This is a genomic window from Streptomyces sp. VRA16 Mangrove soil (assembly GCF_017377775.1).
GTDB lineage: Bacteria > Actinomycetota > Actinomycetes > Streptomycetales > Streptomycetaceae > Streptomyces.
Map to the genome: position 1 here is coordinate 171,617 of NZ_JAFVLN010000018.1, position 44,177 is coordinate 215,793.

The window sequence follows — 44,177 nt, forward strand, 5'->3', positions numbered from 1 at the left end:
GGCCCCGCCCTCTTCCTCCGTCACCCGGCACAACCGCACCCGCGCCCCGGCCTTCTGCGCCCCTTCGGCGACGGCCTCGGCGAGGGTGTGCACGGTGCCGGTCGCACTGAAGTAGACGACCGACACGTTGACGCCTTCCACACGCTCCACTGGCACAGTCATGGTCAGCTCCCTGGATCTCGGTTCCTTGCGGGTTCTGACCGGTACGACGAGCCGGGGCCGTGAAGTGTGAGGCGCACCGTCCCCGGGCTCACTCCCAGCTGGTCTCGGGGATGTGCCGATGGGAGTGGGTGTCCCACCCCTCGCGGTCGTGCCGTGCGCAGTGATCGGCGACCATCCCCTCCCAGCGCCGATCCGGCCACCACGGCGCACCGTGCACCTCGTGGAGGTGGCTGCGGAGCGCCTCCAGAGCGACCGGGTCCGTCACGCGCGTGAACACGTAGAACGGCCACTTCTTGCGCCCCGTCAGAATCCTGGTCTCCCGGATCCGCCGACGAGTCATGACTGCCTCCCTCGGGCCGCTTGCAGGGCCGGACCTTCGACGCTGTGGAGGGAGACGTCGGTCAGGCCCGCCGCGGTCATCTCCTCGGCCAGACCGGCGGGCGTGTGGAAGTACGCGGCCGTGAACCCCTTGCGCCCCGGCTCGTGGACGCCGGTGGTCAGGATGTCGGCCACCGCTCCCCGTACCCGGTCGTCGTCGAGCAGCGTGGCACGACCGCCTCATCGCCTCCCCAGATACATCCCCAACGCCCGCTGCAGCACCCGCCCTTGAGTCCCGACGGGGCGTTCCCACTCGCCGAGGTACTCCACCGCCCGGGCGCCCGCGCCCGTCTTGAAGCGGAGGCGGCCCAGGAGGCGGTTGTCGGGGGTGAGCAGGGGGCTGACCGCGCGCAGGTCGTACGTGTGCGTGCCCGCCGCCCGGGCGTCGCCCAGCATCCGCCACAACAGGGCGTTGCTGGGGCGCAGTTCGCGGCCTTTGGGGCCGGACGCCGCGTACGAGTGCCAGACGCGGGTGCCGACCGAGATCATCAGCGCGGCCGAGAGCACCTCCCCGTCGTGCTCGGCGAGATAGAGGCGCAGGCGGTCGCCGTCCTGGGAGTTGAGCGCCTCCCACATGCGCTGGAAGTACGAGAGCGGGCGGGCCTTGAAGCCGTCGCGGGCCGCCGTCGCCGCGTACAGGCCGTGGAAGTCGGGCAGGTCGGCGGCGCTGCCCCAGGCCACCCTGACGCCGGCCGCCTCGGACACTTCGAGCGCCTCGCGCCAGTGCGGGGCGAGACCCGCGCGCACCTCGGCCGCCGACCGCCCGGCGAGCGGCACATGGCAGCCGTACCGGGGCTGCCCCACCCCGAACCCGGTGTCGTCACCGTCCGCGCAGGGCCGCCACCCGAGCCGCCGCAGCCGCTCCCCGGCCTCCAGGGCGGCCCCGTCGATGTGGTCGGCGGCCATGCCGTGCAGATGCCGTACGCCGCTGTCGGCGATGCCCTCCGCGACGGTGGCCGGCTCCCATTGGCGCACGACGAGCGGGGGACCGATCCGCAGGGAGAACGCCCCACGCGCCTCCACGTGCGCGATCAGCGGCTCCAACAGGCGCTCCGGGCGCGGGTCGTGCCAGTCGAGCGAGGGGCCGTCGGGGACGTAGGCGAGACAGCGGCGCGTGCCGGGCAGCGGGCGGTACAGGATCAGCGCGGCCGCCACCATGACGGACCCCCTGAACCAGCCCACGCTCTCCGCCGTCCAGTCGGGCTTCACCGCGCCCCACTCGGGGATCTGGAGATGGCTGGCGCCGGGATAGAGGGTGAGATGCGCCAAATGTTCCTCGCGGGACACGGCCCGTACGGAAAGGGTGGACGAGCTGGTCATGGGCGGGGGCTCCTGTTCTGCGGCGATCACCCTAAGCCGCAGGTCACGGACCCGGTCAAGCCCTCCCCAAACGGAGCGTTCACCGTGAGCTCATTGCAACGGTGCGGGGAGAGGGTGTTGCGTTAGATTCTCATTCATTGCAACAATTTCGGGACTCTGGCCTGCAATTACAGGGCTGTGATGCGTCTGGTGCGTTGAAGGATTCTTGAACGCAACGTAGCGTTTCTCTTATCGGAAACGGCGAGCCGCATCGGCGAGCCGCAGTCGTCGATCAGGAGAGACACCGTCATGCAGAGCTTCAGCACCCCCGCCGCCCTCACCGCCGTCGTCGCCACCCCCGCCGCCCGCGTCCACGTCGTCGCCGCGGACCGCGCCGACACCACCGTCGACATCCGCCCCGCCGACCCCGCCAAGGGCCGTGACGTGAAGGCCGCCGAGCGGACCACGGCCGCGTACGCCGACGGCGTGCTGCGGATCGCGGCCCCGGAGGCGAAGAGCCAGGCCTTCGGTTCGTCCGGCTCGGTCGAGGTGACCGTGCAGCTGCCCGCCGGCTCCCACCTGGAGTTCACCGCCTCGCTCGCCGAACTGCGCGCCGAGGGACGGCTCGGGAACGTCGTCGTCGACGGCGCGCAGGGCCCCGTCGAACTGGCCGAGGCGGCGAGCGCCCGCATCGCGCTCCAGGACGGCGCCATCACCGTCGGCCGTCTCGCGGGCGACGGTGAACTCAGCACCCAGCGAGGCGACCTGACCGTCACCGAGGCGGCACGGGGCACCCTCACCCTCAGCACCCAGCTGGGCGACATCACCGTCGGCGCCGCCGCCGGAACGTCCGCCTCGCTGGACGCGGGCACCGGCCGCGGCCGGGTCAGCAACGCCCTGAAGAACACCGGCGGCACCCCGGACCTGGCCGTCCGCGCCACCACCGGCCAGGGTGACATCGCCGCCCGCAGCCTCTGACGGCGGCGGACCCGCGCCGGCCTCGTAGGCTCGCCCCATGGCGACCGCGGCGACAACCCAGCAGGAGTTCCCCTTCGACGCCCACGAACGACGTATGTGGGCCGGGCGCGCAGCCGCCTACCGCCGCAGTGCGGAGCGGCTGTGCGCCCACCCGGTGCCCGCCCTGCTCGACGCCGCCCGCGTCACCCGCGGCACCCGGCACCTGGACGTCGGGTGCGGCACCGGAAGCGTCGTCGAGGCGGCCCGTACGCGCGGCGCGCACCTCACCGCCGTCGATGCCGAGCCGGACATGGTGACGGCCACCCGGGCCCGCGTCCCCGAGGCCCGCGCCGAACGCGCCGCACTGCCTGAACTGCCCTTCCCCGACGATGAGTTCGACGCCGTCACCGCGAACTTCGTGCTCAACCACGTCGCGGACCCCGTCGCCGCGCTCACCGAACTGCGCCGCGTCCTGCGTCCCGGCGGCCGTGTCGCCGTCACGCTCTGGCGCCACCCCAACGCCGCGGGGCAGACCCTGCTCGGCCGCGCCCTGGAGGCGTCCGGAGCGTCACGCCCCGCCGGCCTGCCCCGCCCCGAGATCGACTTCGCGCGCACCGGCGAAGGAGTGGCCGGGCTGCTGCGCTCCGCCGGCCTGGACGACGTACACGGCGAGGAGCTCACCTGGGAGCACCGCGCCGACGCCGACACGTGGTGGGCCGGGTTCACCGACGAGGGCATCGGCACCGTCGGCAGCATCATCGGTGCCCTGACGGACGACGAGCGGGCCGCCGCCCGCACCCACTACGACCGGCTGGCCGGTGAGATGACCGCCGCCGACGGGCGGTTGGCGCTCCCGCACATCGCCGTCCTGGCGCACGGCACGCGCGCCTAGGGCCGGACAGACCCCAGGGCCGGACAGGCCCCAGGGCCGAAGCACTCCGGCACCGCACGCGAACGGGCCCGTCTCCCGGGGATCAGGGAGGCGGGCCCGCTCGCGCGTGGAACCGTATAAGGGACCGTCGGGTGGGCTCACTCCTCCACCGTCAGGCCCTTGCGCAGCCGCACCAGCGTGCGCGACAGCAGCCGCGACACGTGCATCTGCGAGATTCCCAGCTCGTCACCGATCTCCGACTGCGTCATGTTCGCCACGAAGCGCAAGGACAGGATCTTGCGGTCGCGCGACGGCAGTTCGGCGATCAGCGGCTTGAGGGACTCGATGTACTCGATGCCCTCAAGGCCGTGGTCCTCGTAACCGATGCGGTCGGCGAGGGCGCCCTCGGAGTCGTCCTCCTCGGGCTGGGCGTCCAGGGAGGACGCGGTGTAGGCGTTGGACGCCGCCATGCCCTCCACGACCTCGTCGTTCGAGATGCCCAGGCGTTCGGCGAGCTCGCCCACCGTGGGGGCACGATCGAGCTGCTGGGCGAGTTCGTCGCCCGCCTTGGCGAGGTCGAGACGGAGCTCCTGGAGCCGGCGCGGCACGCGCACGGACCAGGACGTGTCCCGGAAGAAGCGCTTGATCTCACCGACGATGGTCGGCATCGCGAAGGTCGGGAACTCGACGCCACGGCTCAGCTCGAAGCGGTCGATCGCCTTGATCAGGCCGATGGTGCCGACCTGGATGATGTCCTCCATCGGCTCGCTGCGGGAGCGGAACCGGGAGGCCGCGAACTTCACCAGCGCGAGATTGAGCTCGACCAGCGTGTTGCGGACGTACGCGTACTCGTGGGTGCCCTCTTCGAGGGACTCGAGACGTTCGAAGAGCGTCTTGGAGAGCGCTCGCGCGTCGAGCGGGGCGACCTCGTCGTAAGGCGGGATCTCCGGGAGGCCCTCAAGACCTTCCGGGAAGTCGGTGTGGCCGGATGCGTCGTGGGTACGCGCGCCGGAGGCGACGCCACCGCTGGTGTCGACGTCGATTCGGGGGTCCGGGGGGAGAGTCGACGTCGCCTGGTCAGTACGCGATTCGTCGAGCCGGGGTGACATGATGTCCTCCATCGTTCTCGGCATATGGCTGCCGATGCCCATACGTGCACTTACGGTGTGCGGCGCCTCCAAAGCCGGCCGTGGTCGGTTGCTGTCCTTACTAGGCCTACCCGCTTTACTCGCCGGGTCGCAAGTGCGCTTGATGGCGAAATGTCCAATTCCTAGGGGTTGTTCGGGTGCCGTGCCGCGTGGAGAAGGCGTAGTGTTCGAGGGCGTCAACCGCACGTCGTGAGCAGTTCGTAGCAGTGCAGAGCTTGAGCGGGAGAGGGGCGTCATGGACCGCGGGACAGTCGGCAGCGCACATAGGGGCCGGCTTCTGGTCGAGGTGCGACAAGAGGGGGCCAGCGCCGTGGTGACCCCGGCGGGTGAGTTGGATCACCACACCGCCGACCTGTTGCGAGAACCCCTGGATGAATGCCTCGAAAGCGGACTTTCCCGGCTCATTGTCGACTGCTCCCGGCTGGAGTTCTGTGACTCGACGGGGCTCAACGTGCTGCTGGGTGCCCGTCTCAAGGCCGAGGCCGCCGGTGGCGGCGTCCATCTGGCCGGGATGCAGCCGGTGGTGGCCCGGGTCTTCGAGATCACCGGCGCGGAGGCCGTTTTCACCGTCCATGAATCACTGGAAGCCGCGCTCGCCGCGGAGTGACCCGAAGGCCCCGAAACGGCGCGCGCCCGCGAGACGCAGAAGTTACGCTCCAGTTGTCTCTGCGTGATCGAGGCGTTACCACCGTCACAAGGCCTCCGCACAAGTCGGGGGTGTTCCCGCCGCCGGGCCGGGCAGGAGACCTCCGACCGGGGGCGAGCACATCCGACGAAGGCGACGACCCGACCCCTTGAACCCCGACCCTTTTGAATTCTGAAGATCCCTGAAGCTGAATTGGTGAATCGGTGAGGTGAAGTGCTGATGAGCACCACCCGGCCCTACTCGCCGGGCGACCGCGGCCCCGAGTCCGGTGACGAGCCGGCCGGTGAGGGACGCCAGGTCCGCAGGCTGAGCCTGGGCGACGCGAGCGGCATCGTGCCGCTGGCCCGCGACTTCACCCGGGACGCGCTGCACGCGTGGGGCTGGCTGCCCGCCTCGACCGCGGACCGCAGAGCCGCCGCGGAGGATGTCCTGCTCGTGGTCTCCGAGCTGGTCACCAACGCCTGCCTGCACGCCGAGGGCCCGGACGAGCTGGCCCTGTTCTACGGGGACTCCGCGTCCAACAAGGTGCTGCGCATCGAGGTCTCCGACCGCGGCGCGGGCCAGCCCGCCCCGCGCACCCCGCACCGCGCGGGCCGCCCCGGTGGTCACGGCATGTTCATCGTCCAGCGGCTCTGTCTCGACTGGGGGGTCGTGCGCACCCCGGGGGTCACCGGGAAGACCGTGTGGGCCGAGGTCGGCGCCCCCGCCTGAGTCGCGTTTCGTACGTATTTCCGAGCGCCCTGGATCGTCTTCGATCCGGGGCGCTCTTTGTCTTCCCTCGGCAAGGCCCCGGGCGTACCTTGAGCCACCCGCATCTGATGAACCGTCAGTAACCGTCGGTGTGAAGGGAATCTCGAGGTGTCGTACCGGACGTACCAGAAACGAACCGCCGCGTTCGCGCTCAGCGCGGCCCTGGCCGGCTCGGCGGTGCTGATGGCCGCCCCCACCGCCTCGGCCACGGTGCAGAACGTCAACTACCAGTGCGCGACGCCGATCGGGAAGAAGGGCGCCGTCTCCCCGATCGACATGAAGTCCGTCAAGAGCGGCAGCGGCTACAAGATCACGATGTCCTTCCAGAAGGGCGTCTCCTCCAGCCCGGTCGAACTCGGCAAGGGCGCGATGAAGCCCAGCGCGATCATCAAGGTGGGCGGCGCCGACTCCGGCCAGTTCACCGCGACCGGGCCCGCGAACGCGGCGGCGATCCCCGCCAACACCCCCATCAAGATCAGCGACCTGACCGGCACGTACACGCCGGAGAAGAGCGGCAACGTGACGTTCACGGCCGGCGTCCTGACCATCAAGGCGCTCGGCACGACGACGACGTGCACGCCCTCCAACAGCCCGAAGCCGTCCCTGCAGCTGGACGTCAAGGCGGCCGCCGGCGGCGCGGGCTCCTCCGGTTCCGGCTCGTCCGGCTCCTCCCAGTCGGCCCCGTCGGGCGGCGAACTCCCGCAGACGGGCCCGGAGGACTCGGCGGTCGCACTGGGCACGCTGGGGGGAACGGTCCTGCTGGTGGGGGCGGCAGGCAGCCTCTGGCTGACCCGCCGCAGGCGATCGGCGCCCTGAAGGGGCGCGGGGCAGTGTCGATATGCGGCTACCGCCGCGTGAGCGCGAGCAACCACGCATGACCCGCGCTCGCGAACGAAACCGAGGCCGCCACGGCGCCTGGGCGTTGCTCGGTGCCGCCCTCCTGGCATGGGGCGGCGCCGAGGTGCCCGGAACCGCGGCGGCAGCCACCCCCACCTGGACGCTCACCCCCTCCGCGGGCGGCGGCTCACGCCCCGCCGCGGACGACGGCCGTCCGTACATCTACGCGGAGGGCACCCCCGGCACCGTCCTGGAGGACAAGGTGGCCGTCACCAACCCGACGACGAGGCCGCTCACCGTCACCCTGCGCGGCGCCGACGCGGACAACCGCACCGACGGCGCCCTGGGCCTGCGCAGGAAGGCCCGCGACACCGGTGCCTGGATCCGCTTCGCCGAGCGGACGGTGAAGGTCCCGGCCCGCACCCGCGCCGAGGTCCCGTTCACGGTCACCGTCCCCACGGGAGCCACCCCGGGCGACCACCCGGGCGCGATCCTGGCGAGCGGCGGTGGCCGGGACGCCGGGGTCAGCATCCGGCTGCGGGTCAGCGGCCCCACCCTCTCCGCGCTCACCGTCGAGCACGTACGCGTCGAGCACGGCGACTCCATCGCGTACGACGTGGTGAACCGCGGCAACACCACGCTCACGCCCCGCCTCGCGGTGAAGGCCGACGGGGTCTTCGGCACCGTCCTCGACAAGCGCGCCCGCACGCTGCCCGTCGAGCTGCTTCCGGGCCGCCGCGTCACCCTCACCGAGCCGTGGCCGGGCGCCCCCGCGCTCGACTCGGTCGACGTGAAGGTGACGGTCACCGCGGGCGGCGGCGCGACCGGCTCGGCGACGGCCACGGCCCGGTTCGTGCCCTGGGGCGCGCTCGGCGGCGGCCTCGCCGTACTCGCGGGCGCGGGCTGCGCCGCCTCCTGGTACGTCCGCAGCCGAGGCGGCAGCAGACGGCCCCTGCGCATCCCACTCCTCAGCAACCGACGGAACCCGAGCACCCAAAGGGGAACGCCATGAACCGCCGCAGGGCCCGCGCACCGCGGCTGCTCACCGTCCTGGCCCTCGTCGCCGCGCTGGTCGCGGGAGCCGCTCCCTGGGCGGCGGCAGCCGACGGCAAACCGGCCGTCACGCTCTCCAGGTCCCAGGCGGGAACGGGCGGTTCGGTCACCGTGAAGGGCACGGGCTGGGGGTCGAAGGCGCTGCTGATGCTGCTGATCTGCGGGCAGTCGAGCCCCGACCGCGGCGTCATCGGCGGCACCAACTCCTGCGCCAACGCCGACGGGCTCGCCGTCACCACCACCGCCGCCGGCACGTTCAGCAAGAAGCTGCCGGTCGCCGAGCCGCCCGCGGCGTGCCCCTGCGTCGTGCACGTGGCCACCGCGACCGGGCAGAAGCAGCAGGCGGACGCCGCGTTCCTGGTGGCGGGACACCCGGTGAAGGCGCTGCCGAAGGAGTCCGCGGGCGGCAGCCTGTCCATGGTCACCGACACCCGGCTCGAAGGATCGAGCGGCATCCTCACCTGGTTCGGGGCGCCGCCCTCGCGGAAGTTCACCTTCACCGTCGGCAACGTCGGCTCGAACGCCGTGAAGAACCCGGTCTTCCAGGTCGGCACGTCCCACGGGGTGTTCGCGCCCCAGTGGGAGGAGCAGCAGTGGCGCGGCACCGTCCAGCCGGGCCGCAAGGCGCGGATCACCCTCCCCGTGGAACTGTCGGCGGGCGCCCACGGCAGCTATCTGGTCTCGCTGAAGTACGACGGCAAGGTCCTCGCCGAACAGCCCTGGGGCGTGGGCCGCCCCTGGGGCGTCACGCTCTTCTGGATCCTGCTCTGCGTCGTCGTGCCCGCCGCCGTGTTCCGGATCGGCATGGCCGTCGTCGACCGGATCGGGCCGCGCGACCGGCACTTTGCGCAGGGCCGCCACCGCGGCGCCCAGCGCCTTGCCGAACTCACGGTGAAACTGCCCAGGTTGAGGATCCCGCAGCAGGATCCGGGGAAGCCGGCTCCGGCCGTCCCCGCCGCACCACCGAACGGGACCCCCACCACGACCACGACCACCCTGCCCTGGTTCACCCCGGACACCGCTCCGGGGGCACCGGCGGCCGGTCAGCTCTCCGCACCGCCCGACAACAGCCCGACGACGAAAGGAAACACGTGAGCACCCAACGGAGAGTCAGTGCGGCCGGCGCCGCCCTGGTGCTCGGCGGGGCGGGACTGCTGTTCCTCGCGTCCCCCGCGCAGGCCGCCGACGTCTCGTACAAGACCGAGTGCATCCCGCCCGCGATCTCCGGGCTCGACCCGGTCGAGGGCACCACGGAGGCCGAGATCACGGCCCCGGCCACCGCGAAGGTGGGCGACGAGGTCGAGGTGACCTGGAAGTTCGTCCAGGCCGCCTCCAAGAACCCGGACGTCCTCGACCTGGGCGAGAACACCGTGCAGCCCACCGGCACGCTCAAGGCGGCCGGGGCGCAGGTCGCCGACATCGCCATGTCCGGGCCGCGGGAGAACCCGGCGATCCCCAAGAACAGCCCCATGAAGCTGTCCACGATGAAGGGCAAGATCAAGCTGACCAAAGCCGGGGACCTGACGCTCACCCCGGACGCGTACACCATCAACGTCAGCAAGCCCGTCTCCACGGACACCAAGTGCTCGCCGAAGGAGACCGTGAAGCCCGGCGCGACCATCAAGGTCACCGACGGCGGCGGCTCGTCGGGCTCGGGCGGTACGACGAGCGGCGGCGGCACGACCACCGGCGGCGGGTCGTCGTCCAGCGGCGGCGGTACGTCCACCGGCGGCGGTTCCTCGACCGGCGGCAGCACGACGAGCACGGGCGGCTCCACCGCGGGGGGATCCACCGGCGGCGGCAGCGGCCAGACCGACTTCACGGGCAAGGAGGTCAGCACGCCCTACGCCTGCAAGACGCCCATCGGTGACAAGAGCGCGACGTCCCCGGTGCAGATCAACGCGAAGAAGGACGGCGGCAACTACGCCCTGACCGTCCAGTTCAAGAAGTCCGTCATGGACAGCCCCGCCGACATCCCGGCCGACTCGGTCAAGCCGTCGATGGAGGTGAAGCTGGGCGGCGCCGACAAGGGCACCGTCCACGTCGAGGGCCCGACCAACAAGGAGCCCATCAAGACCGGCGACCCGATGACCATCCCCGACCTGACCGGCACCTACAAGCCGGGCGCCGACGGCAAGTCGACGCTGTCCCCGGGCGTCCTCACGGTGAAGGCCCTGGGCACGACGACCACCTGCACCCCGACCAAGGCCGACGTCTCCCTCGAACTCGACACGTCGGCGGTCGAGGGCGGCGCCTCGGGCAGCACCGGCTCGGGCTCCTCGGGCTCCGGCTCGTCCGGCTCCGCCACGAGCGCGGGCGGCACCGGCGGCGGCCTCGCCGAGACGGGCGCCTCGAACGACGGCGCCCTGCGCGCGCTCGGCCTGGTGGCCGGCACGGTGATCCTGCTGGGCGGCGCCGTGTTCACGTTCCTGCCGAAGCGGCGGATGGGCAGGACGCGCTGAGCGACGGCGAAGGGGCCGCCGCACCCGACCGGGTGCGGCGGCCCCTTCGCGCAGGAGCGGGGAACGTCAGTTGACGGAACCCATGAGCGCCTTGACCTTCTTGCGGTACATCCAGATGCCGATACCGGCGACGACCGCGAGAGCCGCCTCGATGGCGACCGCGCCCGTCGTGTTCAGGTCGACACCGGCGGTCGAGAGCAGACCGGTGACCGAGTCGCCCGCGGTGACCGCGAGGAACCAGACACCCATCATCTGCGCGCTGTACTTCGCCGGGGCCATCTTGGTCGTGACCGAGAGGCCGACCGGGGAGAGGCACAGCTCACCGACGGTCTGGATGAAGTAGATCGCGACCAGCCACATCGGGGAGACCTTGCCGCCGTTCGCGGCGGTGTCGATCAGCGGGATGAGGAAGACGACGAAGGAGATACCGATCAGCGCCAGCGACGACGCGAACTTCACGGCCGTGCTCGGCTCCTTGCCGCGCTTGTTCAGCCAGATCCAGGCGGAGGCGACCACGGGGGCCAGCGCCATGATGAAGATCGGGTTCAGCGACTGGTACCAGGACGTCGGGAAGTCGAACCCGAGCAGGGAGTTCGTCGTCGAGCTCTCACCGAAGATCGAAAGCGTCGAGCCGTTCTGGTCGTAGATCATCCAGAAGATGGCGGCGACGACGAAGAACCAGACGTAGCCGGAGAGCTTGGACTGCTCCTCGCCCGTCAGCTCCTTGTCGGTCTTCATGCGGTACAGCACCGCGATCGGGATGATCAGACCGATCAGGGTCAGCGGAACCAGGACCCAGTTCAGCGTGTAGTGGCCGGTGGCCACGACGATCACGTAGAAGACCGCGGCGACGGCCGCCCAGATCAGGCTCGTGCGCAGCGCCTTGGCCTTCTCCTGCGCGGTGGCGGGCTTGGTGACGATGTTGCTCTGCGAGCTCAGGTGACGGGTGCCGAGGAGGAACTGGGCCAGACCCAGGGCCATGCCGACCGCGGCGAGCGCGAAGCCGAAGTGCCAGTTGACGTTCTCACCCACGGTGCCGATCGTCAGCGGCGCCAGGAAGGCACCCAGGTTGATGCCGATGTAGAAGACCGTGAAGCCACTGTCGCGGCGCGGATCCTCGGGGCCCTGGTACAGGTGGCCGACCATCGTGGAGATGTTGGCCTTGAGCAGACCCGAACCGATCGCCACGAGGCCGAGGCCCGCGAAGAAGGAGCCCGAGTTCGGCAGGGCCAGCGTGATGTGGCCGAGGATCACGATCGAGGCGCCGATGGCGACCGTCTTGCGCGGGCCCCAGAAGCGGTCCGCGAACCAGCCGCCGGGCATGGCGAGCAGGTAGACCATGGACATGTAGACCGAGTAGATCGCCGTCGCCGTGGCCGCGTTCATGTGCAGGCCGCTCGGCGCGATCAGGTAGAGCGGGAGCAGGGCCTTCATGCCGTAGAAGCTGAAGCGCTCCCACATCTCGGTCATGAACAAAGTGGCCAGTCCGCGGGGGTGGCCGAAGAAGGTCTTCTCGGAACCGGGGGTACCGGTCGAGTCCTTCGTCAGGCTGGACGCCATGGTCGATCCTCGTGGGGGTCAGGACGCGCGGCGCAGAGTGGCTGCGCGCCCGGTGGGGGGCGGCCGGCACCGAGTTCCGCCGACCTCTCCACGCCCGGGGAGGGGTACACGGCAGGACTTCGGGATCCACACCCCGTCGCACGCTTCCTTACGTGTTCGGGGGCCCGGCCACAGGTCATTCCGTTCAAGGCTGGAGGAAACCAGCTCACACATGAAAGGGACCTTCGGGCGCAGTGCGCTCCAAAAGTCCCCCAGTAGTGCATCAGGCGTTCGGTCACCATACGACACGACAGTGCGGCATATGGAAGGACTTGAGAGATGGATCACAGGTCGTGACGGAACCGACCTGGGGATTCCAAGGTGTTTCTCAGGATCTCACCTCAGAGACAGAGGACGCGACAGCGGAAGTCATCGTTCCACTTCTTCGTGGCCCCGATACCGGGGCGGAGTACGACCGGTACCGGCGGGGATCACCCCACGGGCCCCGTCCGGCGCGGACTACCATCACTCCATGACCCGTGTACTGCTCGCCGAGGACGACGCGTCCATCTCGGAGCCGCTGGCCCGCGCCCTGCGCCGGGAGGGTTACGAGGTCGAAGTGCGCGAGGACGGCCCCACCGCCCTCGACGCCGGACTGCAGGGAAGCATCGATCTCGTCGTACTCGACCTGGGCCTGCCCGGGATGGACGGCCTGGAGGTGGCCCGGCGGCTGCGCGCCGAGGGGCACACGGTGCCGATCCTGATCCTCACCGCCCGCGCCGACGAGGTGGACACGGTCGTCGGCCTGGACGCCGGCGCCGACGACTACGTCACCAAGCCGTTCCGGCTGGCCGAACTGCTGGCCCGGGTCCGGGCGCTGCTCCGGCGCGGCGCCGCCGAGCCCAAGGAGGCCCCGGCCACCCACGGCGTACGGATCGACGTCGAGTCGCACCGCGCCTGGATGGGCGACGAGGAGCTCCAGCTCACGGCCAAGGAGTTCGACCTGCTGCGGGTGCTCGTGCGTGACGCGGGCCGGGTCGTGACCCGGGACCAGCTGATGCGCGAGGTCTGGGACACCACGTGGTGGTCGTCGACCAAGACGCTCGACATGCACATCTCCTGGCTCAGGAAGAAGCTCGGCGACGACGCGGCCAACCCGCGGTACATCGCCACGGTGCGCGGGGTCGGCTTCCGGTTCGAGAAGAGCTGAGCCCGTCCGCCGGTCCTGGAGACTGTGACGTATGCGCCGCCGACTGATCAATTCCACGCTCGCCGTCGTCCTGGTCGTGATCGCCGTGTTCGGGATCTCCCTCGTCATCGTGGAGACCCGGACCATCACGAACAGCGCCCAGGAACGCGTGCAGTCGGAGGCCGTCCGGCTCGCCTCCATCGTCGACAGCCGGCTGATCGGCGACGAGCGGGTCACCGGCGACATCCTCAAGGACCAGGTCGCCGGTGAGCGCTACGCCGAGATCCGGATGCCGGGCCGCGACCCCATCGAGATCGGCACCAAACCCGTCGGCCAGGTCATCAGCTACACCGCCGACGGGGAACAGGGCGAGAAGGTCACCGTCCAGGAGCCCCGCTCCGAGGTGACCGCGGAGGTCGGCCGCACCCTGCTGCTGATCGCCGGGGTGGCGCTGCTCGCGATCGTCGCCGCCGTGCTGCTCGCCGTCCGCCAGGCCAACCGCCTCGCCTCACCGCTCACCGATCTGGCCTCCACGGCGGAGCGCCTGGGCTCCGGTGACCCGCGCCCGCGCCACAAGCGGTACGGGGTGCCCGAGCTGGACCGCGTCGCCGACGTCCTGGACGGCTCGGCCGAGCGCATCGCCCGCATGCTGACCGCCGAGCGGCGGCTGGCCGCCGACGCGTCGCACCAGCTGCGCACCCCCCTCACGGCGCTCTCCATGCGCCTGGAGGAGATCACGATGACCGAGGACCTCGACGAGGTGAAGGAGGAGGCGACGATCGCGCTCGCGCAGGTCGAGCGGCTCACCGACGTCGTCGAGCGGCTGCTGACCAACGCCCGCGACCCGCGCACCGGCTCCGCCGTCAGCTTCGACCTGGACGAGGTGATCAAGCAGCAGCTGGAGGAGTGGCGGCCCGCCTACCGCAGCGCCGGGCGCGCCATCGTCTCCTCCGGCAAGCGGCACCTCACGGCGGTCGGCACCCCGGGCGCGGTCGCCCAGGTGCTCGCCGCGCTGATCGAGAACTCGCTGATGCACGGCGGCGGCACCGTCGCCCTGCGCACCCGCGTCACCGGCAACCAGGCGGTCATCGAGGTCACGGACGAGGGCGCGGGCGTCCCCCCGGAGCTCGGCTCACGGATCTTCGAGCGGACCATCAGCGGCCGGAACTCGACGGGCATCGGCCTCGCGGTCGCCCGCGATCTCGCCGAGGCCGACGGAGGACGGCTGGAAATGCTCCAGGCGAGCCCGCCCGTCTTCGGCCTGTTCCTGTCCCGCACGCCGATGAAGAAGCAGACCGACGAGGCCGAGACGATCAGGTAGCCCGGCGGCCGCCGGGCGGCCGGCTACTTGACCCGGTGGGCGGCGGGGGCGGGGGCGACAGGCCCCTCAAGGAACGATTCCGCGCTGGCCACGGCCTCCCGCGCGGGCAGGGCCCGAAAGACCCAGGTCCGGTACGACCAGAAGCGGAACAGGGTCGCGAGCCCCATGCCGAGGAACTTGAAGATGTTGCTCTGCAGCGAGCTGTCCCAGCCGAAGCCGTACGTCGCCGCGTACAGCACACCGTTCTCGATGACCAGGCCGACCACGCTGAACAGCAGGAACAGGGTCAGTTCCTTGGCCCGGCCGCTCTTGTCGCGGTCGCGGTACGTGAAGTAGCGGAACCCCACGTAGTTGAAGGCGATGGCGACGACCGTCGCGATCACGCTGGCCCGCACCACCTGCAGGTCGGTGCTGTGCCGCATCAGATTGAAGACCGCGAAGTTCACGAAGACGCCCAGGGCGCCGACGACGCCGAACTTGGCGATCTCCCGGGCCATGGCGGCGAACCGCAGCCGCAGCCCGCCGGGCCTCTTGGCCTCGGGCTCTGTCCGTCGCCCGGAAGTCACGCTCATATCGTCGCCTCAACCCCCGTCGTCCCCGTCTGTCCGGTCACGCCGGTCCGCGAGGACCGACCCAGCCATGCTAACCACGCCCCCTTCCGGGCGCCTGCGGACGACGGCGATGGTCTTACCTCGTTCTTTCCTACAGAACGAGGGGCGTACGGGAACCGGTCAATTGGCCGATACCCTGGAGATGTGACGTTCCCGGTAGTCGGCATGGTCGGCGGTGGCCAGCTCGCTCGTATGACACACGAGGCAGGCATCCCGCTCGGCATCAGATTCAAGCTCCTCAGTGACACTCCGCAGGATTCCGCGGCACAGGTCGTCGGCGACGTCGTCGTCGGCGACTACCGCGACCTGGACACGCTGCGCGCGTTCGCGCGCGGCTGCGACGTGATCACGTTCGACCACGAACACGTACCCACCGAGCACCTGCGGGCCCTGGAGGCGGACGGCATCCCCGTCCGGCCGGGGCCCGACGCGCTGCTGTACGCCCAGGACAAGGGCGAGATGCGCGCGAAGCTGGGCGCGCTCGGGGTGCCGTGCCCGCGCAACCGGATCGTGCGCGATCCGGCGGACGTGGTGGCCTTCGCCGAGGAGGGCTCCTCCGAGGGCGACGGCTTCCCCGTCATCCTCAAGACGGTGCGCGGCGGCTACGACGGCAAGGGCGTGTGGTTCGTGCGCTCCGCGGCCGACGCCGCGGAGCCGTTCAAGGCGGGCGTCCCGGTCCTCGCGGAGGAGAAGGTCGACTTCGTACGGGAGCTGGCGGCCAACGTCGTGCGCTCCCCGCACGGCCAGGCCGTCGCCTACCCGGTCGTCGAGTCCCGCCAGGTCGACGGCGTCTGCGACACGGTGATCGCGCCCGCCCCCGACCTCGACGAGTCCCTCGCGGGCGAGGCGCAGGAGCTGGCGCTGCGCATCGCCCAGGAGCTGGGCGTCGTGGGCCACCTCGCGGTCGAGCTCTTCGAGACCCCCGACGGGCGCATTCTGGTCAACGAGCTGGCGATGCGACCGCACAACTCCGGCCACTGGACGCAGGACGGGGCGATCACGTCCCAGTTCGCGAACCACGTGCGGGCCGTCCTCGACCTGCCGCTGGGCGACCCGCGCCCGCGCGCGCCCTGGACGGTCATGGTCAACGTCCTCGGCGGCGACTACCCGGACATGTACAGCGCGTATCTGCACTGCATGGCCCGCGATCCGCAGCTGAAGATCCACATGTACGGCAAGGACGTGAAGCCCGGCCGTAAGGTCGGCCACGTCAACACGTACGGCGACGACCTGGACGAGGTCCTGGAGCGCGCGTCGCACGCCGCCGGATATCTGAGAGGCACGATCACCGAATGAGCCCCGTTTCTGGCCCTGTCGTGGGCATCGTCATGGGATCCGACTCCGACTGGCCCGTCATGGAGGCCGCGGCCAAGGCCCTCGACGAGTTCGAGATCCCCTACGAGGTCGACGTCGTCTCCGCGCACCGGATGCCGCACGAGATGATCTCGTACGGCGAGCACGCCGCCGGGCGCGGCCTGAAGGCGATCATCGCCGGTGCGGGCGGCGCCGCCCACCTGCCCGGCATGCTCGCCTCCGTGACGCCGCTGCCGGTCATCGGGGTCCCGGTGCCGCTGAAGTACCTCGACGGCATGGACTCGCTGCTCTCGATCGTGCAGATGCCGGCCGGTGTCCCGGTCGCCACGGTCTCGGTCGGCGGCGCGCGCAACGCGGGGCTGCTCGCCGCGCGCATGCTCGCCGCGCACGACGAGGAACTCCTCGGCCGGATGCGGGAGTTCCAGCAGGAGCTGCGCGACCAGGCCACCGAGAAGGGCAAGCGGCTGCGCTCCAAGGTCGAGGGCGCGGGGTCCGGCTTCGGCTTCGGGAAGTGACGCGGATGGCCACGTCCCTCGAACAGGCCCGTGCGCTGCTCGCCGAGTTCCCCGTCGTCGACGGGCACAACGACCTGCCGTGGGCGCTGCGTGAGCAGGTCACGTACGACATCGACGCGCGCGACATCGCCGCGGACCAGAGCGCCCATCTCCACACGGACCTGCGGCGGTTGCGGGCCGGTGGCGTGGGCGCGCAGTTCTGGTCGGTGTACGTCCGTACGGATCTGACGGGCGACGCGGCGGTCAGCGCCACGCTCGAACAGATCGACTGCGTCGACCAGTTGATCGCGCGGTACGCCGGTGATCTGCGCGAGGCGCGGACCGCGGCCGAGATGGAGGCCGCGCGCCGCGAGGGCCGCATCGCCTCCCTCAAAGGCGCCGAGGGCGGCCACTCGATCAACAACTCCCTCGCCACGCTGCGGGCGTTGTACGCGCTCGGTGTGCGCTACATGACGCTCACCCACAACGACAACATCGCGTGGGCGGACTCGGCGACGGACGAGCCCGGCGTCGGCGGCCTGTCGGCCTTCGGCCGCGAGGTGGTCAGGGAGATGAACCGCGAGGGCATGCTCGTCGACCTCTCGCACGTGGCGGCGACGACGATGCGCGCGGCGCTCGACGTCACCGAGGCGCCGGTGATCTTCTCGCACTCCTCGTCGCGGGCGGTCTGCGACCACCCGCGCAACATCCCGGACGACGTCCTGGAGCGGCTGCCCGGCAACGGGGGAGTGGCCATGGCCACCTTCGTGCCGAAGTTCGTCCTCCAGGCGGCGGTCGACTGGACCGCGGCCGCGGACGACAACCTCCGCGCGCACGGCTTCCACCACCTGGACACGTCCCCGGAGGCGATGAAGCTGCACCGCGCCTTCGAGGAGGCGCACCCGCGTCCGGTCGCGACGGCCGCCACGGTGGCCGACCACCTCGACCACATGCGCGAGGTCGCGGGCGTCGACCACATCGGCATCGGCGGCGACTACGACGGCACGGCGTTCACGCCGGACGGCCTGGACGACGTCTCCGGCTACCCGAACCTGATCGCCGAGCTGCTCGACCGCGGCTGGTCGTCCGCCGACCTGTCGAAGCTGACCTGGCGCAACGCCGTACGGGTCCTCTCCGACGCGGAATCGGTCGCCCGGGACCTCCAGTCCCAGCGGGGCCCGTCCAACGCGACCCTCCACCAACTGGACGCCTGACCCCTCCGGGGGCCAGCCGATCCTTTCCGCCCCGCCCACCTCGGCCGCCTGGGGCTTTCCCGCCCCGGCCGGCTGCCGCGCCGCCTTGGGCAGTCTGCCGCCTGGGGCTTTCCCGCCCCGGCCGGCTGCCGCGCCGCCTTGGGCAATCTGCCGCCTGGGGCTTTCCCGCCCCGGGCGGCTGCCGCGTCGCCTTGGGCGGTCTGCTGCCTGGGGCTTTCCCGCCCCGGGCGGCTACCGCACCACCTTGGGCAATCTGCCGCCTGGGGCTTTCCCGCCTCGGCCGGCTGCCGCGCCGCCTTGGGCAGTCTGCTGCCTGGGGCTTTCCCGCCCCGGGCGGCTACCGCGTCGCCTTGGGCGGTCTGCTGCCTGGGGCTTTCCCGCCCCGGTCGGCTGCCGCGCCGCCTTGGGCAGTCTGCCGCCTGGGGCGGCAGGGTGGGCAAGGCGGCACCCCGGCGCGGGGTGAGCGCTCCAGGCGGCGTTCAGCTCGGTCCGGCCGCACCATCGCCGGGTGCGGCTCCGGTGGGGGCTGGTCGCGCCCCGCGGCGGAGCCGCTGATGGACACAGCCCCGCGCCCCTGACGGGGCACGGCCGGGGGTGCTACTCGTTTGGGTCAACCCGTCGGGTGGTGGGGCGCCCCGCGTGTCACGGTGATCCGAACGCCCACACCGACGTCCGGAGCCCTGCCATGGCAGACCTACAGGACGAAGTCACCGCCCCGGCAGAGGCGGGAGAGCTCGACCAGCCTGTCCCCATCACGGAGATCCCCCCACGCTCCGCGCCCCTCCCCACCCCGCACACCCTCCTCACCCACCACCCCGTCGCCGACGGCTACTGCGGCCTGCCGGACACCCTGCGCGCCCTGTCCTGGCACGACCTGGCACGGGGCGAGAGCGCCGTGGAGACCGACCTGCCCCGCCTGCGCGCAGGCGGCACCGGCGCCCTCCTCCTCGCCCTCGACACCCCCCACGACCGACCCCCCGTCACCACGGCCCTGGAACAGATCGACCTGATCAACAGCGTGGTGGCCCGCTACCCGGAGGGCCTGCGCCTGGCCCGCTCCGCGTCGGAGACCGCCGACGCCCGCAGCCACGGCCGCATCGCCGTCGTGATCGGCCCGGCCCCGGCCACCGTCATCGGCGACTCCCTGGGCACCCTGCGCGCCCTGCACACCCTCGGCCTGCGCGCCCTCACCCTCTCCGGCACCGCCTGGACGGAGTGCGAGCGCGGCCTGACCGGGTTCGGCGAAGAGGTCGTACGGGAGATGAACCGGCTCGGCATCATCGTCGACCTGACCGGCGCGAGCCGGGCGACCGCCACCCGGGCCCTCGCCATGTCGACGGCCCCGGTCCTGTTCACCCGCTCCGGCGCCCGCGCCCTCAACGGCCACCCGGACAACGTCCCCGACGACCTGCTCGCCGCCCTCGGCGAGAAGAGGGGCCTGTGCCTGGTGCCCTGCTCGGCCGCCCGCACGGGCCCGGCCCTGCGCGACGTCGCCGACCACCTCGACCACGTACGACGCGTGGCGGGCCCCGGCGCGGTCGGCCTGTCGGGGATGTACGACACCGGGGAGGCCCACCCCGACGGCCTGCCCGACGCGTCCGGCTACCCGGCGCTGATCGCCGAGCTCCTCGACCGCGGCTGGCCCGAACCGGATCTCGCCCTGCTCACCTGGGGCAACGTCCAACGGGTGCTGCGCTGCGCCGAGTTCACGGCACGGGCGGCGCGGGCGGCGACCGGCTAGCCGGACCGCCGCCCGGCCCGCGGTCCGTCAGTCGACGCAGAGACAGAAGGGGTGCCCGACCGGGTCCGCGTACACCCGCCACGAACGGTCCCGGTCCGCGTTGTCGAGGACCCTGGCGCCGAGCGCCAGGACCTCCTTCTCCGCGGTGTCCAGGTCGTCCACGGTCACGTCGAGGTGGAACTGCTGCGCGCCGTCGTCCGACGGCCACACGGGCGCCACGTACCCGGGCGACTCCTGGAAGGACAGCGGATGCCCGCCCGGCACGTCCAGGTCGACCCAGTCGGGCTCGGCCGGGTCGTGGGCGGGCGCGCCGCCCAGCAGCGCCGCGTAGAACGCGGCGAGGGCGTGCGGGTCGGGACAGTCCAGGACGACGGTGCGGAAGCGTGCGATGGCCATGGGTCCTCCTGCTCCTGTCGCGGAGGGACGCCTCAGGCCGCGGGGCGCCCCATCGCACGGTACGTCCAACCGGCCGCCCGCCACAGCGATGCGTCGAGCGCGTTGCGCCCGTCGAGGATCACCGGGCGCGCGGCGGCGGCGCCGAGCTCCGCCGGGTCCAGCTCCCGGAACTCCCGCCACTCGGTCAGGTGCAGCACGACATCGGCGCCGCGCACCGCGTCGAGGGCCGTCTCCGCGTACCCCAGCGTCGGGAAGAGCCGCCGGGCGTTGTCCATGCCCTTGGGGTCGTAGACCGTGACCTGGCCGCCCTGGAGGTGGATCTGCCCGGCCACGTTCAGCGCGGGCGAGTCCCGTACGTCGTCGGAGTCCGGCTTGAAGGTCGCGCCGAGCACGGCGACCCGCTTGCCGAGGAACGCCCCGCCCCCGAGGGCCTCACGGGCCATCTCGACCATCGCGCCGCGCCGCCGCATGTTGACGGAGTCGATCTCGCGCAGGAAGGTCAGCGCCTGGTCGGCGCCCAGCTCGCCGGCGCGCGCCATGAACGCCCGGATGTCCTTGGGAAGACAGCCGCCGCCGAAGCCGATGCCGGCCCGCAGGAACTTGTGCCCGATCCGCTCGTCGTAGCCGATCGCCTCGGCCAGCTTGGCGACGTCGCCGCCGGCCGCCTCGCAGACCTCCGCCATCGCGTTGATGAAGGAGATCTTGGTGGCGAGGAAGGAGTTCGCCGCGGTCTTCACCAGTTCGGCGGTCGGGAAGTCGGTGACCACGAACGGCGTACCCTCCGCCAGCGGCGTCGCGTACACGTCGCGCAGCAGCTTCTCGGCCCGCTCGCTGGTCACGCCGACCACGATCCGGTCCGGGTGCAGGGTGTCGTTCACGGCGAAGCCCTCGCGCAGGAACTCCGGGTTCCAGGCCAGCTCCGCGCCCTCCGGCAGCAGCTCGGCGAGCCGCGCCGCCGAGCCGACCGGCACCGTCGACTTGCCGACGACCAGGGCGCCCGCCTGAAGGTGCGGCGCCAGCGAGGCGAAGGCGGCGTCCACGTAGCTCATGTCGCAGGCGTACTCGCCGTGCTTCTGCGGCGTGTTCACGCACACGAAGTGCACATCGCCGAAGGCGCCGGCCTCGGCGAAGTCCAGGGTGAAGCGCAGCCGCCCGCTGGACCCCTCGATCCCGGCGACGTGCTTGCGCAGCAGCTCCTCGAGACCGGGCTCGTACATCGGGACCTCGCCCCGCGTGAGCATCTCGATCTTCTCGGGAACGACGTCAAGGCCGAGCACCTCGAAGCCGAGCTCGGCCATGGCCGCGGCGTGCGTCGCGCCGAGGTAGCCGGTGCCGATCACGGTGATCTTGGGGGCCATGCGGTGCTCCAGAGGTCTGGGGGCTGATCTGCGCTGCCCGAGCATAGTCGGGCGTGGCAGAGCTGCTCACGGGGCACATTCCCGCTGTCGTATAGCTCACGTATCCCTGGCGTGGGCAGACACCTAAAATTCGGGTTACTTAACGGTAATTAGCGTTGCTTGGAGCGTGAGAACCTTGGCCGGATCGGCTGATTTCGACCTCTACCGCCCGTCCGAGGAGCACGACATGCTCCGGGAGACCGTCCGCGCGCTGGCCGACGCGAAGATCGCCCCGCACGCGGCCGCGGTCGACGAGGAGGCCCGCTTCCCGCAGGAGGCGCTCGACGCCCTCGTGGCGTCGGAGCTCGCGGCCATCCACGTACCGGAGGAGTACGGCGGCGCCGGTGCCGACGCGCTCGCCACGGTCATCGTGATCGAGGAGGTGGCGCGCGCCTGCGTCTCGTCCTCCCTGATCCCGGCCGTGAACAAGCTGGGCTCCCTCCCGGTGATCCTCTCCGGCTCGGAGGAGCTGAAGAAGAAGTACCTGGGCCCGCTCGCCAAGGGCGACGCGATGTTCTCGTACTGCCTGAGCGAGCCGGACGCCGGTTCGGACGCCGCGGGCATGAAGACCCGCGCGGTCCGCGACGGCGACGACTGGGTGCTCAACGGCGTGAAGCGCTGGATCACCAACGCCGGCGTCTCCGAGTACTACACGGTGATGGCCGTGACCGACCCGGAGAAGCGCTCGAAGGGCATCTCCGCCTTCGTCGTCGAGAAGTCCGACCCGGGCGTCTCCTTCGGCGCCCCGGAGAAGAAGCTCGGCATCAAGGGCTCGCCGACCCGCGAGGTCTACCTCGACAACGTCCGCATCCCCGCCGACCGCATGATCGGCGCCGAGGGCACCGGCTTCGCCACCGCGATGAAGACCCTCGACCACACCCGCATCACCATCGCCGCGCAGGCGCTCGGTGTCGCACAGGGCGCCCTCGACTACGCCAAGGGCTACGTCCAGGAGCGCAAGCAGTTCGGCAAGGCCATCGCCGACTTCCAGGGCATCCAGTTCATGCTCGCGGACATGTCGATGAAGATCTCCGCCGCCCGCGCCCTGACCTACCAGGCCGCGGCCGCCTCCGAGCGTGGCGACGCCGACCTGACGTACCTGGGCGCGGCCGCCAAGTGCTTCGCCTCGGACACGGCGATGGAGGTCACCACGGACGCCGTCCAGCTGCTCGGTGGCTACGGCTACACCCGTGACTACCCGGTCGAGCGCATGATGCGCGACGCGAAGATCACTCAGATCTACGAAGGAACGAATCAGGTGCAGCGGATCGTCATGGCCCGCAACCTGCCGTAGCGGGTTCCCGGGAGCGGGCACCCGCACCGGCCCGACCGGCCCGACCGGCACCGACAGCAGCCCCCGGCAGTGCGCCGGGGGCTGCTGCCGTTTCCGCTACAGCTTGGTCATCTTGGTGTAGGGGCTCAGGACCCGCATCTGCGTCGCGCCGAAATCCACGAGTGCCGCCGTCCCTTCCTCGACGCCGACCACCCGGCCCAGCCCGTACATGTCGTGGGATACCTGGTCGCCCGTGGCGAAGTGCTTGAGGGCGGGCGCGACCGGTGCTTTGAAGGGGCTGGTGGGCAGGTGGCGCTTGGGTGTCTCGGACTTCTTCATGGCTCAGTATCACCTCTGGCGCCCGTCGCCCGCTGTGGTCCTTCACTCATTGCCGCACAACGCCCACCGCACAGGGCGGGCGGTCCGGGACGAACCGGACCCTCCTGTCCCGGGAACCGATCAGCACACATCACTGTCCTTGTCCGTGGGCATCAAGAGCCCTGGGACAGCAGAGTCGGGCGCAACAGAAGTCGCGGACGGGGGAATGCGGCGTGGACCAGTCGAGGACACCGCTCGCCGAGCGGATCACGGAGCGCAGAGAAGGCGTCGGTGACCCCCGCGCCCTGATCGGTGAGATGCGGCGTTCGGTCCTGCTGGTGCCGATGTCCGGCGGTGGCCTCTGGTCGTCGCACGCGGGCGGGGTGCGGTGGGTGTGCGCCTTCACCGACGAGGAGGCGCTCGCCCGGTTCGCCGAGCAGCGCACGGGCGGTGACCGGCCCATGGAGTACGCGGCGCTGCTGGGGGCGCGCATCGTCGACGAGATCGTGCCCTCGCTGGGGGAACCCGCGGGCCTCGCCGTCGACATCGCGACCGAGGACGGCTCGATGTTCTTCCCGCCGGTCGTCGGCATCGTGCCGGACGGCGCGGCCGTCGACGCGGGCGTGCCGCAGGGGGGCCAGGGCCATGGGCGGTGACGGGAAGGACCTGCACTTCGACAAGGCCGCCGTCGCCAAGTTCACCCAGGGCGTCGGCGCGACCATCGACCAGCTCGGCGAGCTGGGCGGCGCCACCGGCTCGGTCATGGGCAAGGGCTTCTCGGAGCTGTCGATGACGGGCATGGAGGCCGGACACCACGACCTGTCCGTCGACTTCGAGGACTTCTGCGAGCGCTGGGAATGGGGCGTGCGCGCCCTGGTGCGCGACGCCAGCGAACTGGCGAACCGGCTCGGCCTGGCCGCGGGCACCCAGTGGGAGCACGACCAGTACGTACAGGGCGCGCTGAAGGTGGGCGTCAACTCCGTGATGGGCGGCAGCCCGTACGCCAGCGAGGAGGACATCGCCAAGCAGAGCTGGGGCGATGTGTTCACGCCCGACTCCTTCGACCCGGACTGGAGCGCCGAGTCGTGGGACAAGGCCGGCGACGAGATGGGCCAGACCTGGAAGGACACCGGCCGCAAGCTGGTCACCGAAGGTCAGGGCGGCCGGCAGTCGGAGGCGCTCAGGGACGCGTTCGGCGTCTCCGACGACCAGTGGAACCAGGCGCTGGACGACACTTTCGGGCCGTCGCCGCAGGAGCGCGCGCAGCAGCAGGCCCAGCAGAGTGAATCCGGGGGGAACTGACGGTGGGTATCGGCGACATCATCAGTGACCTCACACCGGACTCGGTGGAGGACGCGGTCGAGGACGGCGTCGAGTGGGTCGGCAACCGCGTCGAGGACGTCGGCAACTGGACCGCCGACCGGCTCGACGACGTCGGCTGGGAGTCCGGCGCGGACTGGGTGCGCGAGCAGTCCCGCTCGGTCGCCAACCGGATGGGCGCCGAGGTCGACGAGATGGACCTCGGCCAGACCGACGACAAGACCAAGCTGATCTACGGCAGCGCCGACACGCTCCTCGCCCGCGCCAGGCAACTGCGCGACTTCCAGAAGGCGTTCGACACGACGGGCAACGGCATCAAGGGCCTGTCGTCGGACGAGCTGAAGGGCGAGGCGGCCGACGCGCTGCGCATCGCCGTGGGCAAGCAGCCGCCCCAGTGGTTCACCGGCGCCGACGCCTGCGAGAAGGCGGCCGGCGCGCTGGAGAGCTTCGCCGGCACGGTGGTCTGGGCCCAGGGACAGGCGCAGACCGCGATCGACAAGTGGAAGCAGGGCACCAAGGCGTCCGAGGACGCCGCCGACGCCCACCGCAAGAAGGTCGACGACTTCAACAAGGCGGTCGACAAGTACAACGCGCAGCCCGCCGACAAGCGCGACCCGTCGAGCCTGCCGCCCCGCCCCGCCGCGACGTTCGACGACCCGGGCAAGAAGCTGATGCAGGACGCGCAGGACATCCTCTCCGAGGCGCGCAAGCAGCGGAACACGTCCGCGGCGACCGCCGCGTCGGCGGTCCGCGCCGCCCGCGACCTCGCCCCGAAGAAGCCCTCCTACGCCGAGCAGTTGCGCGACGGCTCCGAAGAGATGCAGCTCATGGGCGACCACGTGGGCGGCGGCATCATCAAGGGCACCGCGGGGCTTCTCAACTTCGTCCGCGGAATCAACCCCACGGACCCGTACAACCTCACGCACCCGGCCGAGTACGTCACCAATCTCAACAGCCTCGCCGCGGGACTCGTGGTCGCCGCCAACGACCCGGTGGGCACCGGCAAGCAGATGGTCAGCGACTTCATGAAGGACCCCGGGGAGGGGTTCGGCCGGCTGATCCCCGACCTCGTGCTGACCGCCGCCACCGGCGGTGGCGGCGCCGGTGTGAAGGCGGCGCGGCTCGCGGAGGAAGCGGCGGGCGCCTCGAAGGCCGCGCGCGTCGCGGACGACGTGGCCGACGCCGGGCGGGCCCGCCGGCTCCTCGACGAGGACGGGGAGGGCGGCCACCGGATCCCGGACGCCGACCGCCTCAAGGGCGGCGACCCGGTGGACCTCGCCACGGGCCGGATGTTCCTGCCGCAGACCGATGTCACGCTGCCCGGCAACCTGCCGCTGGTCTTCACCCGCCGCACGGAGTCCGGGTGCACGGTGGGCCGGTTCATGGGGCCCGCGTGGACCTGCACGGTCGACGAGCGCCTGGAGGTCGACGCGATCGGCGTCGTCCACGTCACCGCCGAGGGGCTCCTGGTCGCGTATCCGCACCCCGTGCCCGGCGTGCCGACCCGGCCCGGCACGGGCAGCGCCCGTACCGAACTGGCCCGCGAGCCCGACGGCGACTACACGCTGACCGACCCCGACAGCGGGCTGGCCTTCCGCTTCGACGCCCCGGACGACGCCGAGCCCGGGGCGGACGGGACCGCCTGGCTCTCCTCGGTCACCGACCGCAACGGCCACCGCGTCGGCATCGACCGCGACGCGGACGGGGCGCCGAGCGCCCTCGTCGACTCGGCGGGCCGGCACCTGAGGCTGACCCTCACCGACGGCCTGCTCACCGCGGTGTCCCTGGCGGGCGCCGCGGCGGGCGGCGCGGACCTGCCCCTGATGGGCTACGGCTACGAGGACGGCAACCTCACCGCCGTCACCAAGCCGTCCGGCGCCGTCACCCGCTTCGTCTACGACGACCGCCGCCGGGTCACCGCCTGGATCGACTCCAACGACAGCCGCTACGACTACGTCTACGACGACCGCGACCGGGTGATCTCCGAGGGCGGCGAGGCGGGCCACATCCAGATCCGCCTCGCCTACACCGACCCGGACCCGGAGACGGGGCTCAGCACCACGACGCTGACCACCGCCGCGGGACACGTCACCCGCCATGTGTTCGGTCCCGGCTGCCGTCCGGTCGCGATCACCGATCCGCTGGGCCACACCACCCGGTACAGCTACGACGCGCGCGGCAACCAGCTGACCCACACCGACGCGCTCGGCTTCACGACCTCCTTCTCGTACGACGAGGAGGGCCGGCTCGTCGGGGCCGTGCGCCCCGACGGCAGCGAACTGCGCACCGTACGCGGCCCGTTCGGGCTGCCCGTCGAGGTCGTCGGGGCGGACGGCACCCGCAGGCTGCACGGGTACGACGAGCGCGGCAACCGCACGTCCGCCACCGACCAGGCCGGCGCCACCACGCACTGCACCTACGACCTCGCGGGCCGGCTCACCTCCGTCACCGACGCGCTCGGCGCCACCACGCGCGTGGTCTGCGACGCGGCCGGACTGCCCGTCGAGGTCACCGGGCCCGCGGGCGACATCACCCGCACGGAGCGCGACGCCCTCGGCCGTCCGGTGCGGGTCACCGATCCGGTGGGCGGGGTGACGACGTACGTGTGGAACGCCGACGGGCAGCTCGGCCGGCGCACGGGCCCCGACGGCGCCACCGAGTCGTGGACCTACGACGGCGAGGGCAACTGCCTGACCCACACCGACGCGGCGGGCGGCATCTCCCGCTTCGAGTACACCCATTTCGACCTGCCGCTGGCCCGCACGGGCCCCGACGGCGTCCGCTACGAGTTCACGCACGACACCGAGCTGCACCTCACCCGCGTCACCAATCCGCAGGGCCTGACCTGGGACTACGCGTACGACGCCGTCGGCAACATCGTCTCCGAGAGCGACTTCGACGGGCGGGTGCTCCGCTACCGGATGGACGCCGAGGGGCGGCTCGCCGCGCGCACCGACGCGCTCGGCGGCACCGTCGCCTTCGAGCGCGACCCGCTCGGCCAGGTGATCCGCAAGGACGTCGACGGCCGCACGACGACGTACGCCTACGACGGCGCGGGACGCCTCGTCGAAGCGGTGGGCCCGGAGAGCGATCTGCGCTACCAGTACGACCGTCGCGGCCGGGTCAAGACGGAGCTGGTCGACGGCCGCGCCATCGTGTACACCTACGACGCGCTGGGCCGCCGCAAGAGCCGAACCACCCCCACCGGCCACGTCACCAGCTACGCCTACGACGCCGGAGGCCGTCCCGAGCGGCTGACGACGGGCGGGCGCGCGGTGGACTTCACCCATGACGCCGCGGGCCGGGAACTCACCCGCGTCCTCGGGGGCGTGGTCACGCTCGCCTCCGCCTGGGACGAGGCGGGCCGGCTGTCCGAGCAGCACCTCAGCGCCGGCCCGCACGCCGTCAACAGCCGGGCCTACTCCTACCGCGCCGACGGCCAACTCCTCGCGGTGGCGGACCGGCTGGCGGGCACCCGCACCTTCGACCTGGACCGCAACGGGCGGGTCACCGCCGTGCACGCCCAGGGCTGGACGGAGCGGTACGCCTACGACGAGACGGGCAACCAGACCTCGGCGTCCTGGCCGTCCCGGCACCCCGGCGGCGAGGCCACCGGTGAGCGCGCCTACACCGGCACCACGATCACCCGGGCCGGCGCGGTGCGCTTCGAGCACGACGCGCTCGGCAGGATCACGCTCCGCCAGAAGACCCGCCTGTCCCGCAAGCCCGACACCTGGCGCTACGCGTGGGACACGGAGAACCGCCTGACGGCCGTGACCACCCCCGACGGCACGCGGTGGCGCTACCGGTACGACCCGTTGGGGCGCCGCACCGCCAAGCAGCGCCTGGCACCCGACGGCGAGCAGGTGGTCGAGGAGACCCGGTTCACCTGGGACGGCCTCACCCTGTGCGAACAGACCGGCCACCAGCCCGGCGGCGCGGCCACGGTCGCCCTCACCTGGGACCACCTCGACGTCGTCCCGCTGGCCCAGACCGAGCGCATCCTCGACGCCGGGCAGGCGGAGATCGACCGCCGGTTCTTCGCCATCGCCACGGACCTCGTCGGTACGCCCACCGAACTGGTCGACGAGTCCGGCGCCGTCGCCTGGCGGTCCCGTTCCACCCTGTGGGGCACCACGGCCTGGGCCCGCGACAGCAGCGCGTACACGCCGCTGCGCTTCCCCGGCCAGTACTACGACCCCGAGACGGGCCTGCACTACAACTGCTTCCGCCACTACGACCCGGAGACGGGCCGCTACGCCTCGCCCGACCCCCTCGGCCTGGCTCCCGCGCCGAACCCGCTCGCGTACGTGGGCAACCCGCACGCCGGGTCCGACCCGCTCGGGCTCATGCCCAAGTACACGAAGGAGGAGAAGGCCGCCCAGGCGAGGGTGAAGGCCCACGAGACCGCGGACGACGTCATCAAGCGGGCCGAGGAAGGCAAGTTCAAGAAGAGCGGCAATTACCACGGGGACACCCGGCACGGCTTCAGCGACGAACGGGTCCTGGAGATCCTCAAGAACCCGGACGCGGTGTACCACTCGACCGCGGGCAGCGGACGGCTGATCTTCCGCCAGGGCGAGGACGTCGTGGTGACCGAGGGCGGCGGCGCCGGGGCGGGCAACGCCATCACGGCGTACGGTCCTTCCGGGATCAAGGGCGAGTCGGGGGCGAAGGCGCTCGGCGGTCTGCCGAGCGATCCGGGCAGCCCGATTACCCATGCCGACGTCGTGGAAGGCAGGATTCCGGCGAAGAACGGCTTCGTGGCCCCGGCCGAACAGATTCGATGAGGCGGCATTCACCGTGAGACTCACCTTCGACGACGACTGGACCGCGACGGTGACGGGCGAACCCCTGCCCATCACCCCGCGCTTCGACTTCGCGGGGCAGCGCGTGCGCGTCGCGACGTACCGGGACGTCGAGGAGCAGGAGCAGTTCCAGCTGGCCACCTTCGGCAGCCAGGACTGGCTCTGGGACGCGCCCGACGAGGCCAGGTTCGACCCGGTCGGCCGTCAGCTGGTCGGTCTCCAGTTCCAGTTGCCCTACGAGGTCGCCGACCCCGAGGACTGCGCCCGCGTCCCGGCCCTGCCCCTGGCCCGGCCGGGCGGCCTGCGCGCGGACGAGGCGCGGGACTTCCGCCTGGAGGCGGCCACGGAGCTGTGCCGGGGGCCGGGCGACGGCGTCCTCACCGGCCTGCGCGACCTCGACGTCCTCGACGAGCCGCTGGAGGCCCGGATCGGGATCGCGCCGGACGTCGCGCTGCTCGTCCAGCACGGCACGATCGTCGGCTGGAGCCTGACCGATCCGGTCCAGTACCTGACCAGCGGGTTCGCCGCTCCCGACCCGGCTCCCGCCGCGGCGGCCACCCGGCCGCTGTTCACCGAGAGCCTGGACCTGACCACCTCGCCGCTGCTGGACGACGTGCGGCACCGGGAGCCGTCGGCCCTGGCACGGCTCAAGGCGCTGCACGAGACCCTGCGCGGCCGCACCGAGGACCGCCACAGGACCGAAGCCCTCCTCGCGCTCATCGGCGACCTCTACGAGGACTACGGCAGCGGATGACGCACTCAGGGCGCCCCCTCGGGGGCGCCCTGAGCGGTCGCTGCGGTCGGTCGACGCGGTCAGTCGCTGGTGACCGTGACCTTCTCGTCGTTGTTGAACTGCTGCACCAGCTGCTTGACCTTGGTCTTGTCCCACAGCAGGTTGCCGCCGGCGCTGCCGCTGACCGGCATGTTCATGGACTTGCCGTCACCGCCGGAGACCGACTTCATCGCCATGAACATCGACGCCAGGTTCCACAGGCTCATGTCCTTGTCGACGACGAGCGAGTCGAGGCCCGCGCCCATCGTCGGGTAGAGCTTGAACGGGTTCATGACCGTGGTCGGCGACGCCACCTTGTGGGCCAGCGCGGCAAGGAACGCCTGCTGGTTCTTGGTGCGCTGCAGGTCGGAGGCGGCGAAGGCGTGCCGGGTGCGGACGTAGGCGAGGGCCTGCTGGCCGTTCAGGGTCTGCTTGCCCGCCTTGAAGTCGGCGCCGGACCACTTGTCCTTGAAGCCTTCCTTCAGGTTCATCTCGACGCCGCCGACGGCGTCGACGATGTTCGCGAACCCGGCGAAGCCGATCTCCGCGTAGTGGTCGATGTGCAGGCCGGTGTTGTACTCGACCGTGCGCACGAGCAGCTCCGGGCCGTCCTCCGCGTACGCGGCGTTCAGCTTCGTCTGGCGGCCCGTGTTCGGGTAGAGCTTGCCGGACTCGGCGCCCTTGAAGCTGGGGATCGTGACGTTCGAGTCACGCGGCAGGGAGACCAGCGTGTCCCCGTTGTCCCCGACGTGCAGGATCATCATCGTGTCCGTGCGCTTGCCCTCGGCGGAGCCGGTGTGCAGCTTCTTCTTCTCGGCGGCGGACATGCCCTCACGGCTGTCGGTGCCGACGATCAGGTAGTTCGTGCCGTCGCCCGTCGCGGGCCGGTCGATCACCTTGGACAGGTCGACGTCCCGGTGCAGCTTGGAGTCGGCCCAGAAGTACGTGGCGACGCTGGTGATCACCAACACGCTGACCAGGGTGATCGCAGTCCACTTGATGCGCCGGCCCCAGTTCGGGGTGCGCGCCGGACGCCCGGTCGGCGGCCCGTAGTCGCCTTCGCCGCCGCCGGAGCGGGAGCCGCGGCTGGGCTGGCCGTAGACCTGGCCGGTGTTGTACCCGCTGTCGTAGCCGTCGTCGCGACCCGACCGCGGCGCCTCCTGCCGGTACAGGTCGTCGTAGCCGTCGTCGTACGCGGGCGGCTGCTGCTGGGGCACAGGGCGCCGCACCTGCCGCATGACGCGGGCTCCCTCAGGGCGTGCGTTGTCGCTGCCACGGCCGTAGCCGCCGCGGTTGCCGCCGCCCTGCCTGTCGCTCCACCCGTCGGGCCAATCGTTCATTGGAACAGTGTGCAGGGCACGGCTGTGTGCCCCACAAGGGCGTGTGGGAAATCGGGCCAGGGCTGTTGCGAAGCTGACACAAACGCGCCGGGTCAAGACCACGCCATACAGTTGAACCATGACTGATCACGCCATACCGGCCGAGGACGCCCTCGAAGGCAAGCCCGTCTCGGCCTCCCGCACGACCCTGAGCCACATCATGACGGCGGCCGAGACGAACCTGCTCGGCACCGTGCACGGTGGCGTGATCATGAAGCTCGTCGACGATGTCGCGGGCGCGGTCGCGGGCCGTCACTCGGGCGGCCCCGCGGTCACCGCCTCCATGGACGAGATGGTCTTCATGGAGCCGGTCCGCGTGGGCGACCTCGTGCACGTCCGGGCGCAGTGCAACTGGACGGGCCGTACGTCGATGGAGATCGGCGTCCGCGTGCTCGCCGAGCGCTGGAACGAGTCGACGCCCCCGACCCGCGTCGGCTCGGCCTACCTGGTCTTCGCCGCCGTCGACGCCGACGGCAAGCCGCGCCCGGTCCCGCCGGTGATCCTGGAGACGGAGAAGGACCGCCGCCGCAACCAGGAGGCCCAGATCCGCCGCCAGCACCGCCTGGCCCGCCGCCGCGCCATCAAGGAGCTGCGGGAGAAGCGCATCGCCGAGGGCCTGGACGACGACCTGTAGTCAGCTCACGGGCAGACGACCTGGTCCCCGGTGACGGCGCCGAACTCGCCCTGGTACGCGTCCTCGGCCCGTACCGCCCGGACGCCCTTGTAGTCGGCGCCCGCCCGCACCTTCAGCACCGCGCCCTGCCCCTTCACGGCCTGCATCGGGGCGCCGCCCAGCGCGGTGGACAGCGACTTCGCCGACCGGTCCCAGCGGGGGTCGTAGAGCACCGTGGTGCGCTTCACGGCGCGGTCCTCGGCATTGACGGGCGCCCCGGACGTGCGGAACCCGGTGCCCTTGAGCGCGGCGTCGACCTTCTTGCCCAGGCCGGGCGTCATCGTCGCGTTCTCCACCTGGACGCGGATCTGCTGCGGCGAGACGTCCACCACCGTCGCCTTCTTCTTCGCCCGGTGCGACGCCAGCGGCTTGTCGTCGCGCAGCGCGTCGAAGAGCTTCGTGGCCTTCTTCTCGTCCCACTTCACGGTGGAGCCGATGCCCTTGACCGGGTAGCTGATGTCGCCGATCGGCACCGTCGTGAACTCCGACGAGGAGGGCGAGAAATTGCGCATCGCCCGCGCCAGGTCGACCATCTCGTCGGTGCCGAAGCCCTTGTCGGCGCGGACCGAGCTGAGCAGCGTACGGGCGACGTCGCGGAAGCGGACCGGGTTGAGCAGTACCCCGGACGACGTCGTCTCCGCGATCAGGGAGGCCAGGAAGCGCTGCTGGCGCTGCATCCGCCCGAGGTCGCCCGCGCCGTCCGTGTGCCGGGCCCGTACGTACTGCAGGGCCTCGCCGCCGTCCAGCCGGTGGGTGCCGACGCTCAGGTCGAGACCGGTGTACGCGTCCTTCAGCGGGCGCGCGGTGCACACCTCGACGCCGCCCAGCTCGTCGACGGTCTTCATGAAGCTGGTGAAGTCGACCTCCAGATAGTGGTCGATCTTCACGTGCGTCATGTTCTCGACGGTGCGCACGGTCAGCTGCGGGCCGCCCTCCGCGTACGCCGCGTTGATCTTGACGGGGTGGGCGTGGTGCTCCTCGCCGCTGTTCATGTCGGTGTGCGGCGGCATCTCCGCGTAGGAGTCGCGGGGGAGCGAGACCACGGAGGCCCGCTCGTGGTCCTCCGAGATGTGCACGATCATGATCGTGTCCGTGCAGTGGCAGGGCGCGCCGCCGAGCCGGTACTTCCTGCGCTCGTCGTCGCTGATCCTGTCGCGGCCGTCGGTGCCGACGAGCAGCACGTTCATGCCGTGTCCGGCCGCCGGGCGGTTCTTCATGTCCTTGAAGGGGTCGATGCGCTCGATCCCGGTGTCGATGCCGGTGACGAGCGCGTGCCCGATCCCCGCGGCGGCCAGCACGGTCACCGAGAACGTGGTCGCCACCCGCATCGCCCAGCGGGGCTTCTTCCTGCGCGGCGGCCGGACCGGCCGGGGGCTCTGCCCGGGACCCTGGGGCCCCTGAGGCCCCTGCGGACGCGGCTGCCGCCGCGGGCGGGCGGGGGAGCGGGGCGGTGTGGGCACGGCGGACACCTCCGCGAGGGTGGGCGTGGGATCGTGAGCACCGTAGGCCGATACGATCTGCGGCCCGCGGTAGCGACCCGGGCGGCGCGCGCCGGTGTCCCCCATTAGCGGTAACGTGACGCGTGATGCTGCCCTTCCGGCGGCGCAGGATCCCACAGCCGCTTCGCGACGGGCCGGACCCCCGGCCGTGAAAGACGAAATGGACACTCTGAACACGAACACCGACGGGCAGCTTCCGGCCGTATCCGTGATCATGCCGATCCTCAACGAGGAGCGGCATCTGCGCGAGGCCGTCGAGGCGATCCTGGCGCAGGAGTACGACGGCGAGATGGAGGTCGTGCTCGCGCTCGGCCCGTCCACGGACCGTACGGACGAGATCGCCGCGCAGCTCGTGGCGGACCACCCCCAGGTGCACACGGTGCCGAACCCGACGGGCCGCACCCCCGCCGCGCTGAACGCCGCGATCAAGGCGTCCCGGCACCCGGTCGTCGTCCGTGTCGACGGGCACGCCGCGCTCTCGGCCGGCTACATCGCCACCGCCGTCCGCCTCCTGGCGGAGACGGGCGCGATGAACGTCGGCGGCATCATGTTCGCCGAGGGCACCAACGCCTGGGAGCAGGCCGTCGCCGCCGCGATGACCTCGAAGATCGGCGTGGGCAACGCGGTGTTCCACACCGGCGGCGAGGCCCAGCGGGCCGACACCGTCTACCTCGGCGTCTTCCGGCGCGAGGCCCTGGAGCAGCAGGGCGGGTACAACGAGGAGTTCATCCGCGCCCAGGACTGGGAGCTGAACTTCCGGATCCGTGAGGCCGGCGGGCTCATCTGGTTCTCGCCCGAGCTCAAGGTGTCGTACCGGCCGCGGCCCAGCGTCAAGGCGCTCGCCAAGCAGTACAAGGACTACGGCCGTTGGCGGCACGTCGTCGCCCGCTACCACTCGGGCTCCATCAACCTGCGCTACCTCGCCCCGCCGACCGCCGTCTGCGCGATCGCCGCGGGCATCGTGGTGGGCGCGGCGCTCACCCCGTGGGGCTTCGTGGTCCCGGCCGGATATCTGGCCGCGATCGTCGCCGGTTCCGTCCCGGCGGGCAAGGGGATGTCGCTGAAGGCGCGCGCCCAGATCCCCGTCGCCCTCGCCACCATGCACATGTCGTGGGGCTGGGGCTTCCTCACCAGCCCCAAGTCGCTGGCGAAGCGGGTCATCGCCTCGCGCCGCCCGGCCGTGATGGCGCCCAGCGCCTCCAACTAGCGTGCAGGGCGCGGGAGTTCACCTCCCGCGCCCATCGGCCCTTCGGTCACCAGGTGTACTTCGGGTCCACCTTCATGCACTTGGAGTCGTCCGCGCCGTTCTGCGTCTGCTCCTTGTCCAGGGTCTTGCTCGCGTCGTCCTCGGACGCGGACTTCGGGTAGGCGTCGCCCGTCTTCCAGTCGGCGCCCACGGTCAGCGTCACGCCGGACACGTCCGTCGACTTCTTCACCGAACTCAGCGGAATCCCGAGGGCCTTGGCGACCGCCTGGGCGTCGCCCTCCAGGTCCGACGACGGGAAGTTGATCACTGTCCGGTCCACCGTGAGGGACTGCGACTGGTCCGCGACGGCCTCCGCGAAGCCCTTGCCGGTGAGCACCTGCGTCACCGTCGAGGCCCGGCCGGGCACCGCCGCCGTGGTCGTCGTCCGGGTGCCGTTGCGTACCTGCACCGCGATCTTGTCGTCGGCCGCGGCGGGATCGTCGGAGACCTGGCTCGTCTTCTTGCTCTTCTTGCCGTCCAGTGCGACGTCCTCACGGAGCATCCGCCACAGGGTGTCGGCCGCGGGCGTCGCCTCCACGTTCGCGCCCACGTACCGGAACGGCATGGTCGTCATCGTGATCCGCTTCGGATGGGGCTTCTTCAGCTCGTTGCTCAGGTCGTACAGCTTCTTGACCGAGTCGAGGCCGTCGTCGGGCTTGATCGCTTCCGTCGCCGTCTCGGCGAGCTGGCGCAGCTTGTTGGGATGCGTGAACGTCGCGTTCTTGCGCAGCTGGCGCACGAGCGCGCTCATGTACATGTGCTGTGCCTTGGCGCGCGCGATGTCGGAGCCGTCCTCGAAGCCGTGCCGGGTGCGCAGCCACTGCAGGGCCTGCACGCCCTTGACGTACGTCGTGCCCTTCTTCAGCTTCAGGCCCGAACCCTCGTGCGCACCATGGGAGTAGACGTTGGCGTTGACGCACACCGGTACACCGCCGACCGCGTCCGCCATCGACACCACACCCGAGAAGTCGATCATCAGGTAGTGGTCGATGTGGATGCCGGTGATCTGCTCCCAGGTGGCGACCGTGCAGCCGGCGCCGCCGTGCGTCAGCGACGCGTTCGTCTTGCCCCGGATCGTCGTCGCCGGGTACACCTTGCCGGTCTCCGGGTCGGTGCACTTGGGCAGGGTGGTGAGGGTGTCGCGCGGCATGCTCACCACCGACATGTTGCTGCGGTCCGCCGACAGGTGCACCAGCATCTGCACATCGGCGAGCGGGGCCGCGCCCACGCTCGCCTTGCTCCCGCCGAGCTTCAGGTCCTCCTTGGAGTTACGGCTGTCGGAGCCGATCAGGAGGATGTTCAGCGGGGTCTGGCCCGCCGCGTTCGGGGTGGGCTTCGGGGCCTTGTGGTCGCCGATGTTGAGCTTGCCCGTCTTGATGTTGCTGTTCAGGTGCTGGTACCAGAGGTAGCCGGCGCCCGCCGTGCCGAGCACGAGGACCGCGAGCACACCCGCGGCCCAGCGCAGTATTCGAAAACCTCTGCGCCGTTTGGGACGGGCGCCTTTGCGCCGGTGGCCGCGGTGCCCGCCGCCACCGGTGGGCGCGTCCGCGGTCGCCGGGCCCCCACCGTCCTCGTAGAGGGACTCGTCCCACCCCAACTCGCCCGCTCGCGTCACTGGTTCGCCGCGGCCGTCAGGCCGTGAGCGCTCCCCGCGCACACCGCTTCGCCCCATGTCCCTGCCCGCCCTCCCCGCCCTGTGCCCATGGCTCGGCCGCCCCGCTGTCCCTTGGTTAGACAGTCAGAAGGCGGCCGAGGTTGGTCACTGGGCGCACACAGTCTTGTCAGCTGTTTGCTTGTCGACCTTCGGCGCCTTCGCCGAGGCGCCGTCGATGGGTGTCCCCGCACCCTGGAAGTCCTGGCCCAGGATGAGGATCATCGCGGGCAGGCCCTGGTCGTTCTTCTCGCTCTTGCCTTCCTTCAACGCGGACGCCGGGAGCCCCATGATGTCGGCGAGGCGCCGCGCCTGGTCGGCCTGGTCGGGCGAGTACTCGAGCGTGGTCTTCTTCTGCGTCGGCTTGTTGCCCAGCTGGCTGGACTTCAGGACGCCCTCGCTGTTCTGCAGCCAGGTGAGCGTCTCCTGCGCGGCGCCGGTCTTCTCGCTGCCGTTGTAGAGGTCGACGCGCACCTCGGACGCGGCCGACTTGGGGCCCTTCAGCTTCGCGGCCTGGGCGGCCTTCGCCTTCTTCTTCGTCTCCGTCAGGGAGACGTCGTTCTTGATGGCGTTGAAGACCGCGGGTGCCTGCGCGTCGTTGACGACGACGGTGGCGTGCACCTTCTCCGTCGGGTTGTCGACGACCGGCGTGGTGACGAACGAGATGTTCTTCGTCGGCACCTTGTTGATCTCCAGGGCGACGTCCTTGAGCTTGCCCAGACTCCCTATGCCCTGGTCGACCGTGAGCGCCTTGGTGGCGGCCTCGGCGAGCCGGGTCAGCTTGACCGGGTTGGTGATGGTGTCGCCCGAACTCATCTTCCGCGCGAGGGAACCGAGGAACTGCTGCTGCACCTTGATCCGGTCCAGGTCGCCCTGGTTGCCGAAGCTGTGCCGGGTACGCAGGAAGGCGAGGGCCTGCTCGCCCGCCAGGGTGTGCTTGCCCTTGGAGAGCTTGAGGTGCGAGTCCGGGTCGTCCACGTCCTTGGCGACACAGACCTCGACGCCGCCGACCGCGCTGGTCAGCGTCTTCACCGCGTTGAAGTCGGCCATCATGAAGTGGTCCGGGGTGATGCCCGTGACCGCCTTGACCGTCTTCATGGTGCAGCCCGGGTCGCGGCCGTCCTGGCCGAGGCTGGTGTTGAAGCGCACGCCGGTCGAGCCCGGGATGACCTTGCTCTTGCCGTCGGCGTCCGTCACGGTGCAGTCCGGCACGTCCACGATGAGGTCGCGCGGGATGCTGAGCGCGGTCGCGTTCGACCGGTCCTTGGAGACGTGCAGCAGGATGTTGGTGTCGGCGTGGCCGACGCTGCCCTTGTCGCCGTAGCCCTCGTTGCCCTTGCCGGTGCGCTTGTCCGTGCCGATGACGAGGATGTTGAACGCCTCGTCCTTGGAGAAGTAGTCCTTGGCCTCATCGGTCTTGGTGACCGTGATGTTGCCGTTGAGGTGCTGGTAGTAGAGGTAGCCGCCGACCGCGGTGACCAGCACCACGAACGACATGCCGCCGGTCGTCCACAGCAGGACCTTCTTGACCTTCGACTTCTTCTTCTTCGGCTTCGAGCGCCGCCTGCCGGGACCCGCCGCCTGGGCCGGCGGCTCACGCCGCCTGCGGGGCGAAGGAACGTCCTGCTGCTGCCGTCGCCCGGAGGCGCTGCGACGGGGACCTGGCACTGTCGACTGCCCACCGGAAGGGTTCAGTCGCAGTTCGTAATCGCCAGTCTGGGGATTGAGCACCCACTGGTCTGCGGGGTCGACATTGTTGTCTGCCCGCCCACGGCCTTGCGCGTCCACGGTTTTCTGCGTCCTCCGTCGGGGCCACGCGGCGCCCCACCCCCCTCAAAGCGGGCGCCCGGTCAAGTCGGTAAGCAGTGCGCGACCTCGCCGACGAAGTATCGAGGCATGGCCGGGTGCACCGGATCGCTCACACTATCCGCCCAGTTCAGCGTCGAGCGACGGCGGTGACAAATTCCACTCCCCTACAACTGGGCAATCCGGACCATTTCTTGAAACCTGTGTGTCCCCTGATGCCCTCTGATGACTCGCGCTTTACCCGCAGGCGTCCTGGGCCGCCGTGCTGCCCCGGAATGTGGGGGCGGGGGAGGGCGTCGCGGAGGGGGAGGCGCCGGGGGCGGGACCGCCCGGCTTGCCGTCGAGGTGGGAGGGGGGCCCGTACTCCCCGTCCTCCTCGTAGGCGTACTCGCCCTCGCCCTCGTAACCGCCCTCGCTCTCCCCGTCGTACCCGTCCTCGTTGTACGCGTATTCGTCCGACATGCCTGACTCGTCCCGGGTTTCGGCCCGCACCTCGGCGGGAGTCTCCTTCGAGACGACAACGGGAGCGTCAGTGCGAATCCGCGTGAACAGCCGGTCGGCGGCGGGCTGCACGAGCTGGTCGCGGTTGGCGTTGTAGATGTACGACTCCCGGGGCACCGTCAGGAACTGGATGCGCGAGGACGGGATGCCGCGCATCCCGCGCACGAGGTCGTAGAGCCCGCGCAGGCTGGCCAGGCCCGGGTCGGTGGTCAGCGCGGAGGTGGCGGCGTCGAGCACCGGGTACAGCTTCGTCGGGTTGAGCAGTACGTCGTTGCTCTGCATCTTGTCGGCGAGCGCGCCGAGGAAGCGCTGCTGACGGTCCATCCGGTCGGTGTCGCTGCCGTTGCCGAGACTCTTGCGGGCGCGTACGTAGCCGAGGGCCTGCTCGCCGTCGAGGCGCTGGCGCCCCGCGGGCAGCTTCAGATGCGCGTCGGCGTCGTCGATCGGCTTGTCGAGGCAGACGTCGACGCCGTCGACGGCGTCCACCATGTCCTTGAACCCCTGGAAGTCCACCACCATGTGATGGTCGATCCGGATTCCCGTCATCTTCTCCACGGTCCGGATCGTGCAGGCCGAACCGCCCACCTCGAAGGCGTAGTTGAACATCGCGAACATCGGCTCGATCCGCGACCCGTCCTTCTTGAGGCAGGCCGGTACGTCGACCATCAGATCGCGCGGAAAGGAGACGGCGGTGGCGCTCTTCCGGTCGGCGGCGACGTGCAGCAGGATCGTCGTGTCCGACCGCTGGGTGCCGTCGTTGCGCCCGTACTTCCCGTTCTGGCCGGCCCGCGAGTCGGAGCCGATGAGCAGCAGGTTCTGCGCCCCGGCGACCAGGACGGTGGGCCGCTCCTTCTCGTAGCGGGCGAGCTCGGTCGCCGCGTCCTCGTCCGCGGTGATGTTCCCGTTGAGCTTCTCGTACGCGATCCAGCCCGCGCCGCCCGCGACGAGCACGAGCAGCGCCACCGCGATCGCCGAGTTCCGCAGCCATCTCCTGCGCCGCCGGACTCGCCAGGCCCCGGTGGGCGACGAGCCGGTGCCCTGGCCGTTCGGCGGCGTGGCAGCGGAGTCGGTCACGTGCGGATCCCCCTCGGCGACGTAAAGAGACGCGAACCTCGAAAACGGACGTGTCTCTACGACCATGGACCCGTCGGCGGCGCGCGGCCGGGGGAGCTGGGCCGAACGGGTGGGGTCGAGGGGGTCGAGGGGGGGGCGGGGGTCGAGGTGGGGCCGAGCGGGCGGTGCTGGGGTCAGCGGACCGTGGTGGTGACCCGCTCGCTCTCCACGCGCTTGGCCAGGCCCTCGTCGCCGAGCCGGTCCAGGTGGCGGCAGAGCACCACCGAGCCGCCGGTGGCGAGCGGCGCGTACAGCCCGGCGCTCAGCCCGGCCCAGCTGTCGTACGCGAGCCCGGACAGCAGCCGCTCGCCGGGCGCGGTGGCCTCGGCGCGGGCCCGCTGCACGATCTCGGCGCCGGTGAACGCGGCGCCGTCGACGACGAGCGCGGTCTCGTCCGGGTCGACCGGAACGAAGGGGGCGAACCGGTCGCCCTGCCCCGGCACCTCGACCGCGTAGTCCAGGAACCCCTCGGGCGGCTGCGGGAACCGCCCGCCCAGCGGCCGCAGCGCGAGCGCGACCCGCTCGCCGGAACAGGCGCGCGCGGCGTCCAGGGTGTCGGGCCCGCTGACGACGAGGTCGGCGCCGGCCGGGTCCCCGCCGACCTCGGCGACGACGCCGACCGCCGAGGCGGCCAGCAGCCACACCGCGGTCTGCCAGTGCGCGGGCAGCAGCACGGCGAGCCGGTCCCCGGGCTCGGCACCCAGGTCGCCCTGCAACAGGTTGGCGGTCTTGTTCACCCAGTTCGCGAGGGTGGCCACGGACAACTCCACGCGCTCCCCGGTGGCGTCGTCGTAGAACGTCACGAGGGGCCGACCGGGGTCCCCGCGCAGGGCGTCATCGAGCAGAGCGGCAGGCGTACGAGCAGCAACATTCACACCCAGCACCCTAGGCCCACCCCCACCCCTCCCCATCCCGCCCCCGGCAACCGCCTTTCCCACCCCGGCCCGCTCCCGCGCGCCTTGGGCAATCTGCCGCCATGGGCGGCAGGGTGGGCAAGGCGGCACCCCAGCGCCGGGCAGGCGCTCCCGCAGGCGCCGGCCCACGGCCCCGCTCCCGGACCTCGACGCCGGGCGAGCACCCGGACGACTCCGGCCCACGACTCCGGCCCACGACTCCGGCCCGGGCCCCCGGCCCCGGCCCACAACTCCGGCCCGCCACCGACACCCCGTCAGACCACAACCCCCACCCCAGACTTCACCCGCACACCCATATGACCCACCCCAATAGCCGGAAACACCCCACTGTGCCCACGATCGTGGGCATGCGTGGATTCCTTGCTTCCTCGATCGGCGTCACCTGCGCGGCCGCCCTCACCCTCCCCCTCACCCTGCCCACGGCCGGCCACGCGGCGACACCGCCCCCGGCACAGGAGTCACTCCCGGGCACCACCCAGTCCCTCCCCCTGTCGTCCCTGACCTCCACGACGGGCGACCGTTCACTCTCCCGGCAGGAACAGGGCCTGCCCCGCCGGGACGTCCGCCCGTTCTCCCTCGTGGGCGTGGTCTGGGACAACCCGGACGCCCAACTGCACGGCCGGGTCCAGGTCCGCACCCGAGCCACCGGCACCACGACCTGGTCCACCTGGCAGGACGTGGAGACCCACAACGACGACGCCCCCGACCCGGACGCCCCGGAACGCACCTCGGGCACGGTCCACGGCGCGACGGCCCCCCTGTGGGTCGGCGACTCCGACGGCGTGGAAGTACGGGTGAAGCCGGACACCCCCACGGACCGCACCCTCACACCCCCCACCGAACCCAAAAACCCCACCGAGCCCACAGACGGCACAGAGCCCCTCCCCAAGGGCCTCCGCCTCGAACTCGTGGACCCGGGAGAAGACCCCCCGCCCTCCGGCGCCGAATCCGACACCCCCCGCGGAGCGAACCTCACCGCGGAAGCCGCAGCCGCCTCCGCCGTCAACGCCGACCTCGCCCCGCTCGGCGCGACCACCATCCCCGCCCTCACCAAGAAGGAGACGGAGGACGACCTCATCGCGGCCCGCGGCGGCGAGGCCGACGCGACCAAGGCCCGCCCCTACGTCGGCCCGCGCCCGCGGATCATCACCCGCAAGGGCTGGGGCGCCGACGAGAAGCTCCGCGAGCGCGACTTCGTCTACACGAAAACCGTCAAGGCGGCCTTCATCCACCACAGCGCATCGGGTAACAACTACCGCTGCTCACAAGCCTCTTCCGTCATTCGCAGTATCTACCGCTACCACGTCAAGAGCAGTGGTTGGCGGGACATCGGCTACAACTTCCTCGTAGACAAGTGCGGAAACATCTACGAGGGCCGGGCCGGCGGAGTCACCAAACCGGTCATGGGCGCGCACACCCTCGGCTTCAACACCAACAGCATGGGCATCGCGGTTCTCGGCACGTTCGGCAGCTCCAACCCGCCCGCGGCCGCCGTGAACGCCATCGCACGCCTCACCGCCTGGAAGCTCGGCCTGTACGGGGCGAACCCCCGCGGGACGACATATCTCAAATCAGGTGGTGGCAATCTGTACCGCAAGGGAAAGAATGTGCGGCTGAAGGTAATCTCCGGCCACCGGGACGGGTTCGCAACCGAATGCCCGGGACGCCGTCTCTACAAGAAACTCGGCACGGCCCGTAGCAGCTCGGCCCATCTCCAGGGTCGCTGAGCCGGCCGGCCGGGCCCCGCGAACGGTCTGCATACACTGGCCGGCCGAAAGACAGTTCGGCCGGCCCCAGCAGGAAGCAGAGACGACAGGTGACAGAAGCGATCCTCCTGGTCGGCGGCAAGGGCACCAGACTGCGCCCCCTCACGGTGAACACCCCCAAGCCGATGGTCCCGGCGGCGGGCGTGCCGTTCCTCACGCACCAACTGGCCCGTGCCAAGGCGGCCGGGGTCGATCACATCGTCCTCGCCACGTCCTATCTGGCGGAGGTCTTCGAGCCGTACTTCGGCGACGGCTCCCGCCTCGGCCTCCACCTCGAGTACGTCACCGAGGTCGAGCCTCTCGGCACCGGCGGCGCGATCCGCAACGTCGCCTCGCACCTGCGCTCCGGGCCCGACGACCCGGTCCTGATCTTCAACGGCGACATCCTGACGGGCCTGGACATCCCGGCCCTGCTCGACGAGCACACCACGTCCGGGGCGGACGTCTCCCTGCACCTGTCCCGCGTCGAGGACCCGAGGGCGTACGGCCTGGTCCCCACGGACGCGACGGGCCGGGTCCAGGCGTTCCTGGAGAAGCCCCAGACCCCCGAAGAGATCGTGACGGACCAGATCAACGCGGGCGCGTACGTCTTCCGCCGCTCCGTGATCGACACGATCCCCACCGGCCGCCCGGTGTCGGTGGAGCGCGAGACGTTCCCGGATCTGCTGTCCTCCGGCGCGCACCTCCAGGGCATGGTCGACTCCACGTACTGGCTGGACCTCGGCACCCCGCAGGCGTTCGTGCGCGGCTCGGCCGACCTGGTCCTGGGCCGCGCCCCGTCCCCGGCGGTTCCGGGCCGCTGCGGCGACTGCCTGGTGCTGCCCACGGCAGAGGTGGCCCAGGACGCGAAGCTGACGGGCGGCACGGTCATCGGTGAGAACGCGCGCGTGGGCGAGGGCGCCCGCATCTTCGGTTCCACGGTCCTGGCCGACGCGGTGATCGAACCGGGTGCGGTGATCACGGACTCCCTGATCGGCAAGGGTGCCCGGATCGGCGCTCGTACGGTGCTGACCGGAGCGGTGATCGGCGACGGCGCGCACGTGGGCGCCGACAACGAACTCCAGACAGGCGTCCGCATCTGGTGCGACGCCACCCTCCCCCCGGCCACCCTCCGCTTCTCCTCAGACCAGTAACCCCAGACCCCCGCCACCACCCGCACCGTCCTAGGCCAACCCGCCACCACCCACCCACACCGGCCTAGGCCGCTCCGCCACCGCCCACCCGCACCGGCCTAGGCCGCTCCGCCACCGCCCACCCCCGCCCGCCTCGGGCAATCCGCCGCCGCCCGCCCCGCGCGCCTTGGACAATCCGCCCCGGCCCGCCCCCGCCCGCCTTGGGCAATCGGCCCAGGCCCACCCC

Annotated in this window: 39 protein-coding genes (1 of these 39 cut by a window edge); 23 read left to right on the forward strand and 16 right to left on the reverse strand. The window is 71.2% G+C overall.

Features of this window, described 5'->3' with window-relative positions:
* The 4 genes from J3486_RS35935 to J3486_RS35950 all read right to left on the reverse strand — a co-directional run.
* A protein-coding gene (locus J3486_RS35935; protein WP_207827993.1) for an NAD(P)H-dependent oxidoreductase crosses the window boundary here: on the reverse strand, positions 1 to 162 show its start. 420 nt of this gene lie to the left of the window's left edge; the window shows 162 of its 582 coding nt (coding positions 1-162); it begins with the start codon at positions 160 to 162; its stop codon lies beyond the left edge, outside the window.
* 88 nt (positions 163 to 250) lie between these two features.
* Positions 251 to 502 carry a hypothetical protein gene (locus J3486_RS35940; RefSeq protein WP_207827994.1) on the reverse strand — a complete coding sequence of 84 codons (252 nt, stop codon included), beginning with the start codon at positions 500 to 502 and terminating at the stop codon, positions 251 to 253.
* Entirely contained in the window at positions 499 to 675 is a 177-nt protein-coding gene (locus tag J3486_RS35945; protein WP_229379133.1) for a hypothetical protein, read from the reverse strand. The genes J3486_RS35940 and J3486_RS35945 overlap by 4 nt, the downstream gene beginning before the upstream one ends.
* Positions 676 to 720: 45 nt before the next feature.
* Positions 721 to 1,860 carry a peptidoglycan bridge formation glycyltransferase FemA/FemB family protein gene (locus tag J3486_RS35950; RefSeq protein ID WP_207827995.1) on the reverse strand — a complete coding sequence of 380 codons (1,140 nt, stop codon included), beginning with the start codon at positions 1,858 to 1,860 and terminating at the stop codon, positions 721 to 723.
* Positions 1,861 to 2,148: 288 nt separating this feature from the next.
* Between J3486_RS35950 and J3486_RS35955 the strand changes: the two genes are divergently transcribed.
* The gene (locus J3486_RS35955; RefSeq protein ID WP_207827996.1) at positions 2,149 to 2,817 is read left to right on the forward strand and encodes a DUF4097 family beta strand repeat-containing protein; all 669 of its coding nucleotides are present in this window, start codon (positions 2,149 to 2,151) and stop codon (positions 2,815 to 2,817) included.
* A 37-nt stretch (positions 2,818 to 2,854) separates the two neighbouring features.
* Positions 2,855 to 3,688 carry a class I SAM-dependent methyltransferase gene (locus tag J3486_RS35960; protein WP_229379134.1) on the forward strand — a complete coding sequence of 278 codons (834 nt, stop codon included), beginning with the start codon at positions 2,855 to 2,857 and terminating at the stop codon, positions 3,686 to 3,688.
* Between the two features lie 137 nt (positions 3,689 to 3,825).
* Here J3486_RS35960 and J3486_RS35965 read toward each other — a convergent pair whose 3' ends face one another.
* Complete coding sequence (locus J3486_RS35965) at positions 3,826 to 4,788, reverse strand: RNA polymerase sigma factor SigF (protein WP_207827997.1); 963 nt, start codon at positions 4,786 to 4,788, stop codon at positions 3,826 to 3,828.
* A 262-nt stretch (positions 4,789 to 5,050) separates the two neighbouring features.
* On the opposite strand from J3486_RS35965, the gene J3486_RS35970 reads away from it, so the two are divergent.
* The 6 genes from J3486_RS35970 (at position 5,051) to J3486_RS35995 (ending at position 10,563) form a co-directional block, all read left to right on the forward strand.
* Positions 5,051 to 5,422, forward strand: coding sequence for an STAS domain-containing protein (locus tag J3486_RS35970; protein WP_207827998.1), 372 nt, complete (start codon positions 5,051 to 5,053; stop codon positions 5,420 to 5,422).
* Between the two features lie 258 nt (positions 5,423 to 5,680).
* Complete coding sequence (locus J3486_RS35975) at positions 5,681 to 6,172, forward strand: ATP-binding protein (RefSeq protein WP_207827999.1); 492 nt, start codon at positions 5,681 to 5,683, stop codon at positions 6,170 to 6,172.
* Positions 6,173 to 6,319: 147 nt separating this feature from the next.
* Positions 6,320 to 7,027, forward strand: coding sequence for an LPXTG cell wall anchor domain-containing protein (locus tag J3486_RS35980; RefSeq protein WP_207828000.1), 708 nt, complete (start codon positions 6,320 to 6,322; stop codon positions 7,025 to 7,027).
* Between the two features lie 58 nt (positions 7,028 to 7,085).
* Positions 7,086 to 8,060: a hypothetical protein gene (locus J3486_RS35985; RefSeq protein WP_207828001.1), complete on the forward strand. Its 975-nt coding sequence runs from the start codon at positions 7,086 to 7,088 to the stop codon at positions 8,058 to 8,060.
* The gene (locus J3486_RS35990; protein ID WP_207828002.1) at positions 8,057 to 9,196 is read left to right on the forward strand and encodes a hypothetical protein; all 1,140 of its coding nucleotides are present in this window, start codon (positions 8,057 to 8,059) and stop codon (positions 9,194 to 9,196) included. Before J3486_RS35985 ends, J3486_RS35990 begins: the two co-directional genes overlap by 4 nt.
* On the forward strand, positions 9,193 to 10,563 hold the full coding sequence (locus J3486_RS35995) for a hypothetical protein (RefSeq protein ID WP_307805085.1): 1,371 nt from the start codon (positions 9,193 to 9,195) through the stop codon (positions 10,561 to 10,563). Before J3486_RS35990 ends, J3486_RS35995 begins: the two co-directional genes overlap by 4 nt.
* 66 nt (positions 10,564 to 10,629) lie before the next feature.
* Here the strand turns inward: J3486_RS35995 and J3486_RS36000 are convergent, their stop codons facing one another.
* Positions 10,630 to 12,123, reverse strand: coding sequence for a peptide MFS transporter (locus J3486_RS36000; protein ID WP_207828003.1), 1,494 nt, complete (start codon positions 12,121 to 12,123; stop codon positions 10,630 to 10,632).
* A gap of 511 nt (positions 12,124 to 12,634) precedes the next feature.
* Here J3486_RS36000 and J3486_RS36005 point away from each other — a divergent pair.
* Both J3486_RS36005 and J3486_RS36010 read left to right on the forward strand, forming a co-directional pair.
* Entirely contained in the window at positions 12,635 to 13,312 is a 678-nt protein-coding gene (locus J3486_RS36005; RefSeq protein ID WP_018529729.1) for a response regulator transcription factor, read from the forward strand.
* Between the two features lie 31 nt (positions 13,313 to 13,343).
* Entirely contained in the window at positions 13,344 to 14,612 is a 1,269-nt protein-coding gene (locus tag J3486_RS36010; RefSeq protein ID WP_207828004.1) for an ATP-binding protein, read from the forward strand.
* A gap of 23 nt (positions 14,613 to 14,635) precedes the next feature.
* Here the strand turns inward: J3486_RS36010 and J3486_RS36015 are convergent, their stop codons facing one another.
* Complete coding sequence (locus J3486_RS36015; RefSeq protein ID WP_374194811.1) at positions 14,636 to 15,109, reverse strand: GtrA family protein; 474 nt, start codon at positions 15,107 to 15,109, stop codon at positions 14,636 to 14,638.
* A gap of 258 nt (positions 15,110 to 15,367) precedes the next feature.
* On the opposite strand from J3486_RS36015, the gene J3486_RS36020 reads away from it, so the two are divergent.
* The 4 genes from J3486_RS36020 (at position 15,368) to J3486_RS36035 (ending at position 19,986) form a co-directional block, all read left to right on the forward strand.
* A complete protein-coding gene (locus tag J3486_RS36020; RefSeq protein WP_207828006.1) occupies positions 15,368 to 16,519 on the forward strand; it encodes a 5-(carboxyamino)imidazole ribonucleotide synthase in 1,152 nt (383 codons plus the stop codon).
* Positions 16,516 to 17,052 (forward strand): 5-(carboxyamino)imidazole ribonucleotide mutase, encoded by a 537-nt coding sequence (gene purE, locus J3486_RS36025; RefSeq protein ID WP_207828007.1) that lies wholly within the window; start codon positions 16,516 to 16,518, stop codon positions 17,050 to 17,052. Before J3486_RS36020 ends, purE begins: the two co-directional genes overlap by 4 nt.
* 5 nt (positions 17,053 to 17,057) lie before the next feature.
* Positions 17,058 to 18,245, forward strand: a complete 1,188-nt coding sequence (locus J3486_RS36030; RefSeq protein ID WP_207828008.1) for a dipeptidase — start codon at positions 17,058 to 17,060, stop codon at positions 18,243 to 18,245.
* A gap of 685 nt (positions 18,246 to 18,930) precedes the next feature.
* A complete protein-coding gene (locus tag J3486_RS36035) occupies positions 18,931 to 19,986 on the forward strand; it encodes a dipeptidase (protein WP_207828009.1) in 1,056 nt (351 codons plus the stop codon).
* A 27-nt stretch (positions 19,987 to 20,013) separates the two neighbouring features.
* Here J3486_RS36035 and J3486_RS36040 read toward each other — a convergent pair whose 3' ends face one another.
* Positions 20,014 to 20,382, reverse strand: coding sequence for a VOC family protein (locus J3486_RS36040; protein WP_207828010.1), 369 nt, complete (start codon positions 20,380 to 20,382; stop codon positions 20,014 to 20,016).
* A 32-nt stretch (positions 20,383 to 20,414) separates the two neighbouring features.
* Positions 20,415 to 21,740, reverse strand: a complete 1,326-nt coding sequence (locus tag J3486_RS36045; protein ID WP_207828011.1) for a UDP-glucose/GDP-mannose dehydrogenase family protein — start codon at positions 21,738 to 21,740, stop codon at positions 20,415 to 20,417.
* Positions 21,741 to 21,915: 175 nt separating this feature from the next.
* On the opposite strand from J3486_RS36045, the gene J3486_RS36050 reads away from it, so the two are divergent.
* Positions 21,916 to 23,073 carry an acyl-CoA dehydrogenase family protein gene (locus tag J3486_RS36050; protein WP_207828012.1) on the forward strand — a complete coding sequence of 386 codons (1,158 nt, stop codon included), beginning with the start codon at positions 21,916 to 21,918 and terminating at the stop codon, positions 23,071 to 23,073.
* A 96-nt stretch (positions 23,074 to 23,169) separates the two neighbouring features.
* Here J3486_RS36050 and J3486_RS36055 read toward each other — a convergent pair whose 3' ends face one another.
* Complete coding sequence (locus J3486_RS36055; RefSeq protein WP_207828013.1) at positions 23,170 to 23,391, reverse strand: hypothetical protein; 222 nt, start codon at positions 23,389 to 23,391, stop codon at positions 23,170 to 23,172.
* A 212-nt stretch (positions 23,392 to 23,603) separates the two neighbouring features.
* On the opposite strand from J3486_RS36055, the gene J3486_RS36060 reads away from it, so the two are divergent.
* From J3486_RS36060 to J3486_RS36075, 4 genes are read left to right on the forward strand one after another with little or no spacing between them, the layout of a single operon-like run.
* Complete coding sequence (locus J3486_RS36060) at positions 23,604 to 24,026, forward strand: SseB family protein (protein ID WP_207828014.1); 423 nt, start codon at positions 23,604 to 23,606, stop codon at positions 24,024 to 24,026.
* Complete coding sequence (locus J3486_RS36065) at positions 24,016 to 24,672, forward strand: hypothetical protein (RefSeq protein ID WP_207828015.1); 657 nt, start codon at positions 24,016 to 24,018, stop codon at positions 24,670 to 24,672. The genes J3486_RS36060 and J3486_RS36065 overlap by 11 nt, the downstream gene beginning before the upstream one ends.
* Positions 24,673 to 24,674: 2 nt before the next feature.
* Complete coding sequence (locus tag J3486_RS36070; protein WP_207828016.1) at positions 24,675 to 29,480, forward strand: putative T7SS-secreted protein; 4,806 nt, start codon at positions 24,675 to 24,677, stop codon at positions 29,478 to 29,480.
* 13 nt (positions 29,481 to 29,493) lie between these two features.
* Entirely contained in the window at positions 29,494 to 30,252 is a 759-nt protein-coding gene (locus J3486_RS36075; RefSeq protein WP_207828017.1) for a hypothetical protein, read from the forward strand.
* A gap of 59 nt (positions 30,253 to 30,311) precedes the next feature.
* Here the strand turns inward: J3486_RS36075 and J3486_RS36080 are convergent, their stop codons facing one another.
* Positions 30,312 to 31,610: an LCP family protein gene (locus J3486_RS36080; RefSeq protein ID WP_207828018.1), complete on the reverse strand. Its 1,299-nt coding sequence runs from the start codon at positions 31,608 to 31,610 to the stop codon at positions 30,312 to 30,314.
* A gap of 118 nt (positions 31,611 to 31,728) precedes the next feature.
* Between J3486_RS36080 and J3486_RS36085 the strand changes: the two genes are divergently transcribed.
* Complete coding sequence (locus tag J3486_RS36085) at positions 31,729 to 32,283, forward strand: acyl-CoA thioesterase (protein WP_207828019.1); 555 nt, start codon at positions 31,729 to 31,731, stop codon at positions 32,281 to 32,283.
* Between the two features lie 5 nt (positions 32,284 to 32,288).
* Here the strand turns inward: J3486_RS36085 and J3486_RS36090 are convergent, their stop codons facing one another.
* On the reverse strand, positions 32,289 to 33,650 hold the full coding sequence (locus J3486_RS36090) for an LCP family protein (protein ID WP_229379135.1): 1,362 nt from the start codon (positions 33,648 to 33,650) through the stop codon (positions 32,289 to 32,291).
* Between the two features lie 331 nt (positions 33,651 to 33,981).
* Between J3486_RS36090 and J3486_RS36095 the strand changes: the two genes are divergently transcribed.
* Positions 33,982 to 35,028, forward strand: a complete 1,047-nt coding sequence (locus J3486_RS36095) for a glycosyltransferase family 2 protein (RefSeq protein WP_229379136.1) — start codon at positions 33,982 to 33,984, stop codon at positions 35,026 to 35,028.
* 46 nt (positions 35,029 to 35,074) lie between these two features.
* Here the strand turns inward: J3486_RS36095 and J3486_RS36100 are convergent, their stop codons facing one another.
* From J3486_RS36100 to J3486_RS36115, 4 genes are all read right to left on the reverse strand, one after another.
* Positions 35,075 to 36,739, reverse strand: coding sequence for an LCP family protein (locus J3486_RS36100; protein ID WP_207828021.1), 1,665 nt, complete (start codon positions 36,737 to 36,739; stop codon positions 35,075 to 35,077).
* A gap of 87 nt (positions 36,740 to 36,826) precedes the next feature.
* Positions 36,827 to 38,506 carry an LCP family protein gene (locus J3486_RS36105; RefSeq protein WP_207828022.1) on the reverse strand — a complete coding sequence of 560 codons (1,680 nt, stop codon included), beginning with the start codon at positions 38,504 to 38,506 and terminating at the stop codon, positions 36,827 to 36,829.
* A 255-nt stretch (positions 38,507 to 38,761) separates the two neighbouring features.
* Positions 38,762 to 40,099: an LCP family protein gene (locus J3486_RS36110; protein ID WP_307805086.1), complete on the reverse strand. Its 1,338-nt coding sequence runs from the start codon at positions 40,097 to 40,099 to the stop codon at positions 38,762 to 38,764.
* A gap of 173 nt (positions 40,100 to 40,272) precedes the next feature.
* Positions 40,273 to 41,013, reverse strand: a complete 741-nt coding sequence (locus J3486_RS36115; protein ID WP_207828024.1) for a TIGR03089 family protein — start codon at positions 41,011 to 41,013, stop codon at positions 40,273 to 40,275.
* 386 nt (positions 41,014 to 41,399) lie between these two features.
* Between J3486_RS36115 and J3486_RS36120 the strand changes: the two genes are divergently transcribed.
* Both J3486_RS36120 and J3486_RS36125 read left to right on the forward strand, forming a co-directional pair.
* Positions 41,400 to 42,779 (forward strand): peptidoglycan recognition protein, encoded by a 1,380-nt coding sequence (locus tag J3486_RS36120; RefSeq protein WP_207828025.1) that lies wholly within the window; start codon positions 41,400 to 41,402, stop codon positions 42,777 to 42,779.
* 89 nt (positions 42,780 to 42,868) lie between these two features.
* Positions 42,869 to 43,951 (forward strand): sugar phosphate nucleotidyltransferase, encoded by a 1,083-nt coding sequence (locus J3486_RS36125; protein WP_207828026.1) that lies wholly within the window; start codon positions 42,869 to 42,871, stop codon positions 43,949 to 43,951.
* The last annotated feature ends 226 nt before the right edge of the window (positions 43,952 to 44,177 follow it).

What these genes read in the sequence shown, in the direction of transcription:
- J3486_RS35940 (WP_207827994.1), bottom strand. Translation starts at nt 502, where the DNA reads ATGACTCGTCGGCGGATCCGGGAGACCAGGATTCTGACGGGGCGCAAG.
- J3486_RS35950 (WP_207827995.1), bottom strand. Translation starts at nt 1,860, where the DNA reads ATGACCAGCTCGTCCACCCTTTCCGTACGGGCCGTGTCCCGCGAGGAA.
- J3486_RS35955 (WP_207827996.1), top strand. Translation starts at nt 2,149, where the DNA reads ATGCAGAGCTTCAGCACCCCCGCCGCCCTCACCGCCGTCGTCGCCACC.
- J3486_RS35960 (WP_229379134.1), top strand. Translation starts at nt 2,855, where the DNA reads ATGGCGACCGCGGCGACAACCCAGCAGGAGTTCCCCTTCGACGCCCAC.
- J3486_RS35965 (WP_207827997.1), bottom strand. Translation starts at nt 4,788, where the DNA reads ATGGAGGACATCATGTCACCCCGGCTCGACGAATCGCGTACTGACCAG.
- J3486_RS35970 (WP_207827998.1), top strand. Translation starts at nt 5,051, where the DNA reads ATGGACCGCGGGACAGTCGGCAGCGCACATAGGGGCCGGCTTCTGGTC.
- J3486_RS35975 (WP_207827999.1), top strand. Translation starts at nt 5,681, where the DNA reads ATGAGCACCACCCGGCCCTACTCGCCGGGCGACCGCGGCCCCGAGTCC.
- J3486_RS35985 (WP_207828001.1), top strand. Translation starts at nt 7,086, where the DNA reads ATGACCCGCGCTCGCGAACGAAACCGAGGCCGCCACGGCGCCTGGGCG.
- J3486_RS35990 (WP_207828002.1), top strand. Translation starts at nt 8,057, where the DNA reads ATGAACCGCCGCAGGGCCCGCGCACCGCGGCTGCTCACCGTCCTGGCC.
- J3486_RS36000 (WP_207828003.1), bottom strand. Translation starts at nt 12,123, where the DNA reads ATGGCGTCCAGCCTGACGAAGGACTCGACCGGTACCCCCGGTTCCGAG.
- J3486_RS36005 (WP_018529729.1), top strand. Translation starts at nt 12,635, where the DNA reads ATGACCCGTGTACTGCTCGCCGAGGACGACGCGTCCATCTCGGAGCCG.
- J3486_RS36010 (WP_207828004.1), top strand. Translation starts at nt 13,344, where the DNA reads ATGCGCCGCCGACTGATCAATTCCACGCTCGCCGTCGTCCTGGTCGTG.
- J3486_RS36015 (WP_374194811.1), bottom strand. Translation starts at nt 15,109, where the DNA reads ATGGCCCGGGAGATCGCCAAGTTCGGCGTCGTCGGCGCCCTGGGCGTC.
- purE (WP_207828007.1), top strand. Translation starts at nt 16,516, where the DNA reads ATGAGCCCCGTTTCTGGCCCTGTCGTGGGCATCGTCATGGGATCCGAC.
- J3486_RS36030 (WP_207828008.1), top strand. Translation starts at nt 17,058, where the DNA reads ATGGCCACGTCCCTCGAACAGGCCCGTGCGCTGCTCGCCGAGTTCCCC.
- J3486_RS36035 (WP_207828009.1), top strand. Translation starts at nt 18,931, where the DNA reads ATGGCAGACCTACAGGACGAAGTCACCGCCCCGGCAGAGGCGGGAGAG.
- J3486_RS36040 (WP_207828010.1), bottom strand. Translation starts at nt 20,382, where the DNA reads ATGGCCATCGCACGCTTCCGCACCGTCGTCCTGGACTGTCCCGACCCG.
- J3486_RS36045 (WP_207828011.1), bottom strand. Translation starts at nt 21,740, where the DNA reads ATGGCCCCCAAGATCACCGTGATCGGCACCGGCTACCTCGGCGCGACG.
- J3486_RS36055 (WP_207828013.1), bottom strand. Translation starts at nt 23,391, where the DNA reads ATGAAGAAGTCCGAGACACCCAAGCGCCACCTGCCCACCAGCCCCTTC.
- J3486_RS36065 (WP_207828015.1), top strand. Translation starts at nt 24,016, where the DNA reads ATGGGCGGTGACGGGAAGGACCTGCACTTCGACAAGGCCGCCGTCGCC.
- J3486_RS36080 (WP_207828018.1), bottom strand. Translation starts at nt 31,610, where the DNA reads ATGAACGATTGGCCCGACGGGTGGAGCGACAGGCAGGGCGGCGGCAAC.
- J3486_RS36085 (WP_207828019.1), top strand. Translation starts at nt 31,729, where the DNA reads ATGACTGATCACGCCATACCGGCCGAGGACGCCCTCGAAGGCAAGCCC.
- J3486_RS36090 (WP_229379135.1), bottom strand. Translation starts at nt 33,650, where the DNA reads ATGCGGGTGGCGACCACGTTCTCGGTGACCGTGCTGGCCGCCGCGGGG.
- J3486_RS36095 (WP_229379136.1), top strand. Translation starts at nt 33,982, where the DNA reads ATGGACACTCTGAACACGAACACCGACGGGCAGCTTCCGGCCGTATCC.
- J3486_RS36100 (WP_207828021.1), bottom strand. Translation starts at nt 36,739, where the DNA reads ATGGGGCGAAGCGGTGTGCGCGGGGAGCGCTCACGGCCTGACGGCCGC.
- J3486_RS36120 (WP_207828025.1), top strand. Translation starts at nt 41,400, where the DNA reads ATGCGTGGATTCCTTGCTTCCTCGATCGGCGTCACCTGCGCGGCCGCC.